Annotated in this window: 31 protein-coding genes; 11 read left to right on the forward strand and 20 right to left on the reverse strand. The window is 75.2% G+C overall.

The genetic code is table 11. The features are described 5' to 3' along the window. The 3 genes from ACFXPX_RS23350 to ACFXPX_RS23360 form a co-directional block, all read right to left on the reverse strand. A partial coding sequence (locus ACFXPX_RS23350; protein ID WP_380643030.1) for an NAD(P)/FAD-dependent oxidoreductase occupies positions 1–1,065 on the reverse strand: 1,065 nt, incomplete at its 3' end. 132 nt (positions 1,066–1,197) lie between these two features. Beyond that, complete coding sequence (locus ACFXPX_RS23355) at positions 1,198–1,629, reverse strand: nuclear transport factor 2 family protein (protein ID WP_380522699.1); 432 nt, start codon at positions 1,627–1,629, stop codon at positions 1,198–1,200. Between the two features lie 7 nt (positions 1,630–1,636). Further along, positions 1,637–2,440, reverse strand: a complete 804-nt coding sequence (locus ACFXPX_RS23360) for an MBL fold metallo-hydrolase (protein ID WP_380522698.1) — start codon at positions 2,438–2,440, stop codon at positions 1,637–1,639. A gap of 279 nt (positions 2,441–2,719) precedes the next feature. On the opposite strand from ACFXPX_RS23360, the gene ACFXPX_RS23365 reads away from it, so the two are divergent. Then, positions 2,720–5,815 (forward strand): SpaA isopeptide-forming pilin-related protein, encoded by a 3,096-nt coding sequence (locus ACFXPX_RS23365; protein WP_380643032.1) that lies wholly within the window; start codon positions 2,720–2,722, stop codon positions 5,813–5,815. Positions 5,816–5,957: 142 nt separating this feature from the next. On the opposite strand, the gene ACFXPX_RS23370 is transcribed toward ACFXPX_RS23365, so the two are convergent. Continuing rightward, complete coding sequence (locus ACFXPX_RS23370) at positions 5,958–6,539, reverse strand: hypothetical protein (protein ID WP_380522696.1); 582 nt, start codon at positions 6,537–6,539, stop codon at positions 5,958–5,960. Between the two features lie 19 nt (positions 6,540–6,558). Next, a complete protein-coding gene (locus ACFXPX_RS23375) occupies positions 6,559–7,842 on the reverse strand; it encodes an MFS transporter (RefSeq protein WP_380643034.1) in 1,284 nt (427 codons plus the stop codon). Between the two features lie 100 nt (positions 7,843–7,942). On the opposite strand from ACFXPX_RS23375, the gene ACFXPX_RS23380 reads away from it, so the two are divergent. Further along, the gene (locus tag ACFXPX_RS23380; RefSeq protein WP_380397212.1) at positions 7,943–9,037 is read left to right on the forward strand and encodes a DUF5937 family protein; all 1,095 of its coding nucleotides are present in this window, start codon (positions 7,943–7,945) and stop codon (positions 9,035–9,037) included. 65 nt (positions 9,038–9,102) lie between these two features. Further along, positions 9,103–9,954, forward strand: coding sequence for a PhzF family phenazine biosynthesis protein (locus tag ACFXPX_RS23385; RefSeq protein ID WP_380643036.1), 852 nt, complete (start codon positions 9,103–9,105; stop codon positions 9,952–9,954). Between the two features lie 166 nt (positions 9,955–10,120). On the opposite strand, the gene ACFXPX_RS23390 is transcribed toward ACFXPX_RS23385, so the two are convergent. The 11 genes from ACFXPX_RS23390 to ACFXPX_RS23440 all read right to left on the reverse strand — a co-directional run bounded on the left by ACFXPX_RS23390 (position 10,121) and on the right by ACFXPX_RS23440 (position 43,244). Beyond that, on the reverse strand, positions 10,121–11,350 hold the full coding sequence (locus ACFXPX_RS23390; protein ID WP_375891700.1) for a PLP-dependent aminotransferase family protein: 1,230 nt from the start codon (positions 11,348–11,350) through the stop codon (positions 10,121–10,123). 65 nt (positions 11,351–11,415) lie between these two features. Further along, positions 11,416–12,567 (reverse strand): alpha-hydroxy acid oxidase, encoded by a 1,152-nt coding sequence (locus ACFXPX_RS23395; protein WP_380643038.1) that lies wholly within the window; start codon positions 12,565–12,567, stop codon positions 11,416–11,418. After that, complete coding sequence (hppD, locus tag ACFXPX_RS23400; protein ID WP_380522692.1) at positions 12,564–13,697, reverse strand: 4-hydroxyphenylpyruvate dioxygenase; 1,134 nt, start codon at positions 13,695–13,697, stop codon at positions 12,564–12,566. Before hppD ends, ACFXPX_RS23395 begins: the two co-directional genes overlap by 4 nt. A gap of 147 nt (positions 13,698–13,844) precedes the next feature. Beyond that, positions 13,845–15,140: an MFS transporter gene (locus tag ACFXPX_RS23405; RefSeq protein WP_380522691.1), complete on the reverse strand. Its 1,296-nt coding sequence runs from the start codon at positions 15,138–15,140 to the stop codon at positions 13,845–13,847. A 238-nt stretch (positions 15,141–15,378) separates the two neighbouring features. Next, positions 15,379–16,410 carry an aminotransferase class I/II-fold pyridoxal phosphate-dependent enzyme gene (locus ACFXPX_RS23410; RefSeq protein WP_380643040.1) on the reverse strand — a complete coding sequence of 344 codons (1,032 nt, stop codon included), beginning with the start codon at positions 16,408–16,410 and terminating at the stop codon, positions 15,379–15,381. Next, positions 16,410–17,456: an SAM-dependent methyltransferase gene (locus tag ACFXPX_RS23415; protein ID WP_380643042.1), complete on the reverse strand. Its 1,047-nt coding sequence runs from the start codon at positions 17,454–17,456 to the stop codon at positions 16,410–16,412. The genes ACFXPX_RS23410 and ACFXPX_RS23415 overlap by 1 nt, the downstream gene beginning before the upstream one ends. A 100-nt stretch (positions 17,457–17,556) precedes the next feature. Beyond that, the gene (locus tag ACFXPX_RS23420; protein ID WP_380643044.1) at positions 17,557–31,122 is read right to left on the reverse strand and encodes an amino acid adenylation domain-containing protein; all 13,566 of its coding nucleotides are present in this window, start codon (positions 31,120–31,122) and stop codon (positions 17,557–17,559) included. 125 nt (positions 31,123–31,247) lie between these two features. Then, positions 31,248–41,033, reverse strand: coding sequence for an amino acid adenylation domain-containing protein (locus ACFXPX_RS23425; RefSeq protein ID WP_380643046.1), 9,786 nt, complete (start codon positions 41,031–41,033; stop codon positions 31,248–31,250). Between the two features lie 109 nt (positions 41,034–41,142). Further along, positions 41,143–41,355, reverse strand: a complete 213-nt coding sequence (locus ACFXPX_RS23430; RefSeq protein WP_375891657.1) for an MbtH family protein — start codon at positions 41,353–41,355, stop codon at positions 41,143–41,145. Between the two features lie 107 nt (positions 41,356–41,462). Then, complete coding sequence (locus tag ACFXPX_RS23435) at positions 41,463–41,591, reverse strand: hypothetical protein (RefSeq protein WP_380522687.1); 129 nt, start codon at positions 41,589–41,591, stop codon at positions 41,463–41,465. A gap of 378 nt (positions 41,592–41,969) precedes the next feature. Beyond that, a complete protein-coding gene (locus tag ACFXPX_RS23440) occupies positions 41,970–43,244 on the reverse strand; it encodes an IS256 family transposase (protein ID WP_380589778.1) in 1,275 nt (424 codons plus the stop codon). 429 nt (positions 43,245–43,673) lie between these two features. Here ACFXPX_RS23440 and ACFXPX_RS23445 point away from each other — a divergent pair, with 429 nt between their 5' ends. Continuing rightward, positions 43,674–44,660, forward strand: a complete 987-nt coding sequence (locus ACFXPX_RS23445; RefSeq protein WP_375891652.1) for a LuxR C-terminal-related transcriptional regulator — start codon at positions 43,674–43,676, stop codon at positions 44,658–44,660. 160 nt (positions 44,661–44,820) lie between these two features. Continuing rightward, positions 44,821–46,074: a phosphotransferase family protein gene (locus tag ACFXPX_RS23450; RefSeq protein WP_380643048.1), complete on the forward strand. Its 1,254-nt coding sequence runs from the start codon at positions 44,821–44,823 to the stop codon at positions 46,072–46,074. Positions 46,075–46,202: 128 nt separating this feature from the next. On the opposite strand, the gene ACFXPX_RS23455 is transcribed toward ACFXPX_RS23450, so the two are convergent. Together ACFXPX_RS23455 and ACFXPX_RS23460 are read right to left on the reverse strand one after the other, a co-directional pair. Then, positions 46,203–46,481, reverse strand: a complete 279-nt coding sequence (locus ACFXPX_RS23455) for a ferredoxin (protein ID WP_380522684.1) — start codon at positions 46,479–46,481, stop codon at positions 46,203–46,205. Next, complete coding sequence (locus ACFXPX_RS23460; protein WP_375891646.1) at positions 46,478–47,698, reverse strand: cytochrome P450; 1,221 nt, start codon at positions 47,696–47,698, stop codon at positions 46,478–46,480. Before ACFXPX_RS23460 ends, ACFXPX_RS23455 begins: the two co-directional genes overlap by 4 nt. A gap of 622 nt (positions 47,699–48,320) precedes the next feature. Here ACFXPX_RS23460 and ACFXPX_RS23465 point away from each other — a divergent pair. The 3 genes from ACFXPX_RS23465 (at position 48,321) to ACFXPX_RS23475 (ending at position 50,521) form a co-directional block, all read left to right on the forward strand. Continuing rightward, complete coding sequence (locus ACFXPX_RS23465; RefSeq protein WP_375891644.1) at positions 48,321–49,406, forward strand: S-(hydroxymethyl)mycothiol dehydrogenase; 1,086 nt, start codon at positions 48,321–48,323, stop codon at positions 49,404–49,406. Continuing rightward, positions 49,403–50,032: an MBL fold metallo-hydrolase gene (locus ACFXPX_RS23470; protein WP_380405249.1), complete on the forward strand. Its 630-nt coding sequence runs from the start codon at positions 49,403–49,405 to the stop codon at positions 50,030–50,032. The genes ACFXPX_RS23465 and ACFXPX_RS23470 overlap by 4 nt, the downstream gene beginning before the upstream one ends. Positions 50,033–50,119: 87 nt before the next feature. Further along, positions 50,120–50,521, forward strand: a complete 402-nt coding sequence (locus ACFXPX_RS23475; protein ID WP_375891640.1) for a pyridoxamine 5'-phosphate oxidase family protein — start codon at positions 50,120–50,122, stop codon at positions 50,519–50,521. Between the two features lie 53 nt (positions 50,522–50,574). Here the strand turns inward: ACFXPX_RS23475 and ACFXPX_RS23480 are convergent, their stop codons facing one another. Both ACFXPX_RS23480 and ACFXPX_RS23485 read right to left on the reverse strand, forming a co-directional pair. Next, entirely contained in the window at positions 50,575–51,552 is a 978-nt protein-coding gene (locus tag ACFXPX_RS23480; protein WP_380643050.1) for a M48 family metalloprotease, read from the reverse strand. Next, positions 51,549–51,980 (reverse strand): BlaI/MecI/CopY family transcriptional regulator, encoded by a 432-nt coding sequence (locus ACFXPX_RS23485; protein WP_380643052.1) that lies wholly within the window; start codon positions 51,978–51,980, stop codon positions 51,549–51,551. Before ACFXPX_RS23485 ends, ACFXPX_RS23480 begins: the two co-directional genes overlap by 4 nt. 188 nt (positions 51,981–52,168) lie before the next feature. Here ACFXPX_RS23485 and ACFXPX_RS23490 point away from each other — a divergent pair, with 188 nt between their 5' ends. The 3 genes from ACFXPX_RS23490 to ACFXPX_RS23500 form a co-directional block, all read left to right on the forward strand. Beyond that, entirely contained in the window at positions 52,169–52,333 is a 165-nt protein-coding gene (locus tag ACFXPX_RS23490) for a hypothetical protein (RefSeq protein ID WP_360234200.1), read from the forward strand. 186 nt (positions 52,334–52,519) lie between these two features. Further along, positions 52,520–55,375, forward strand: coding sequence for a lantibiotic dehydratase (locus ACFXPX_RS23495; RefSeq protein WP_380643053.1), 2,856 nt, complete (start codon positions 52,520–52,522; stop codon positions 55,373–55,375). Further along, positions 55,368–55,585: lantibiotic dehydratase C-terminal domain-containing protein (locus ACFXPX_RS23500; RefSeq protein ID WP_380643055.1), on the forward strand; the 218-nt coding region annotated here is incomplete at its 3' end. The genes ACFXPX_RS23495 and ACFXPX_RS23500, both read left to right, overlap by 8 nt.

The raw sequence follows: 55,585 nt of genomic DNA on the forward strand, positions 1-55,585 counted from the left end.
GACGTAGCCGAGGTATTCCATGCTCAGCTTGTCGCGCGAGGCCACCGGCTCGTTACGATGCCGGGGTGTCCACTCGGCATCCGAGAAGAAGTACGGGACCCGGTCGTAGACGGCGTCCGGCTGCCCCAGCAGGGCCCGGGCGGCGGTCTGCGGCTGGTTGAGGGCGTTGGCCCAGTGTTCGACCCGCAGGTGCCGGTCGAACAGCGGGTGGTAGGCGTTGGCGACGTCGCCGGCCGCGTAGACGTCCGGGTCGGAGGTGCGCAGGTGCTGGTCGGTCTTGATGCCGTTGTCCACCTCCAGGCCGGCGGCCTCGGCCAGTGCGGTGGCGGGGGAGATGCCGATGCCGACCACCACCGCGTCGGCCGCCAGCTCGGTGCCGTCGGCGAGCTTCACGCCGCTCACCGTGCCGTCGGCGCCGGTGAGTTCGGCGACCTGCACGCCGAAGCGCAGGTTTACGCCGTGGTCGCGGTGCAGGTCGGCGAAGACCTGGGCGACCTCGCGGCCGAGCACCCGCAGCAGCGGCAGCTCCAGCGACTCCAGGACGGTGACCTCGGCACCCGCCGCGCGGGCCGCGGCCGCCACCTCCAGGCCGATCCAGCCGGCGCCGACCACCGTGATCCGGGCGCCCGGCCGCAGCACGGCCTTGATCCGGTCGCTGTCCTCGACCCGGCGCAGGTAGAGCACGCCGTCCTGGTCCGCGCCGGGCACCGGCAGCCGGCGCGGCGCCGAGCCGGTGGTCAGCAGCAGCTTGTGGTAGCCGATCTCGCCGTCGTCGGCGAGGGTCACGGTGCGGGCGGCCGGGTCGATCGCGACGACCGGGGTGCCGAGCCGCAGCGTGACGTCGTGCTCGGCGTACCACTGCGGCGGGTGGACGTGGAGCTTCTCCCGGGCCTCCTTGCCGAGCAGGTAGCCCTTGGAGAGCGGCGGGCGCTCGTACGGGCGCTCGTGCTCCTCGCCGATCAGCACGATGCCGCCCCGGTACCCGGCCCCGCGCAGGGCCTCGGCCGCCTTGGCGCCGCCCAGGGAGGCCCCGACGATCACGATCGGCCGTTCGCTGCCCGCCATGCCCGACTCCTTGCTCTCCGTGGACGATCCGGGGTCAGCCTGCCGCCGAACGGGTGGTGTGTCGAGACCGCGCCGGGCGCGCCGCGCCGCGCTCGCCCGTACGGGTGAACGGGGGGAGTTCGACGACGGGCCTCACGGCGTCGTCGCGTCCCTGACCAGCGCGGTGTCGGTGAACTGCTCGAAGCGGACGATCCGCCCGCCGCGTACGACGAAGTGGTGGGCGACCCGTACCGCGAGCGGTCGTCCGGTGGCCTTGTGGACGGCCGTGTAGCGGGCCAGGACCACCACGTTCTCGCCGTCCACCACGTACAGGTCGTCGTGCGCCGTCCAGTTGTCCCACTCGGCGGCCAGCCGCTCCATCACATTGGCGGTGACGCCCTTCGGGGTGCGGTAGGTGCCGGCCAGCGGGAAGCCGGCCATCTCGGTCCACTCGACGTCGTCGGCGAGGGTGCTGCGCAGGGCGGCCAGGTCGCCCCGGGCGGAGGCCAGGTACTGGCGGCGCACCACGTCGGCGGGGGCGGCGGACTCGGCGAAGCCGGCGACGTCCCTGGGGATCTCGATCATCGCGCGCTCAACCCCACGCCATCTCGCCCATGGCGACCTTGGTGCCGATGTCGACGGCGATCCGCAGCCCGAGGTCCGGGAAGCGCCGTTCCAGCGCCTCCTTCGCGGCGGCGGCGTCCGCGGCCCGGCCCAACTCGGTCTCGAAGGCCCGCAGGTAGGCGCGGGTGTGGTCGAGGGCGTTGAGGTCGGTGGGCGCGTCGGCGACCCGGTGGCCGGCCGCCAGCCAGGTCGGGTGGAGGGCCTCCATGCCGTCCAACAGGTCGATCCAGGCGGCCCGTTGCGCCGCGGTCGGGGTGTCGGCCGTCCACACGTGCAGGCCCTCGAAGAGCAGTACCCCGCCGAGCACCGCGCGGTGGTGGTGCTGCCACAGGTAGTGCCGGTCGGGCAGGTGGAAGTCGGCGCCGCGCAGTTCGAACCGGTGGCCCTCGAAGACGATCTCGTCCCCGGTCAGCACCTCCGGCCGGACCAGCCGGGTCGGCAGCTCGGGGCCCAGGTGCGACCAGGCGCGCAGCTTGGACTCGTAGGTGTCCTGGATGTGCTGGACGGTCGAGGCGGTGGCCAGGAAGCGTGCCCCGGGGAAGGCGTCCTGGAGCTCCTGGGCGCCGAAGTAGAAGTCCGGGTCGCCGTGGCTGACGAAGACGGTGGTCAGCCGCTTGCCGCTGGCGCGCACCCGCTCGACCAGCCGGCGCCCGTCGGAGCGGGTGAACCCCGCGTCCACCAGCAGCGCGTCGTTCGGTCCGGTGACCAGGACGGCGGTCTTGTTGAGCGAGCTGTCGGGGGCGTCGATGATCTCGAAGTCGAGTGCACTCATGCTTCTGGGTCCCTCCTCGGGCCGGGCACGCCTCGTCGCCAGCATCCCTGCCGGAACCGGCCCGCGCATGCCGGGAAAGCTGATCGGGTGCTCTGTGGGCGGTGCTCGGAGGACATCCCGTGCGCGTCGCCGGTCGCCCCGGCCGCGCCCCAGGAGACTGCCAGGGCCCCATCGTGTTCACGTCATGAGAGGACCGAGGTGAAGCCCAGTCAGAGACCGGCGGCCCCGACCACCGGCTGGAGACGCCGACTAGGCAAGGCGATGAGTTCCGCCCTGGCCTTGACGCTCGTACCCTTCGCCATCTCGCTCGTCGCACCCACCCAGGCCTCGGCGGCCGGCCTGCCCGGCGGGCTCGGGCCCTGCCTGGGCGCGGACTGCCCGGCCCCGTTCCCCCCGGTCAACAACGGCCCCTTCGCGGGCCGCGACGCCGGGATCAACATCTTCGTCGGCGGCGACTTCAACGTCGGCGGCTCGGCCGCCGAGGCCGAGGGCCACGTGGTGACCCTCGGCAGCTTCTCCCAGAACAAGGCCGCGGGAGCCAGCTCCGGGTACAACATCGGCATCGTCGGCGTCGGCTCCCGGGTGCCCCCGCCCGACGGCGCGGACTTCCTCACCGCCGGCGGCAACGTCACCGTCGCCCCAGGCCAGCGGCTCCTGGCCGACGGCGGCGTGGTCCGCTACGCGGGCACCGCCACCGGCACCATCACCGGGACGACGGTCCAGGACGCCCAGGCCGTCGCCGCCTACACGCCGCTGCGCGGCCAGCTGCAGTCCGCGAGCGAGTGCTACGCCGGGGTCGGCACGCCCCGCCCGGCCACCGGGACGGCCGTCAACCAGGGCTACCAGACCCTGTTCACCGGCGACGGCAGCTCCGCGCTCCAGGTCTTCAACGTCGACTTCGACCTGGTCGGCAACGGCGGCGGCGCCCAGGGCGTGGCCTTCGCCAACATCCCCGCGAACGCCACGGTGCTGGTCAACCTCACCGGCGGCGCCCGCACCATCAACACCTTCAGCGGCAGCTTCGACGACAACGACCCGTGGAACCGGCTGCGCCCGCGTCTGCTGTGGAACTTCCCGACCGCGAGCACCGTCACCCTCACGGGCTCCGGGCAGTTCCAGGGCAGCGTGCTGGTCGGCAACCCGGCCAGCACCAGCACGATGAACCTGCCCGGCCTGAACGGGCGCTTCTTCACCACCGGTTCGCTGCTGCACAACTCCGGTTCCGGCATGACCGGCACCGAGTTCCACGCCTACCCCTTCAACGGCGACCTGCCCGACTGCGGCAGCCCGCCGATCTCGACCGCGTCGACCAGCGTGACCAAGGTCGACTCGGTGACCTCGCAGCCGCTGGCGGGTGCCACCTTCCAGCTGTGGCGGGAGACCAACGGCGTCGCCGGCCTGCAGACCACGGGCACCACCCCGGACACCAAGGTCGGTGCCCCGTGCACCACCGGTCCGGACGGCCTCTGCTCCGTCAGTGACCTGCCGCTGGGCACCTACTACTGGCAGGAGACGGCGGCCCCGCCCGGCTACGACCTGCCGCAGCAGCCGGTGACGACGGTGGTGCTGGACACCAACGGGCAGACCGTCCCGGTGACCGTCGCCGACACCAAGAGCCCGGTCGTCGAGACCGCGTCGACCAGTGTGACCAAGGTCGATTCGGCGAACTCCCAGCCGTTGGCCGGTGCGGTGTTCCAGTTGTGGCGGGAGACCAACGGCGTGCCCGGCCTGCAGACTTCGGGAGCCAACCCGGACACGGCGGTCGGCTCGCCCTGTACGACCCCGGCCTCGGGCGTCTGCTCGGCGACCGGCCTGCCCCTGGGCACGTACTACTGGCAGGAGACGGCGGCCCCGGCCGGGTACGACCTGCCGCAGCAGAACGTGACCGAGGTCGTGCTCGACACCAACGGGCAGAACGTCGGCGTGACGGTGGCCGACACCAGGACGGCGGCCCCGACCGCCTCCACGACCGTCACCAAGGTCGACTCCGCCACCGGGCAGCCGCTGGCCGGTGCGGTCTTCCAGCTGTGGCGGGAGACCAACGGCGTCGCCGGGCTGCAGACTTCGGGAGCCAACCCGGACACGGCGGTCGGCTCGCCCTGCACCACCCCGGCCTCGGGCGTCTGCTCGGCGACCGGCCTGCCCCTGGGCACGTACTACTGGCAGGAGGTCTCCGCGCCCAACGGCTACGAGCTGCCCGACCTGAGCGTGACCACCGTGGTGCTGGACGCCAACGGGCAGACCGTCCCGGTGACCGTCCAGGACACCAAGACCGTCGCCCCGACCGGTTCGACCTCGGTGACGAAGGTCGATTCGGCGACCTCGCAGCCGTTGGCGGGTGCGGTGTTCCAGTTGTGGCGGGAGACCAACGGTGTGCCCGGCCTGCAGACGACCGGCGCGAACCCGGACACGGCGGTCGGTTCGCCCTGCACCACCCCGGCCTCGGGCGTCTGCTCGGCCGACGGCCTGCCGCTGGGCACGTACTACTGGCAGGAGACGGCCGCCCCGGCCGGGTACGACCTGCCGCAGCAGCCGGTGACCACGGTGGTGCTGGACACCAACGGGCAGAACGTCCCGGTCACGGTCAAGGACGCCAAGACGGTCACGCCGACCGGTTCGACCTCGGTGACGAAGGTGGACGCCGACACGGGCAAGCCGTTGGCCGGAGCCGTCTTCCAGCTGTGGCGGGAGACCAACGGTGTACCGGGCCTGCAGACCACCGGGGCCAACCCGGACACGGCCGTCGGTTCGCCCTGCGTCACGTCCGACACCGGCGTGTGCTCGGTGACGGGTCTGCCGCTGGGGACGTACTACTGGCAGGAGACGGCCGCCCCGGCCGGGTACGACCTGCCGCAGCAGCCGGTGACGACGGTGGTGCTGGACACCAACGGGCAGAACGTCCCGGTCACCGTCAAGGACCGGAAGACGGCCGCGCAGACCGGGAAGACCACCGTCACCAAGGTGGACGCCGACACGGGCAAGCCGTTGGCCGGAGCCGTCTTCCAGCTGTGGCGGGAGACCAACGGCGTGCCCGGCCTGCAGACCACCGGGGCCAACCCGGACACGGCGGTCGGCCCGCTGTGCGCGACCGACGTCAACGGCGTGTGCTCGGCGGACAACCTCCCGCTGGGGACGTACTACTGGCAGGAGGTCGTCGCTCCCCCCGGGTACGAGCTGCCGCAGGACGCGGTGTCCACGGTCGAACTGACCAAGGACTGCCCGTGCGTGGAGATCACGGTCGCGGACAGCAAGTGTCCGCCGGAGCCCTGCCCGCCGGAGCCGTGCCCGCCCGAGCCGTGCGACCCGCCGGACCACCCGTGGGGGACGAACGCCGACCGCATCCCGGTGCCCGAGGTCCACGGGGGGCGCGCCTGACGGACCGCCCCGCGCGTGAGCGCCTGACCTGACGACGTGGCCGGAGGAGCCGAGGACGGCGCCTCCGGCCACCGGCGTGCCCGGCGGTCGGTGCCCGGACGTCGGCGCCCGGGCGTCAGTGCCGGCGGTCAGTGTCCGGCCGTCAGTGCCTGGTCCAGAGGGTGAGGTCGCTGCTGGTGGCCACGGCCAGGGTGCGGCCGGTGGGGGAGAAGCCGGCAGTGCGGAAGGTCGACCAGGAGGAGTGGAAGACGTGCCACCAGGTCTCCCCGTGCTGCCCGCCCCGTTCGGGCGCCGTGCCGCCGACCAGCAGCACGCGGTGGTGCGGCCACTCGGGCGCCGGGACGTCGACGGACCAGCCGTCGTCCGTCCCGCTGTGCAGGCCGCCGCCCCACAGGCCGGCCACCGGGATCCGCAGGCTGGCGACCGGGCCGAGGCCGGGGCAGGAGAGGTCCGGGCCGTCCGGGTCCTCCTCCGGGTCGTACTCGCGCTCCAGCTTCTCGCCCGTCACCGCGTCGAACAGGCCGTGCCCGCTGCTGGAGACGGTCAGCACCAGGTCGTGCCCGGTGTCGGGGTGGACGGCGAAGCCGATGCCGAGCAGCCCGCCGACCGGGACGATCCCCCGGCCGACCTGCCGCCACGGCGCCGGCGGGGGGATCACCTCGGCAGCCAGGATCCGGTCGCGGAGCTGCTGCTGGAAGGGGGTCAGGACCATGCGGATGATCATCCCACCGACGGTCGGGGCGCTACTCCTCCGTACGGGACAGCCGCAGCAGCGCCAGTGCCCCGACCGCCGTGGTCACCGCCAGCCCGCCCCACAGCAGACCCGGCCCCGCGGCCAGCAGCGCCGTCAGCACCGCCGGAGCCGCCGCCCGGCCGACCCCCATCGACAGCTCCCAGCGGGCCAGCGCCCGCCCCAGCAGGTGCGGCGGCGCGATGGCCGCCACCAGGGCCGTACCGGAGCCGGTGTAGAGGATCTCGCCGAGCGTGTACAGCACGGACACCAGCACGATGCCCACCGTGCCCGGGACCCCGCCCAGCGACCCGGCCGCCCAGAAACCCAGGTACGACAGGCTCAGCGTCGCCCCCGCGGCCGCCAGCACCGACTGCCGGGAGCGCTTCGCCAACCGCAGCACCAGCGCCAGCTGCAGCGCGATCACCAGCACGGTGTTGCCCACGAACACGCCCGAGGACCAGGCCGCGGAGGCGTGCAACTGGAGCACCAGCAGCGCGGGCAGCGCCACCTCCAGCACGTCGAAGCAGAACGCGTACGGCAGGTTGGCCAGGCTCAACAGGGTGATCCGGCGCAGCGGTTCCCCGCCGTCCCCGGCCTCCCCGGCCCGCTCCGCCACCGTCTGCGGCGCCCGGACCCGCAGCGAGGCCACCAGGGCGGCGGCCAGCAGGCTGGCCGTGCCCGTCAGCCCGGCCAGCACCCGGATGGTGTCCGTCCCGCCGGCCACCGCGACCGTCGCCAGCAGGGCGCCCGCGCCCATGCCCGCGTTGCGCAGCGAGCGCCCGGCGGCCAGCGCCGCGTCCCGCAGCCGGCCCTCGGTCAGGGTGCTCACCACGGCGGTGTGGGTGGTCGGCCAGGACTGGCTGCCGATGCCGAACAGCACCGCCGCCGCGGTGAACAGCGGCAGCCCGTCCGCGGCGAGCAGGACCAGCGCGCCCGCCGCCCGCAGCAGCAGGGTGACGGCGGCGGGCAGGGTGCGGGCGCCGGTGTCGATCCAACGGCCGGTCAGCGGCACCATCACCAGCCCGGCGACCATCCCGGCCGACAGGGCCAGGCCGACCGCCCCGGCGGGCAGGTGGAGCATCCCGACGCCGTACAGCAGCAGGAACGGGCGCAGCATGCCGCCGCCCACCGCGTCGACGGCGACGGCCGCCGCGTACCGGGGGCCGCCGGCGGCGGTCAGCAGGCCCAGCAGCGCGGACGGGCCGCCCCGGCCGGTGCCGGTCGGCGGGGCGGGCGGTTCGCTGGTGGGGACGGAGGCGGTGTCGTGGCCGGACTTCTCCTGGATCGGGCTCATGGCCGGTACGGTCCGCCCAGGTGGCGCCGCGTGTCGCGTGGATTGACGGTTAGCGTCAATCGGCGTGGGAGGGGGCGCCGCGGGATGACAGGATTTGATCGTGAGTGTGACCATCGACATCACCGGCCTGCCCGAGGAGCGCCTGCTCTTCGCGCCCTCGCCGCTCGCCGAGCTGAACGCCATGCTGCACGTGCTCGCCGAGCCCGCGCACCATCCGGCGTTGCAGGGCTGGGCGGCCTCCACCACCACGGCGATCCCGCCGGAGCTGTCCGAGCGGCTGCTGGAGGCGGACTTCCTCTGGCGGTCCTCGCGGGCCGACTTCCTGGTGCCCGGTCAGCCCGCCGCCACCCTCGCCGAGGAGCTCGACGCCGTCGACCGGGTCGACGACGAGCTGTACGTGACCGCGGCCCTGATCACCACCTGCGGCTCCTCCCGGCTCAACCGGCGGACGGCCTCCCCGCTCAGCGACCCCGCCGCCAACGAGCGCGCCCGCGAGCTGGCCCTCGCCCGCGGCCCCCGGCAGGCGGCCTTCGCGGACCGGCTGCTCGCCGACCCGCCCGCCGTCCGGGCGCTGGTGCGCCGGATGCTGGAGGACTGCGAGTCGGCGTTCTTCGCCGACGCCTGGCAGCGGGTCCTGCCCGGGCTGGCCGCGGACTCCCGGCACAAGGCCGACCTGCTCGCCCGCCGCGGCCTGGCCGAGGCCATCGGCGCGCTGTCGCCGTCCGTCGGCCTGGACGAGAGCGGCGGGCGGCGGCGGATCGTCATCGACAAGCTCCAGGACTCCGGCACCAGCGGCACCGACGGCAACGGGGTCACCTTCATCCCCACCGCCTTCGGCCGCCCCCACCTGCTGGCGGTGCACGCCCCGGGCTGGCGGCCGGTCCTGCAGTACCCGGTGGCCGAGGCCGGGCTGCCCGAGCCGGTCTCGCTCGCGCTGGTCCAGCAGCGGCTGGAGGCGCTCGCCCACCCGATCCGGCTGCGGCTGGCCCGCACCATCGCCCGCGGCCCGCACACCACCGGCGAACTCGCCGCGGCCTGGCAGTTGAGCGCCCCCGAGGTGTCCCGCCACCTGGCGGTGCTGCGCAAGGCCGGGCTGCTGGTCACCGAGCGGCGCGGGCGGTACATGCTCTACCAGCTGGACCTGTCCGGCAGCGCCCGGCTCGGCTCGGACTTCCTGGAGGCGGTGCTGCGGTGAGCGGGCCGTACGTGGACGAGGGGAACGGCGGGAACAGCGGGCGGCCGGAACACGTTCGTCCGGTCATGACCGACGACGTTCCTGAGATCCTCCGCTACGCCGCCTTCGCGATCCGCCCCGAGGGCGGCAACCCCGCCGGCGTGGTGCTCGACGCCACCGGACTGACCGCCGAGCGGATGCTCGCCGTCGCCGCCGAGGTCGGGTACTCCGAGACCGCCTTCCTGACCCCGGGCAGTGAGCAGGGCGCCTACCACGTGCGGTACTTCAGCCCGCTGCTGGAGGTGCCGTTCTGCGGGCACGCGACGGTGGCCGCCGCCGTCGCGGTCGCCGAGCGGTCCGGCCCGGGCCGCTACGTGTTCGGCACGGCGGCCGGGGACGTCCCGGTCGAGGTCGAGCGCGGCGCCGACGGCCTGCGGGCGACGCTCACCAGCGTCGAGCCGAAGGTCGAGGAGGTGCCGGCGGCGGACGTCGAGGAGGCGCTCGCGCTGCTCGGCTGGTCGGCCGCCGACCTGGACCCGGCGCTGCCGCCGCGGATCGGCTACGCGGGCGCCCGGCACCTGGTGCTGGCCGCCGGCACCCGCTCCCGACTGGCCCGGCTGGACTACGACTTCGACGGGCTGGCCGCGTTCATGAACGCCCGCGACCTGGTCACCCTGCAGCTGGTCTGGCGCGAGGCCCCCGAGGTCTTCCACGTCCGCGACCCGTTCCCGGTCGGCGGCGTGGTCGAGGACCCGGCCACCGGCGCGGCCGCGGCCGCCTTCGGTGCCTACCTACGCGAGCTGGGCGCGGTGACCGCCCCGGCCGTGCTGACCCTGCACCAGGGCGAGGACCTCGGGCGCCCGGGCGTGCTGCGGGTCGAACTGCGGGCGGAGGACACCCGGGTGCGGGTCTCCGGCACGGCGGTGGCGATCCCGTAGTGCCTCGGCGCCGAGGGGGAGGGGAGAGGCCCTCCCCCCCGGCGCCCCCGGGCAGGAACGGGGGGCGAGCCGCGCGGCCCCGGCCGACCAGGCCCGGGGGGGGGCGCCCCCGGGGCCCGGGGGCCCCGGGGGGCCGGGCGGCCCCCCCCCCCCGCCCCGCCCCGGCTCAGGACCGGGCGGCGAGCAGCGCGGCCAGGCCGTCCAGGCCCCGGTCGACGGTCGCCGGGTCCACCTGGCTGACGGAGAGCCGCAGTTGGCGCTCCCCGCCCGCACCGGGGTAGAAGTGGGACATCGGCGTCCAGATCACCCCGTACCGCGAGGCGGAGAGCTCCAGCAGGGCGTCGTCCACCACGCACGGCACCGTGAGCACCAGGAAGAAGCCGCCGCGCGGCTCGTTCCAGGTCACCCCGCCGCCCGGCGGGAAGCGCCGGGCCAGGCCCGCCAGCACCAGGGCGAGGTTGCGCCGGTAGAGCGCGGCGACCTCGGTGTTGGCGGCCCGCAGGCTGTGGCCGTGTTCGAGCAGCGCGCCGCCGATCACGGCCTGGGCGATCGGCGAGGTGTTCACCGTGGTCATGCTCTTGACCATGCCGAGCAGGTCGGCCAGCAGGACGCTGCCGCCCGCGCCGTCCGCCACCAGCTGGTCCGCGACCACGTAGCCGACCCGGGCGCCCGGGAGGGCCGTCTTGGCGAAGGACCCGAGGTGGACCACCCGCCGTGCGGTGTCCAGCGCCTTGAGCGAGGGCAGCCGCTCCTCGCCCGCGAACACGCAGTACGGGTTGTCCTCCAGGACCAGGAAGTCCTCCTCGGCGGCCAGCTCCAGCAGCTCCCGGCGCAGGTCCAGCGGCAGGCTGGCGCCGCTCGGGTTGGCCACGTCCGGGACCAGGTAGAGCGCCCGGGGGCGCAGCCCCTCGGCCCGGGCGTCGGCCAGCTGCCGACGCAGGTCGGCGAGGTCGAGCCCGTCCGGGCCGTCGGCCACCGGCCGCACCGGCAGGTCCGCCAGCAGGGCGGCGCCGGTCAGCCCGACGTAGGTGGGCGAGACGGCCAGCACCACGTCCTCGGGGCCGCGGCGCAGCGCCCGCAGCACCAGGAACATCGCCTCCTGGCAGCCGACCGTCACCACGATCGACTCGGCGGGCACCTCGATGCCCTCGTCCACCGCGAGGTGCGCGGCGATCAGCTCGTGGATGATCCCCTTGGTCCGCCCGTACTGGAGCACCTGGCGCCGGGCCTGCTCCTCGGACAGGCCGCGCTCGCCGCGCAGGTGCGCGGTGTAGCGGTCCAGGTACCGGTGGACGGCGTCCAGGTCGAAGAACTGCTCGGCCGGGCGGCCGGCCGCGAAGGAGACCGCCTCCGGGTAGCGGATGGAGATCTCGTTGAGCAGGTTCATCGAGGTCATCGCCGGGTCGGCGAGGGAGGGGTGCAGGTCGGTCAGCCGCAGCTCGTGCGGCGGGGCGGTGACGGTCACGGGGCACTCCAGGCGGGGCAGGGCAGGGGGGTGGTGCGCAGCTCGGCGGCGGCGGTCAGGTCGGCGCAGCCGGCCAGGCCGAGGGCGTGGCGAAGCTCGGCGGCCAGCAGCTCCAGCACCCGGGTGCAGCCCGGTTCGCCGGCGGCCGCCAGGCCCCAGATCGCCGGGCGGCCGAGCAGCACCCCGGACGCCCCGAGGGCCAGCGCGGTGAGCACGTCCGCGCCGCCACGCACCCCGCTGTCCAGCAGCACCTGGCAGCCGCGCCCGGCCAGCGCCTCGGCGACGGCCGGCAGGGCCGTCAACGAGGGCACCGCCCGGTCGAGTTGGCGGCCGCCGTGGTTGGAGACCACCACGGCGGAGGCGCCCAGCTCGGCGGCCCGCAGGGCGTCCGACGGGTCGAGCACCCCCTTGACCACCAGCGGCAGCCGGGTGTGCTCGCGCAGCCAGCCGAGGTCCGTCCAGGTGACGGCGGGGGAGAGCAGCTCGGCGGTGTGCGCGGCCACCGCCGAGACCTCGGCGGTGCTCCGGTGCGCCCGCCCGGCGGCGCCGCCCTCCAGCAGTGCCGCGCGGACGTCCCCGGGCAGGGCGAAGGCGTTGCGGGCGTCGCGCAGCCGGCGGCCCATGTACGGCACGTCGGCGGTGACGACCAGGCACTCGCTGCCCGCCGCCTCGGCCGCCGCGACCAGGTCGAGCAGCCGGGCCCGGTCGCGCAGCCAGTACAGCTGGAACCAGAGCGTGGCCCCGGTCGCGGCCAGCTCCTCGAAGCCGACGCTGCTGAGCGTGCCGACGGTGAACGGCACCCCCGCCGCGGCGGCCGCCCGGGCCGAGGCGAGTTCCCCCTCGGGGTGGAACAGCCGGTGGTAGGCGATCGGCGCCACCGCCACCGGCAGGGCCGAGCGGCTGGCCACCAGGGTCGCGGAGGTGTCGCAGGCGGAGACGTCGGCGAGCACCCGGGGCACCACGGCCTGCCGGTCGAAGGCCGCCCGGTTGGCGGCCAGGGTGCGCTCCTGCTCCGCACCGCCGGCCAGCCAGTCCCAGACCGGGGCGCTCAGCGCGGCCCGGGCCACCCGCTCGTACTCGGCCACGGACAGCGGCTGCCGCGGCGCGGCGGTGCCCGCGCCCGGCGGGGTCAGGACCGGCGCGCTCATCCGGATACTTCGCTGGCGTTGCGCTGGAGTTCGACGGCCTCGTAGAGGGCGCGGATGTTGTTGCTGCCGAAGTTGCGGGCCCGGATGCGCTCGATCACCTCGAAGAAGAAGGTGCCGCGGGGGTGCTGGGAGCGGGTGAAGATCTGGAACAGCTGGCCGTCGTGGTCCTGGTCGACCAGCAGGTTCAGCTCGCGCAGCTGGTCGAAGGAGTGCCGCAGCGGGGTCAGCCGGGCGGGCAGGGCGTCGAAGTAGGTGCTCGGGGTGCGCAGGAAGGGCACGCCGCGGGCGGCCATGGTGGAGACGGAGTGGACGGCGTCCTGGGAGGAGAAGGCCACGTGCTGGACCCCGGCGCCGCCGTGGTCGGCGAGGAAGGAGGCGATCTGGCCGCCGGCGTCCGGGGTGAGCGGCTCGATCAGGGTGAGGGTGACGCTGTGGTCGGGGCTCTGCACGACCATCGAGTCCATGCCGAGGGCGCCGACCTCGATCCGCTCCTCGAAGACCATCCGGAAGCCGAAGACCTCCTGGTAGTGCCGGACGGTCGCGCGCAGTTCGCCGGAGGGGACGCAGACCGCGAAGTGGTCGACGGAGCGCAGGCCCACCTCCGCGGCGCCGGTCACGGGCGGTGCGTCGGGCAGGCCGGGGATCCGGTCGGCGGGGACGTCCGGGTCCCGCTCGATCAGGGTGTGCACCACGTCGCCGAAGGCGCCGACCACGGCGGTGACACAGCCGTCCGCGGCCTGCGGCGGGCGCAGCCCGTCGGCGCCCCGCCCGGTCAGCGCGCGGTAGGCGGCGGTGGCGTCCGGGACCCGCAGGGCCAGTGCGGCCACGCCGTCCTCGTGCCGGGCCAGGTAGGCGGTGGCCGGGTGGCCGGCGGCCAGCGGCTGGGTGAGCAGCAGCCGGATCGCGGCCTGGCCGAGCAGGGCGGAGACGCAGCGCTCGGCGCTCGCGCCGCGCTCGGTGGGCGGGACGAGCAGGTCGAAGCCGTACTCCGCGGTCAGCCGGGCGACGTCGGCGGCGAGGTCGGTGACGTAGAACTCGACGTGGTCCAGGGCGAGTTCGAGCGGCTCCCCGGTGTCGGTGGTGAGGTCGGTGAGGTCGGTGGGGAGCTCGGGAGAGGAACGGTCGGGCATCTGAGGGGCTCTCTCGTGAGGAGTGCGCGGAGGCCCGCCCCGGGCGGCGGTGCGGTGCGGCAGGGCCGCCGCCGGGGCGGGCCGGTGGCGTGGTGCGGGCCTGGGTGGTGCGGGGACGGGAGGTGCGGGACGGGAGGTGCGGGACGGTCAGGTGGACTGGAGGCGCGGGGCGGGCTCGGTCTCCTCGGCCGGGGCCTGGGCCTGGGCCGGGGTGAGCTCTCCGGCGGGCTGCTCCGCCGACTCCACCTCGTCCTCGTCGTCCTCGATCGCCGCGTCGGGCTTGCCCAGCAGGTAGAGGCCGGACAGCAGCGCGCCGATCACCATGGCGACCAGCACCGTGCGGAAGTCCAGCGCGGCCACCAGGCCGGCGCCGACGCCGATGGCGATCGCCTGCGGGGCGGTGAGGGCGAGGTTGACGGCCGCCTGGGTGCGGCCCATCAGCTGCGGCGGGGTCAGCGACTGGGCGGCGGTGGCCAGGCCGACCACGCCGGCCGGCATGCCGGCCCCGGCGATCAGCAGACCGGCCGCCACCACCCACACCGAGGGCGCCAGCAGCAGCAGGGCGCCGACCCCGAAGGTGGCCGAGCCGAGCATGACGGTCCTGCGGGGGCCGAGCTTGCCGATCAGGACGCCGCCCAGCACCGAGCCGCCGAGCGCCCCGACCGCCTCCACCGTCTCCAGCACGCCCAGGAACTGCGGCGAGCGGCCCAGTCCGTGCTGGATGAGCGAGAACAGCACCGGCTGGAGGAAGCTGAGCACGGTCGCGGTGGCGGTGGTCGCGATCAGCAGCGGCAGCAGCGAGGCGGTGGAGCGCAGGTGCTGGAAGCCCGCCAGCACCTCGGTGCGCCAGTGCCGCCCGGACGGCTCCGGCTTGGACTCGGGCACCCGCAGCGCCAGGAAGGCGAGCGCGGCCGCGAGCAGGATGCCGATGTCGACCAGGGCGACGGCCCGGCCGCCGAGCCACCCGTACAGGCCGGAGCCGACCAGCGGTGCGACCAGGGTGGTGCCCGCCCGCATGGTCTGGGTGAACCCGACGGCCGCGCCGAAGTCCTGACGCTCCGTCAGAATGGTGCGCAGCATCGCGCTCTGGGCCGGGGTGAGGACGGCCCCGGCCAGCCCGTAGAGCACCGCGGTGCCGTAGATGATCCACAGGTGGCCGCGGCCGTCGACCAGCAGCAGCGGCGAAACCGCCACCGCCAGGCCGAGGTTGACCGCGACCAGCAGCGGCCGTCGGCGGACCCGGTCGGCGACCAGGCCGCCGAGCGGCAGCAGCAGCATCGGGACGGCGTAGCAGAACATGACCAGACCGGCCGCCGAGCTGCTCCCCGTCAGGACCTTGGCCCAGATGCCGAGGGCGATGAAGAGCGCGCTGTCCCCGAGGACGGACAGCGTCTGTCCCGCGATGTAGAGCCGGAACTCCGGCCGCGCCAGAAGTGGGTGCATGTCCTGTCCTGTCCTTGACTGCTGCGTGTGCGGTGGGTGGTGCGGGTCCAGCGGGTCCAGCGGGTCTGGCAGGCCTAGGGCCTGTCCGGCGGATCTTGCCAGGCGCGCGACGCCGGGCATCCCGCCTGGACGCACGCCCGAATCGCCCAAGTACGTCCAGTACGAGGCCGACTCGGGCGCACGCCCAGCCGGGCGCCCAACGCCGCGCGCTGATCTGCCAAGATCCGCCGGACAGGCCCTAGCGGGGCGGTGCGCCGGCGGCCCGGTGGGCGCGGGTGAAGCCCTCGATCACGGCGTCGACGGCGTCCTTCTCGCCGACGGCGATCCGGATGCCCTGGCCCGGGTAGAAGCGGACGGCCACCCCGAGCCGCTCCAGCTCCGCCTTGACCGGGAGCTGCTCCTCGGGTGAAGGTGCCGTCACCCAGAGGAAGTTGGTCAGGCTCGGCGGCACCGACCGGCCCAGGGCGAGCAGTTCGGCCCGCAGCCGGTCGCGTTCGGCGGCGATCTCGGCGATCCGCCGGTCCACCTCGTCCTGGGCGGCGACGGCGGCCAGCAGGCCCGCCTCCTGGAGCCGGTTCACCGCGTACGGCACCTGGACGTCGCGCACCCGCCGCGCCACCGACTCCTCGGCGACGGCGTAGCCGATCCGCAGCGCGGCGAGGCCGTGCGACTTGGAGAGGGTGCGCAGCACCACCAGGTTGGGCCACTCGGCGATCCGGTCCGGCACCGCCGGGGCGGCCCAGCCCCGGGCGAAGTCGACGTAGGCCTCGTCCAGCAGGATCAGCGCGGTGGCCGGCACCTTGCGGAAGAAGTCGGTCAGTTCCTCCCAGGAGTAGACCGTGCCGGTCGGGTTGTGCGGGTTGCACAGCACGATGATCCGGGTGCGCCCGTCCACCCGGCCGGCCATCGCGGCCAGGTCGTGCCGGGCGTCCGGGCCGAGCGGGACGGACCGGGACTCGGCGCCGGCGATCGCGCAGAACAGCGGGTACGCGTCGAAGCAGGGGTCCGAGTGCACCACGTTGTCGCCGGGGCGGACGACGGAATGGAAGAGGTCCAGGGCGACGCCGGCCGAGCCGTGGCCGACCACGACCTGCGCGGCCGGGACGTCCTGCCAGTCGGCGATGATCCGGGCGAAGCGCTCCGGGCGGAAGTCCGGGTAGCGGTTCAGGTCGCCGACCGCCCCCGCCAGGGCGGTCAGCACGGACGGCAGCGGCGGGTACGGGTGCTCGTTCTGGGCCAGCAGGTGTGCGGCCCCGGCTGCGGCGGCCATCAGTCGGCCTGGAGGACGTAGAGCCAGCTGTGCGGGGTGGCCAGCGCCTCGACCCGGTCGATCCGCAGCCCGGCGTCGGTGAACAGCTGCTCGTAGGTCTCCTTGGTGTGCAGCGGCACGCCCATCATCGCGTGGGCCAGTTCGAAGCCGACCGAGAAGACCGGCATCGCGCTCTGGGACTCGCCCGGGCCGCGCAGCATGGTGTCGCCGAGCACGAAGGTGCGGGCCTTGGGGAAGGCCTCGCGCATCCGGGTGAAGATCGAGGAGCGGGTGCTCGGGTCGGCGAGCAGGTCGTGCAGCAGGAAGAAGCTCATCACGGTGTCGACCTCGGCCACCTCGGCGGCCTCGGCGTCGTTGTCGATCTGGGTGCCGAGCAGGCCCAGCACGTCGGCCCGGACGGCGGTGACCCGGTCCTGCATCCCGGCGGCGGCGATGTCGGCGCGGGCGATGTCGGTGGCCGGGCGGCTGATGTCGATGCCCAGGCCGCGGCTGCCCTCGCGCTGGGAGACCACCCGGCGCACCCGGGCGGAGGTGCCGCTGCCCAGGTCGGCGATGGTGCGGAAGTCGATGCCGGAGAGCACGTCGGTGAGCTGCGCGGCGAACATCGACTGGTCGCACTGGGCGGAGCCGAGGGCGACCATCGCCTCGTCGCGGTACACGTCCTGGTTGTAGTGGTGCGAGCCGGTGCTCAGGTGCCCGGCGCGGCCGAACACGTCGTGGTAGCCGCCGACCGCCCAGGTGAAGTAGCCGCGGGCGGCGGCGATCTCGATGCCCGCCTCGGTGGGCAGGTAGCCGGCGCCGTCGGCCTTGAGGTAGCCGTAGTCGGCGGCGGCGCGCAGCACGGCCTCGGTGCGGGCGGTGTCGCCGCGCTGGGAGGTGGCCGTGGCGGCGGACAGCGCCTCGCTGCGGCCGATCTGCTCCAGCACGCCGATCCGGTCCAGCGCGAAGATCACGTTGGCGGCGATGAAGCCGTTGTAGGCGTCGGTCGACGAGATCGGCGCCGGGGTGACGCCGCGCCAGGTGTCGGGGATGACGGCAGTCTGCATCGGTGTGTCCATTCCTCGTGTGGGCCGGGTCGCGGCCGCTTGGCGTGGTGGTGCGGGGGGTGTCGCGGTGGTGCGGGGTGGTGCGGTGGTGAGGGGAGGCTCAGGGGCGGGGCGTTGGGGCCTGCGCGGGGTCGCGCAGGCGCTGGGCGAGCACCGGGCCGATGACCGCGAGGGCCTCCGGGCCGGTCATCGCGCCGTGGGTGCTGGGCACTGGGTGGACCTCCAGCCGGCCGCCCACGTGGGGCCGCCAGCTCTCGGGGTCGGGGGCGTCGGCCGGGCGGTCCTGGGCGGCGACGAAGACCAGCGCGTCGCCGTCGTAGCCGGGCAGCGGGGCGTCGCCGGCCAGCGCCAGGTTGGCCAGGAAGACCTCGACCACCCGGGCCACCCCGGCGCCGCTCAGCCCGGCCAGCGGGCCGGCGCCGTGCCGGACCAGCTCGGCGTAGCCCGCCTCGTCGGCGGGCCAGTCGGTGATCTCGCCGGCCTGCTGCCCGAGGGACTCCAGGATCGCGGCGAGCAGCGCCGGGTCGCGGTCGGGGGAGCCGTCGGTGGAACGGGGGCGGGAGCCGCCGGTGATCCGGTCGGGGGAGGCGCCGGTGATCCGGGCGTACTCGTCCAGCTCGGGGTAGCCGTCCAGCACGGCGAGCAGGTCGACCCGCTCGCCCTGCTCCCGCAGCAGCGCCGCCACGGCGTGGGCGACCGGGCCGCCGAAGGACCAGCCCAGCAGGGCGTACGGGCCCTCGGGGCGCACCGCGCGCAGTTCGGCCAGGTAGTCGCGGGCCATCTCCGCCAGGCTCGCCGGGTGGCGGGAGAGGTCGGCCAGGCCGGGGGCCTGGAGGCCGTAGATCGGCTGCTCGGCGTCCAGATGGCGCAGCAGGCCGGTGTACACCCAGCTGATCCCGGCCGCCGGGTGCACGCAGAACAGCGGCGGGCGCGTGCCGCGGGTGCGGATCGGCAGCAGCACCGGGAAGTCCTCCTCGGCGGGGGCGCCGTCCCGGGCCGCGGCCAGCAGGTCGGCCAGCCCGGCGACGGTCGGCGCCCGGAACAGCGCCCGGACGCCGAGTCCGGCGCTGCCGGTCAGCTCGCGCAGCCCGGCGACCAGGCGCCCGGCCAGCAGTGAATGGCCGCCCAGCTCGAAGAAGTTGTCGTCGATGCCGACCCGCTCCAGGCCGAGCACGTCGGCGAACAGCCCGCAGAGCACCTCCTCCAGCGGGGTGCGCGGCGCCCGGCCGCCGCCCGCCCGGCCCGGCTCGGGGGCGGGCAGCGCCCGCTCGTCGAGCTTGCCGTTGGGGGTCAGCGGCAGGCGTTCCAGCGGCACCAGGGCGGCGGGCAGCATGTAGTCCGGCAGCTCGGCGGCCAGGTGGGTGCGCAGCGCGTCCAGGTCCGGCGCACCGGCGTCCGGGGCCGGCACCAGGTAGCCGACCAGGCGCTTCTCGCCCGGGGTGTCCTCGCGCACCACCACGGCGGCGGAGGCCACTTCGGGACGGCGGCTGAGCACCGAGCCGATCTCGCCCAGCTCGATCCGGAAGCCGCGGATCTTCACCTGGGCGTCGATGCGGCCCAGGTAGTCCAGTTCGCCGGAGGCCGTCCAGCGGGCCAGGTCGCCGGTGCGGTACATCCGGGTGCCGGGGGCGCCGAACGGGTCGGCGACGAAGCGCTCGGCGGTCAGTGCCGGGCGGCCCAGGTAGCCGCGGGCCAGGCCGGCCCCGGCGACGTACAGTTCGCCGGGCACCCCGGCGGGCACCGGGCGCAGCCGGGAGTCCAGCAGGTACAGCCGCAGGTCCGGGATGCCGGCGCCGATCAGCGACCGGGACTGCCCGGCGGCCGTGGCGGTGTCCAGCGGGCGGTAGGAGACGTGCACCGTGGTCTCGGTGATGCCGTACATGTTGACCAGCACCGGCGCGTCCTCGGCGTGCCGCTCGTACCAGGGCGCCAGCCGGGCCAGGTCGAGCGCCTCGCCGCCGAACACCACCCGGCGCAGGGCGAGCCGGGAGCCGAGTTCCGGCTCCTCCTGGTCGGCCTGCATCAACTGGTAGAAGGCGGACGGGGTCTGGTTGAGGACGGTGACCCGCTCGCGCACCAGCAGCTCCAGGAACTCCCGGGGCGAACGGCTGGTCCCGAAGGGCACCACGACCAGGCGGCCGCCGTGCAGCAGCGCGCCCCACAGCTCCCAGACCGAGAAGTCGAAGGCGTAGGAGTGGAACAGGGTCCAGACGTCCTGCGGGCCCGGGGCGAACCAGTGGTCGGTGGCGGCGAACAGCCGGGCGACGTTGCGGTGCGGGATCACCACGCCCTTCGGCCGGCCGGTCGAGCCCGAGGTGTAGATGACGTACGCCGGGTGGTCCGGGCCGAGCGCGGGGGCGGGGGAGGGGGCCTCGGCGGGCGTCCGGGCCAGTTCGGCGGCCGTCCCCGGGGCGTCGAGGAGCAGCAACGGCAGCTGGGGGTCGGGCAGTCGGCCGGCGGCCGCGGTGGTGGTGAGCAGCAGCGCGGGGGCGGAGTCGGCCAGGGTGTAGGCGATCCGGTCGGCCGGGTAGTCCGGGTCGATCGGCACGTAGGCGCCGCCGGCCTTGAGCACGGCGAGCACGGCGACCACCAGCTCCACCGAGCGGGGCAGCGCCAGCGCCACCAGGCGCTCGGGGCCGACGCCGCGGGCGGCGAGGAGCCGGGCCAGCCGGTTCGCCCGGGCGTCCAGTTCGGCGTAGTCGATCCGCTCGTCCTCGTCGACCACCGCCACGGCCTGCGGGGTCCGGGCCGCCTGGGCCGCGAACAGCTCCGGGAGGGTGCGGGGTTCGGCGGCCGCCGGCCGATCGGTGGGCGCGCTCCAGTGGTCCAGGATCAGGGCCCGCTCGGCGGGGTCGAGGATCTCCGCCGCGTCGACCGGGCGGGCCGGATCGGCCAGCACGGCGGTCAGCAGCCGCTCGAAGCGCTCGCCGACCGCCGTCACCGTGGCCGGGTCGAACAGTTCCTCGGCGAACTCGACGACCACGCCGATCCCGGCCGGGGAACCGTCGGCGGCCAGCCGCTCGCTGAAACCGAAGGCCAGGTCGAACTTGGCGAGTTCGGCCGCCGAGGGCTCCACCCGGGCGGGCAGGCCGGCGAAGTCGAGGGCGGCCTCGGCCTCGGGCCCGGCGGCGAAGGTCAGCATCACCTGGAACAGCGGGTGCCGGGCCGTCGAGCGGGCCGGGTTCAGCACCTCGACCAGCCGCTCGAAGGGCACGTCCTGGTGCTCGAAGGCGTCCAGGTTGGCCTGCCGCACCCGCTCCAGCAGCTCGTGGAAGCTCGGGTCGCCGGAGAGGTCGGCGCGCAGCACCAGGGTGTTGACGAAGAAGCCGATCAGCTCGTCCAGCGCCTCGTCGGTGCGTCCGGCGACCGGGGTGCCGAGCGGGATGTCGGTGCCCGCGCCCAGCCGGCCCAGGGTGGCGGCCAACGCGGCCTGCACCACCATGAACACGCTGGTACGGCTCTCCCGTGCCAACTCGACGACGGAGGCGTGGAGTTCGGCCGAGAGCCGGAACTCCACGGTGTCCCCGCGGCGGGTGGGTGACAGCGGCCGCTTGCGGTCGTAGGGGAGCGTCAGCTCCTCCGGGAGACCGGCCAGCGCCCGCTGCCAGTAGGCGAGTTGGCGGTGCTGGGCGCCGTCCGGGTCGTCCTCCGCGCCGAGCAGCTCGCGCTGCCAGAGGGCGTAGTCGGCGTACTGGACGGGCAGCGGCCGCCAGTCGGGCTCCGCGTTCGCGCGGCGGGCCCGGTAGGCGGTGTCCAGGTCGCGCAGCAGCGGGCCGACGGACCAGCCGTCGCTGACGATGTGGTGCATCAGCACCAGCAGTGCCTGCTCGCCCTGCGGCAGGGAGAACAGCGTGGCCCGCAGCGGGAGTTCGACGGCCAGGTCGAAGGCCTCCCGGCTCGCGGCGGCCAGCGCGGCCCGCAGCTGCGCCTCGTCGGCCACCGTGCGGGTGTGCAGGGCGGGTTCGGCGCTCGGGGCGACCAGCTGGTGCGGCCGGCCGTCGGCGCCGGGGAAGGTGGTGCGCAGCACCTCGTGCCGGGCGACCACGTCGGCCAGGGCGCCGGCCAGGGCGTCGGCGTCCAGGGTGCCGTCGATCCGGAGCACGAGCGGGGTGTTGTAGAGCGCGCTCGGGCCCTCGAACTGGTCGATGAACCAGAGGCGCTGCTGGGCGTGGGAGAGCGGGACCAGCTCCGGGCGCGGCCGGGGCAGCAGCCGGGCGTGGACCGGGCCGGTGCCCTCGCCCAGGTGGCCGGCCAGGGCGGCCACGGTCGGGTGGTCGAAGAGGGCGCGGATGGGGAGTTCGACGTCCAGGGCGGTGCGGATCCGGCTGATCAGCTTGGTGGCGAGCAGGGAGTGGCCGCCCAGGGCGAAGAAGTCGTCGTCGATGCTCAGGGCGGGCAGGCCGAGGGTCTCGGCGAACAGGGCGCACAGGGCCCGTTCGGCGGTGCTGCGGGGGGCGCGGCCCTCGGGGGTGCCGGAGTAGTCGGGGGCGGGCAGGGCGCGGCGGTCCACCTTGCCGTTGGCGGTGACCGGCAGCGCGTCCAGGGTGACGATCGCGGCCGGGACCATGTAGCCGGGCACCCGGTCGGCGAGGAAGGTCCGCAGTTCCCCGGGGGTGGCGTCGCCGGTGACGTAGGCGACCAGGCGCTTGTCCCCGGGCTGGTCCTCGCGGACCGTCGCCACCGCGTGCCCGACCGCCGGGTGGGCGGCCAGCGCCGCCTCCACCTCGGCCGGCTCGATCCGGAAGCCGCGGATCTTCACCTGGTCGTCGGCGCGGCCGAGGAACTCCAGCACGCCGTCCGCGCTCCACCGGACGATGTCGCCGGTGCGGTACATCCGCTCGCCCTTGCCGCCGAACGGGCAGGCCACGAAGCGCTCCGAGGTCAGGCCCGGGCGGCCGACGTAGCCCCGGGCCAGGCCGTTGCCCGCGAGGTACAGCTCACCGGGCACCCCGGCGGGGACGGGCCGCAGGGCGTCGTCCAGCACGTACGCCCGGGTGTTGGCCAGCGGGCGGCCGATCGGCACCACGGCCGGGACGTGCCCGCCGGGCGTCATGGTGAAGGTGGTCTTGATGGCCGTGGTCTCCGTCGGCGCGTACACCGCCACCACGTCCGTCTCCGGGCACGCCCGGAACAGCTGCCGGACGGCCTCCGGGGGCACCACGTCACCGCCGGTCCACACCTGGCGCACCCCGCGGAACGCCTCCGGGGTCTCCTCGGCCATCAGGCGCAGCAGACCGGAGGGCGCCTGCACCAGGGTGACGGCGTGCCGGGTGATGGTCGCGGCCAGCGCGGGGAGGTCGAGCTGTCCGGGGGCGGCCAGCACGATCCGCCCGCCGGTCACCAGCGGGGCCCACACCTCGGTGGTGGAGGCGTCGAAGGCGGTGGGCGAGTGCAGCAGGACGCTCTCGTGGTGGCCCTGGTGGAAGTGCGGGTTGGTGAGCAGGTCGACGACGTTGCGGTGGGTCACCGCGACGCCCTTTGGGAGGCCGGTCGAGCCGGAGGTGTACATCACGTAGAGCAGCTGGCCGGGGTGGGAGCGGCGGCCGGCGGGGGTCTGGGCGTTGGGGGTCCGGGCGGCGGGGGCGAGGCCGGTGGGGGCCTCGGTGACGTCGAGGGCGGTGAGGCCGGTGCCGGTGCCGTCGGTGCCGCTGTCGAGGACCGGGTGGTCGCGGTGGGCCGGGTCGACCAGGACGAGCTGCGCCCGGGTGTCGGCGAGGATGTGCCGCATCCGGTCCAGCGGGTACCGGGCGTCCAGCGGGACGTACGTGCCGCCCGCCTTGGTGACCGCCAGGATCGCCGTCACCAGCTCGGCCGAGCGGTCCATCAGGATCGCGACCGGCTCCTCCACCGCCAGCCCGCGGGCCAGCAGCACGGCGGCCAGGGCGCCCGCCCGGGCGTCGAGTTCGGCGTAGCTCAGCCGCCCGGTGTCGGACACCACGGCCACCGCCTCGGGGGTGGCGGCCGCCCGGGCCTCGAACAGCTCGGACAGCGTGCTGTCGGCGATCGGGACGGCGGTGTCGTTCCAGCCGGTGAGCAGCTGCTCGCGCTCGGCCGGGTCGAGGATCTCGATGGTGCCGATCGGCGCGTCCGGGTCGGTGGCGGCGGCCTCCAGGACGCGCAGCAGGCGCTCGGCGAGGGTGGCGACGGTGGCGTGGTCGAAGAGGTCCGCCGCGTACTCCACGGCCGCGGCCACGCCGAGCGGGGTGCCGTCCGCGTCGTGCTGCTCGGTGAAGTTGAAGTTCAGGTCGAAGTGCGCCTGGGACTCGCCCGCGCCCTCCAGTACCCCGCTGACCCCGCCCAGGGTGAGCACGGGGGCCGGGCCGCTGCTCACCGTGAGGACGGTCTGGAAGAGCGGGTGGCGGGCCGGGGTGCGGGTGGGGTTGAGCTGTTCGACCAGGCGCTCGAAGGGGAGGTCCTGGTGCTCGAAGGCGTCCAGGGCGGTGCGGCGGACCCGGTCCAGCAGCTCGCGGAAGCCGGGGTCGCCGGAGGTGTCGGTGCGCAGGACGAGGGTGTTGACGAAGAAGCCGACCAGGTCGTCGAGGGCTTCGTCGGTGCGTCCGGCGACGGGGGTGCCGAGCGGGAGGTCGGTGCCGGCGCCGAGCCGGGTGTACAGCGCGGCGACGGCGGCCTGCACGACCATGAACAGGCTGGCCCGGTTGGCAGCGGCCAACTCGCTGAGCCGTCGGTGCAGTTCGGCGTCCAGCCGGTACTCCACCGTCCCGGCCCGGTGGCTCGGGGCGGCCGGTCGCGGCCGGTCGTACGGGAGCGCCAGCTCCTCCGGGAGCTCGGCCAGGGCCTGCTTCCAGTGGGCGAGTTGGGTGTGCTGGGCGCCGTCCTGGTCGTCCGCGGTGCCGAGCAGGCCACGCTGCCAGAGGGTGTAGTCGGCGTACTGGACGGGCAGCGGCCGCCAGCCGGGTTCCGTGTGGGCCAGGCGGGCCCGGTAGGCGGTGTCCAGGTCGCGCAGCAGCGGGCCGACGGACCAGCCGTCGCTGGCGATGTGGTGCAGCAGGACGACCAGGGCGTGCCGTTCGGCGTTCAGCGAGAACAGCGAGACCCGGATCGGCAGGTCCTCGGCGAGCCGGAACACCGCGCCGGTGGCCTCGGCGACGGCGGCGCGCAGCTGCGCCTCGTCGGCCACCGTGCGGGTGTGCAGGGCGGGTTCGGCGTGCGCGGCGATCAGCTGGTGCGGCCGGCCGTCGGTGGCCGGGAAGGTGGTGCGCAGCACCTCGTGGCGGGCGACCACGTCGGTCAGGGCCCCGGCCAGGGCCTCGGGGTCGATCTCTCCGCTGAGGTGGGCGACGAACGGGGTGTTGTAGAGCGCGCTCGGGCCCTCGAACTGGTCGATGAACCACAGGCGTTGCTGGGCGGGGGAGAGCGGCACCAGGGCGGGCCTGGCCTGCGGGCGCAACGCCGGGCGGGCCGGGGTGTCGACGGTCGGCAGGGTGGTGGCCAGGGCGGCGACGGTGGGGTGGTCGAAGAGGGCGCGGAGGGGGAGTTCGACGTCCAGGGCGGTGCGGATCCGGCTGATCAGCTTGGTGGCGAGGAGGGAGTGGCCGCCGAGGGCGAAGAAGTCGTCGTCGATGCCGAGGGCGGGCAGGCCGAGGGTCTCGGCGAACAGGGCGCAGAGGGTCTGCTCGGTGCTGGTGCGGGGGGCGCGGCCCTCGGGGGTGCCGGTGTAGTCGGGGGCGGGCAGGGCGCGGCGGTCGACCTTGCCGTTGGGGGTGACGGGGAGGGCGTCGAGGACGAGGACGGCGGCCGGGACCATGTAGCCGGGGAGGCGCTCGCCTGCGAAGGCGCGCAGTTCGCCGGGGGTGGCGTCGCCGGTGACGTAGGCGACCAGGCGTTTGTCGCCGGGCCGGTCCTCGCGGACCAGAGCGAGGGCCTGGCGGACGGCGGGGTGGGCGGTGAGGGCGGCCTCGACCTCGCCGAGCTCGATCCGGAAGCCGCGGATCTTGACCTGGTCGTCGGCGCGGCCGAGGAACTCCAGCACGCCTTCGGTGGTGCGGCGGACGAGGTCGCCGGTGCGGTACATCCGGCTGCCGGGGGCACCGTAGGGGTCGGCGACGAAGCGTTCGGCGGTGAGGGCCGGGCGGCCGACGTAGCCCCGGGCCAGGCCGTGTCCGGCGACGTAGAGCTCGCCGGGGACGCCGACCGGGACGGGCCGCAGGGCGTCGTCCAGCACGTAGGCCCGGGTGTTGGGGAGCGGGCGGCCGATCGGGACGCTGTCCGGCACCTCGGCCGCGGTGGTCATCCGGTGGTGGGTGGCGAAGGTGGTGGTCTCGGTCGGGCCGTAGCCGTCGACCACGGCCAGGCCGGGGCAGGCGGTCATGACGCGGCGGACGGCGGCGGCGGAGACCACGTCGCCACCGGTCCACACCTCCCGGAGGCCGGTGAAGAGGGTCGGCGCCTCGGTGGCCATGACGTTGAACAGTCCGGCGGTGAGCCAGGCGGCGGTGACGCCACCGCGCTGGAGGGTGTCGGTGAGTTCGGTGACGCCGAGGCGTCCGGGCGGGGCGAGGACGAGACGGCCGCCGGAGAGGAGCGGGGCCCAGAGTTCGTAGGTGGAGGCGTCGAAGGCGGTGGGCGAGTGGACCAGGACGCGTTCGTGGGCGCCGCCCGCGAAGGTGCCGCCGAGGGCGAGGTCGACGACGGAGCGGTGGGTGACGCCGATGCCCTTCGGCGTGCCGGTGGAGCCGGAGGTGTGCATCACGTAGGCCAACTGCTCGCCAGTGGGCACGAGTTCGAGGTTGGCGGCTCGTTCCTCGCCGACCGCGAGGGTGGTCAGTCCGGCCAGTGCGGGGTGGTCGCGGTCGGTGACGGCGATCCGGGCGCCCGCGTCGGCGAGGACGGCCGCGAGGCGCTCCTGCGGTTGGGCGTCGTCCAGCGGGACGTAGCTGCCGCCGGCCTTGAGCACCGCGAGCAGGGCGATGACCAGGGCGGGGGAGCGCTCCAGCAGCAGGGCGACGGGGGTCTCGGTGCCGACGCCCGCCTCGGCCAGGCGCAGCGCCAGGCCGTTGGCCCGGGCGTTGAGTTCGGCGTACGTCAGCTCGGTGGAGCCCGCGACCAGGGCGACGGCCTCGGGCGTCGCGGCGGCCCGGGCCTCGAACAGCTCGGGCACGGTGCCCGCCGGAAGCTGCGCCACCGGCCCGTGCCAGCCGGTGAGCAGCTGCTCGCGCTCGGCCGGGTCGAGGATCTCGATGGTGCCGATCGGCGCGTCGGGGTCGGTGACGGCGGCCCGGAGGACGCGCAGCAGGCGCTCGGCGAGGGTGGTGACGGTGGCGTGGTCGAAGAGGTCCGCCGCGTACTCCACCGCGCCGGAGAGGCCGCCCGGTACGCCTGGTCCGGCCGGACCGCTCAGCTCGGCGAAGCCGAAGGAGAGGTCGAACTTGGCCACGTTGAGGTCGAACTCCAGCTCGCCGCATGGGAGGCCGCCGAAGGTCTGCGGCGCCTTCGCCTGGTTCTCCAGGGCGATGAGGGTCTGGAAGAGCGGGTGGCGGGCCGGGGTGCGGGTGGGGTTGAGCTGCTCGACCAGGCGCTCGAAGGGCACGTCCTGGTGCTCGAAGGCGTTGAGGTCGGACTGCCGTACCCGGTCGAGGAGTTCGCGGAAGCTGGGGTTGCCGGAGGTGTCGGTGCGCAGCAGGAGGGTGTTGACGAAGAAGCCGACCAGGTCGTCCAGGGCTTCGTCGGTGCGTCCGGCGACGGGGGTGCCGAGCGGGAGGTCGGTGCCGGCGCCGAGGCGGGTGTAGAGGGTGGCGACGGCGGCTTGCAGGACCATGAACAGGCTGGCCCGGTTGGCGGTGGCCAACTCGCCCAGCCGCTGGTGCAGTTCGGCGTCGACGGTGAACTCGACCAGCTCGCCCCGGTGGCTCGGCGCGGCCGGGCGCGGCCGGTCGTAGGGCAGCGCCAGTTCCTCCGGCGCGTCGGCCAGGGACGCCTGCCAGAAGGCGAGTTGCCGCCCGATCAGGCTGTCCCGGTCCTCCTCGTCGCCGAGGAGTTCGCGCTGCCAGAGGGTGTAGTCGGCGTACTGGACGGGCAGCGACTCCCACTGGGGCGCGTCTCCGTGGCGGCGGGCCCGGTAGGCCTCGCCCAGGTCGCGGAAGAGCGGGGCGACGGACCAGCCGTCGCTGGCGATGTGGTGCAGCAGGAGCAGCAGCACGTGCCGCTCGTCGGGCAGCGAGAACAGCGCCGCCCGGAGGGGCAGTTCGGTGGCGAGGTCGAAGGCGTGCGCGTTCGCCCGGTCCAGCAGCCCGGCCAGCTCGGTCTCGTCGGCGACGGTGGTGACGGTCAGGGTGGGCTCGACGGAGTCGGTGACCAGCTGGTGGGGCTGCCCGTCGGTGACGGGGAAGAGGGTGCGCAGCACCTCGTGCCGGGCCAGCAGGTCGTGCAGGGCGGCGGCCAGGGCCCCGGTGTCGACCGGGCCGGTGAGCCGGAGCGCGAAGGGGGTGTTGTAGAGCGCGCTCGGGCCCTCGAACTGGTCGATGAACCAAAGGCGTTGCTGGGCGTAGGAGAGCGGTACCGGCTCAGGGCGGGTGCGCGCCGTCAGCCCGGCCCGGCCCGGGGTGGTGTCCGCGCCGAGGTGCTGGGCGAGGGCGGCGATGGTGGGGTGGTCGAAGAGGGTGCGCAGGGGGAGTTCGGTGCCGAGGGCGGTGCGGATGCGGCTGGTGAGCCGGGTGGCGAGGAGGGAGTGCCCGCCCAGGTCGAAGAAGTTGTCGTCGATGCTCGGCTCGGCGGTTCCGAGGACCTCGGCGAAGAGCGCGCACAGGGTCTGCTCGGTGGCGTTGCGGGCCGCCCGGCCGGGGGTGGCGGCGGAGTAGTCGGGGGCGGGGAGGGCGCGGCGGTCGACCTTGCCGTTGGAGTTGACCGGGAGGGCGGTCAGCGGCACGACGGCGGCGGGGACCATGTAGCCGGGCAGCCGGTCGGTGACGAAGGCGCGCAGCTCGTCGAGCGGGGCGTCGCCGGTGACGTAGGCGACCAGGCGCTTGTCACCGGGATGGTCCTGGCGGACCGTCGCGAAGGCCTGCCGGACGGCCGGGTGGGCGGCGAACGCGGCCTCCACCTCGGCGAGTTCGATCCGGAAGCCGCGGACCTTGACCTGGTCGTCCGTTCGACCGACGAACTCCAGTTCTCCTGTGGTGGTCCAGCGGGCGAGGTCGCCGGTGCGGTACATCCGGCTGCCGGGGGCGCCGTACGGGTCGGCGACGAAGCGTTCGGCGGTGAGGGCGGGGCGGCCGACATAGCCGCGGGCCAGGCCGTGCCCGGCGAGGTAGAGCTCGCCGGGCCCGCCGACCGGGACCGGCCGCAGGGCGTCGTCGAGGACGTACACCCGGCTGTTCGGCAGCGGCCGGCCGATCGGTACCACGGCGGCCGGCACCTCGGCGGGGGAGGTCATCGCGCGGAGGGTGGCGAAGGTGGTGGCCTCGGTCGGGCCGTAGGCGTTCACCACCTTCAGCCCGGGGCAGGCCTCCAGGACGCGTCGCATGGCCGCCGGTGAGGCGATGTCCCCGCCGGTCCAGACCTCGCGCATCCCGGCGAAGGACTGCGGGGCCTCGGTGGCCAGCACGTTGAACAGGCCGGCGGTGATGAAGGCGCCGGAGACCTGCTGCCGGCCGAGCAGGTCGGCGAGTTCGGTGACGCCGAGCCGCCCGGGCGGGGCGATGACGAGACGGCCGCCGGAGAGCAGCGGGGCCCAGAACTCGTAGGTGGAGGCGTCGAAGGCGGTGGGGGAGTGCACCGCGACCCGGGCGAGGTGCTCCCCGGTGAAGGCCCCGCCGAGGGCGAGGTCGACGATCGCGCGGTGGGTGATGCCGATGCCCTTGGGGGTGCCGGTGGAGCCGGAGGTGTGCATGACGTAGGCCAACCGCGCGTCCGCGATGGCGAGTTCGAGGTTCTCCGCGGTCTCCTCGCCGACGGTGAGGGTGGTCAGTCCGGCCAGTGCGGGGTGGTCGCGGTCGGTGACGGCGATCCGGGCGCCCGCGTCGGCGAGGACGGCCGCGAGGCGCTCCTGCGGTTGGGCGTCGTCCAGCGGGACGTAGCTGCCGCCGGCCTTGAGCACCGCCAGCAGGGCGACGGCCAGGGCGGGGGAGCGCTCCAGCAGCAGGGCGACGGGGGTCTCCGCCCGCACCCCGGCCTCGGCCAGGCGCAGCGCCAAACCGTTGGCCCGGGCGTTGAGTTCGGCGTACGTCAGCTCGGTGGAGACCGCGACCAGGGCGACGGCCTCGGGCGTTGCGGCGGCCTGCGCCTCGAACAGCTCGGGCACGGAACCGGCCGGAAGCTGCGCCACCGGCCCGTGCCGGCCGGTCAGCAGGTCCTCGCGCTCGGCCGGGTCGAGGATCTCGATGGTGCCGATCGGCGCGTCCGGGTCGGCGGCGGCCGCCCGCAGCACCCGGGCGAGGCGCTCGCCGAGGGTGGCGGCGGTGGTGTGGTCGAAGAGGTCCGCCGCGTACTCCACCGCGCCGGTCAGGCCGTTGGCGACGCCCTGCGCGTCGTGCTGCTCGACGAAGGCGAAGGACAGGTCGAACTTGGCGAGGTGCTGGTCGAGGACGTGTTCCCGGCAGGCGAGCCCGGCGAAGTCGGCGGGGAGGTCCTCGTCGCTGTCCAGCGTCAGCATGGTCTGGAAGAGCGGGTGGCGGGCCGGGACGCGGGCCGGGTTGAGCTGTTCGACCAGGCGCTCGAAGGGCACGTCCTGCTGGTCGAAGGCGTCCAGGTCGAGGAGGCGCACGCGCGCCAGCAGCTCGCGGAAGCTGGGGTCGCCGGTGGTGTCGGTGCGCAGGACGAGGGTGTTGACGAAGAAGCCGACCAGCTCGGCCAGGCCCTCGTCGGTGCGCCCGGCCACCGCGGTGCCCAGCGGGAGGTCGGTGCCGGCGCCGAGCCGGGTGTACAGCGTGGCGACGGCGGCCTGGAGGACCATGAACAGGCTGGCCCGTTCCTTCGCCGCCAACTCGGCCAGTTCCGCGTACAGTTCGGCGTCCAGGGCGAGTTCGGCGGCGCCGCCGAGCCGGGTGGGCGCGGCGGGTCGCGGCCGGTCGTAGGGGAGGGCCAGCTCCTCCGGGGCCTCGGCCAGGGCGCGCTGCCAGTGGGCGAGTTGGGTGGCGACCACGCTCTCCGGGTCGTCCTCCTCGCCGAGGAGTTCGCGTTGCCAGAGGGTGTAGTCGGCGTACTGGACGGGCAGCGGCTCCCACTGCGGCGCGGCGCCGGTGAGGCGGGCCCGGTAGGCGGTGTCCAGGTCGCGGAAGAGCGGGGGGACGGACCAGCCGTCGCTGGCGATGTGGTGCATCAGGACCAGCAGCACGTGCTCCTCGGCGGAGAGCGAGAACAGCGAGCAGCGGATGGGCAGTTCGGTCGCGAGGTCGAAGACGTGCCCGGCCGCGGCGGTGAGCCGGGCGGTCAGCTCGGCCTCGTCGGCGACCGGGACGGCGGCCACCTCGACGGCGGTGACGGCGGGGCTCTGCGGCTCGGCGATCGACTGCTGCGGGCGGCCGTCGACGGCGGGGAAGGTGGTGCGCAGCACCTCGTGCCGGGCGAGCACGTCGCGCAGCGCGAGGGTGAGGACGGCGGCGTCGAGCCCACCGGTCAGCCGGACGGCGAACGGGGTGTTGTAGAGCGCGCTCGGGCCCTCCAGCTGTTCGATGAACCACAGCCGCTGCTGCGCGAACGACAACGGGATCACGGTCTGCCTCCGACGGATGACGTGCTGAGTGGGGACTGGGCGTTCGGGCCACCGGGGACGGCCGGTGGCCCGCGCGACCTGCGACGAGCGGTGAGCTGCGGGGACCCGCGAGGACCGGGGAGGCCCTACGCCGGACCGCCGGGCCGGCGCATCGGCCGGAGGGCGGGCCGGGCCTTGCGGGCCGCGGGCAGCGCGTCGGCGAGCTCGCCGACCGTGGGGTGGTCGAAGAGGGTGCGGATCGTCATCTCGACGCCCAGGGCGGTGCGGATCCGGCTGACCAGCTTGGTGGCGAGGAGCGAGTGGCCGCCGAGGTCGAAGAAGTCGTCGTCGATGCTGACCGTGCCCAGCCCGAGCACCTGGGCGAACTGCTCGCACAGGCTCCGCTCCTGGGTGGTGCGGGGGGCGCGGCCCTCGGGGGCGCCGCTGTAGTCGGGGGCGGGCAGGGCGCGGCGGTCGACCTTGCCGTTGGCGGTGACGGGGAGGGCGTCGAGGACGAGGACGGCGGCCGGGAGCATGTAGCCGGGGAGGCGGTCGGTGACGAAGGCGCGCAGTTCGCCGGGGGTGGCGTCGCCGGTGACGTAGCCGACGAGACGTTTGTCGCCGGGCCGGTCCTCGCGGACCAGGGCGAGGGCCTGGCGGACGGCGGGGTGGGCGGTGAGGGCGGCCTCGACTTCGCCGAGCTCGATCCGGAAGCCGCGGATCTTGACCTGGTCGTCGGCGCGGCCGAGGAACTCCAGCACGCCGTCCGACCGGCGCCGGACGATGTCGCCGGTGCGGTACATCCTCTCGCCCTTGCCGCCGTACGGGCAGGCGACGAAGCGCTCGGCGGTGAGCGCCGGGCGGCCGAGGTAGCCGCGGGCCAGACCGGCTCCGGCGAGGTGGAGCTCGCCGGGGACGCCGACCGGGACGGGCTGGAGGCCGTCGTCCAGGACGTACGCCCGGGTGTTCGCCATCGGCCGGCCGATCGGCACCGTGTCCGGCACCGAATCGGCGGCGGGCAGCGGCAGTTGGGTCGCGCAGAGGGTGATCTCGGTCGGGCCGTAGAGCACCCGCACGCCGATCCCGGGGACGGCCGCCAGCACCCTGCGCACGGCGGGCGCGGAGACCACGTCCCCGCCGGTCAGCACCTCGCGCACCCCGGCGAAGACGCCCGGGTCCTCCTCGGCGATGACCCGGAACAGGCCGGCGGTGACGTGCACGTGGGTGAGTCCGTGCGTCCGGACCAGCGCGCCGATCGCGGCCGCGTCCAGGTCGCCCGCCGGGGCGACGACCACCTGGCCGCCGGAGAGCAGCGGCGCCCAGATCTCGTAGGTCGAGGCGTCGAAGGCGTGCGGGGCGTGGAACAGCACCCGCAGCCCGTCGGGGTGCTGCCAGCACGGGTCGGTGGCGAGCTGGACGACGTCCCGGTGGGTGATGGCGATGCCCTTGGGCACTCCGGTGGAGCCGGAGGTGAACATCACGTAGGCGAGCTGTTCCGGGTGGACGGCGGGGCGGTGGGAGCGCCGCCGCAGCGGGCCGTCGAAGCGCTCCGGGGTGAGCGTCAGGACGGGGCAGGGGGCGTCGGCCGCGAGCGGGTGGTCGCGGTGGGCCGCGTCGACCAGGACGAGCGCCGCCCCGGTCTCGGCGGTGATCTGCCGCAGCCGCTCGGCCGGGTGCCGGTCGTCCAGCGGGACGTAGCTGCCGCCGGCCTTGAGGACGGCCAGCAGGGCGGTCAGCAGCTCGGCGGAGCGGTCCATCAGCAGGACCACCGGGGTGTCGGTGCCGACGCCCGCGTCGGCGAGGTCGGCGGCCAGGTGCTCGGCCCGGGCGTCGAGTTCGGCGTAGCTCAGCCGTCCGCCGTCGGTGACCACGGCCACCGCGTCGGGGGTGGCGGCGGCCCGGGCCTCGAACAGCTCGGGCAGGGTCGCGTCCGGGACGGGGAGCGCGGTGTCGTTCCAGCCGGTGAGCAGCTGCTCGCGCTCGGCCGGGTCGAGGATCTCGACGGTGCCGATCGGCGCGTCGGGGTCGGCCGCGACGGCGCGCAGCACCCGCAGCAGGCGCTCGGCGAGCGCGCTGGCGGTGGCCGGGTCGAAGAGGTCGGTCGCGTACTCGATCGCCACCGTCAGACCCGCCTGCGGGCCCTGTTCGGTGAAGCGGAAGGACAGGTCGAACTTGGCGACGTCCAGTTCGAAGGGGTGCTCGGCGCAGGCCAGGTCGCCGAAGGCGGTGGGGACGGCCGCGCGGCTCTCCAGGGCGATGAGCGTCTGGAAGAGCGGGTGGCGGGCCGGGGTGCGGGTGGGGTTGAGCTGTTCGACCAGGCGCTCGAAGGGGAGGTCCTGGTGGTCGAAGGCGTCCAGGTCGGTGCGGCGGACGCGGTCGAGGAGTTCGCGGAAGCCGGGGTTGCCGGAGGTGTCGGTGCGCAGCAGGAGGGTGTTGACGAAGAAGCCGACCAGGTCGTCCAGGGCTTCGTCGGTGCGTCCGGCGACGGGGGTGCCGAGCGGGAGGTCGGTGCCGGCGCCGAGGCGGGTGTAGAGGGTGGCGACGGCGGCTTGCAGGACCATGAACAGACTGGCCTGCCGATCGGCGGCCAACTCGGCCAGCGCGGCGTGGAGTTCGGCGTCGACGACGGCCGTGGCCAGGCCGCCGCGGTGGGTCGGCGCGGCCGGGCGCGGGCGGTCGTAGGGCAGCGCCAGTTCTTCCGGGGCGTCCGCCAGGGCCTGCTGCCAGTGGGCGAGTTGGGCGCTCAGCAGGGCGCTGGGCTGCTCCTGGTCGCCGAGCAGCTCGCGCTGCCAGAGGGCGTAGTCGGCGTACTGGACGGGCAGCGGCCGCCAGTCGGGTTCCGTGTGGGCGTGGCGGGCCCGGTAGGCGGTGGCGAGGTCGCGGAAGAGCGGGGCGACCGACCAGCCGTCGGCGGCGATGTGGTGCATCAGGACCAGCAGGACGTGCTCGTCGTGCGGCAGGGAGAACAGCGTGGCGCGGACGGGCAGGTCGCGGGCGAGGTCGAAGACCTCCCGGCCGGCCTCGGCCAGGGCGGTGCGCAGCGCTTCCTCGTCGGCCACCGGCACGGCCCGCAGGGGGAGTTCGGGGGCTTCGGTGACCAGCTGGTGCGGCCGGCCGTCGGTGGTCGGGACGAGGGTGCGCAGCACCTCGTGCCGGGCCACCACGTCGCGCAGCGCCAGTTCCAGGGCGGAGTGGTCGACCGCGCCGGTGAGCCGGACCGCGACGGGCGTGTTGTAGAGCGCGCTCGGGCCCTCGAACTGCTCGATGAACCAGAGGCGTTGCTGGGCGGGGGAGAGCGGCACCAGGGCGGGCCTGGCCTGCGGGCGCAGCGCCGGGCGGGCCGGGGTGTCGACGGTCGGCAGGGCGGCGGCCAGGGCGGCCACGGTCGGGCGGTCGAAGAGGGTGCGGATCGGCAGCTCCGCGCCCAGGGCGGCGCGGATCCGGCTGGCCAGCTTGGTGGCGAGCAGGGAGTGGCCGCCCAGGTCGAAGAAGTCGTCGTCGATGCTCACCGAGGCCAATCCGAGGACCCCGGCGAAGAGTTCGCACAGCGCCCGCTCGGCCCCGGTGCGCGGGGCGCGGCCCTCGGGGGTGCCGGTGTAGTCGGGGGCGGGGAGGGCGCGGCGGTCGACCTTGCCGTTGGGGGTGACGGGCAGCGCGTCCAGGGTGACGATCGCGGCCGGGAGCATGTAGCCGGGCAGCCGGTCGGTGACGAAGGCGCGCAGTTCGTCGAGCGGGGCGTCGCCGGTGACGTAGGCGACCAGGCGCTTGTCGCCGGGCCGGTCCTCGCGGACCACGGCGACGACCTGGCCGACGGCGGGGTGGGCGGTGAACGCGCTCTCGACCTCGCCGAGTTCGATCCGGAAGCCGCGCAGCTTGATCTGGTCGTCCGCTCGACCGGCGAACTCCAGTTCTCCTGTGGTGGTCCAGCGGGCGAGGTCGCCGGTGCGGTACATCCGGCTGCCGGGGGCGCCGTAGGGGTCGGCGACGAAGCGTTCGGCGGTGAGGGCGGGGCGGCCGACGTAGCCGCGGGCCAGGCCGTGTCCGGCGAGGTAGAGCTCGCCGGGGACGCCGACCGGGACGGGCCGCAGACCGCTGTCGAGGACGTAGGCCCGGGTGTTGGGGAGCGGGCGGCCGATCGGGACGCTGTCCGGTACCTCGGCCGGGGTGGTCATCCGGTGGTGGGTGGCGAAGGTGGTGGTCTCGGTGGGGCCGTAGCCGTTCACCACCCGCAGTCCGGGGCAGTGCTCCAGCACCCGGCGCAGCGCGACCGGCGAGACGACGTCCCCGCCCGTCCACGCCTCGCGCAGCCCGGCGAAGGCCTGCGGCGCCTCGGCGGCCAGCACGTTGAACAGGCCGACCGTCATCCAGGCGGCGGTGACGCCGCCGCGCTGGAGGGTGTCGGTGAGTTCGGTGACGCCGAGTCGCCCGGGCGGGGCGAGGACGAGGCGGGCGCCGGAGAGCAGGGGGGCCCAGAGTTCGTAGGTGGAGGCGTCGAAGGCGGTGGGGGAGTGGACCAGGACGCGTTCGTGGGCGCCGCCCGCGAAGGTGCCGCCGAGGGCGAGGTCGACGACGGAGCGGTGGGTGACGCCGATGCCCTTCGGTGTCCCGGTCGAACCCGAGGTGTGCATCACATAGGCCAACTGGGCGGCACGCAAGGGGAGATCGAGATTGGCGGCACGTTCCTCGCCGACCGCGAGGGTGGTCAGCCCGGCCAGTGCGGGGTGGTCGCGGTCGGTGACGGCGATCCGGGCGCCCGCGTCGGTGAGCACGGCCGCGAGGCGCTCCTGCGGTTGGGCGTCGTCCAGCGGGACGTAGCTGCCGCCGGCCTTGAGCACCGCGAGCAGGGCGATGACCAGGGCGGGGGAGCGCTCCAGCAGCAGGGCGACCGGCGTCTCCGCCCGCACCCCGGCCTCGGCCAGGCGCAGCGCCAAACCGTTGGCCCGGGCGTTGAGTTCGGCGTACGACAGCTCGGTGGTACCCGCGACCAGGGCGATCGCCTCGGGCGTCGCGGCGGCCTGGGCCTCGAACAGCTCGGGGACGCTCCCCGAGGGCAGCTCCGCCGCCGGCCCGTGCCCGCCCGACAGCAGCCGCTCGCGCTCGTCACCGGTCAACACCTCGACGGTGCCGAGGAGTTCGGCCGGATCGGCGACGATCCGGTCGAGCAGGGCGAGGAAGCGGTCCAGCAGCGTACGGGCCTCGGCGGGGCCGAAGGCGTCCGGCTGGTGGTCCAGCCGCAGCTGGAGGCCGTCGCCCGGGGTGAGGGCGAGCAGCAGCGGGTAGTGGGCGCTGTCGACGTCCTCGACCAGGGTGACCTGGGTGGCGCCGCTCGGGTCGGCCGCGTCCAGGGCGGACGGGTCGGGGTAGTTGCCGTACACCGTGACGGTGTCGAACAGGCTTCCCAGTCCGGCGAGTTGCTGGATCTCGGTGAGGCTGAGGTGCTGGTGGTCCAGCAGTGCGGACTGCTCGTGCTGGAGGCGCAGCAGCAGCTGCCCCCAGGACTCGGCCGGGTCGAGGGTGACCCGCACCGGCACGGTGTTGATGAGCAGGCCCATCATCCGCTCGACGCCCGGCAGGTCGTGCGGCCGGCCGGAGACGGTGGTGCCGAAGAGCACGTCGGTGCGGCCGGTGAGCCGGGCCAGCAGGACGCCCCAGGCGGCCTGGACGAGGGTGTTGAGGGTGACGCCGTAGCGGCGGGCGGTGCGGCCGAGCGCCTCGGTGGCCGCCGGGGTGAGGCCGGTGTGCAGGCGCAGCGGCAGGTGCGGGGAGTGGGTGGTGCGGCCGGGGGCGAGCAGGGTGGGCTCGTCCACGCCCGCGAGGGCCTGGGCCCAGGCGGTGCGGGCGGCGGCGCCGTCGCGCCGGGTGATCCAGCGCAGGTACTCCCGGTAGGGGGCGGCCGGGGGCAGCGGCTGCCGGAAGTAGAGGGCCCAGAGTTCCTCGGCGAACAGCGGGGTGGACCAGCCGTCCAGCAGGATGTGGTGGGCGGCGGCGATCAGCCGGTGCCGGCCGGGGGCGAGGGTGAGCAGGGTGTAGCGCAGCAGCGGCGGCCGGGTGAGGTCGAAGCGGCGGCCGTACTCGGCGGCGGCGATCCGGTCGGCCTCGGCCTCCGGGTCGGCGTGGCCCGTCAGGTCGAGGACGGTGAAGGGCAGTGCGGCCCGGTCCGGGACGGCCTGGACGGGCGGTCCGTCGGGGCGCTGGTGGAAGCCGGCCCGGAGGTTGGGCTGGCGCAGCAGCAGGGCCTCGGCGGCGGCGCGCAGCCGGTCGGCGTCGACCGGGCCGGTGAGGTCGAAGGTGCAGACCGAGGTGTAGACGTCGGCGCCGTCGGTGTCGTACGCGGCGTGGAAGGCCATGCCCTGTTGCAGCGGGGAGGTCGGCCAGACGTCCACCAGCCGTGCGGGGGCGTGGAGTTCGGCGAGCCGGTCGATCTCGTCCTGGTCGAGGGCGACGAGCGGGAAGTCGGCGGGGGTGTGCCCGCCGGCGTCCGGCCGTTCGGCGTGCTCGGCGAGGGCGCGCAGGGCGGTGAACCAGGCCTCGGCGAGGGCCCGCACCCGCTCCTCGTCGAGCAGTTCGCCGGCCCAGGACCACTGGGCGACCAGCAGCGGGCCCTGCGGGGTGTCGACGGTGGTGGCGTCAAGGCCCAGCACCCGGCCGAGCGCGAGGTCGGGGGCGGCGCCCTCGGTCATCGCCTCGGCCCCGGCGTGAACGTCGTCGGCGCTGACGCCCTCGGGCTGGAAGCGGCCCAGGTAGTTGAACTCGACCTGGGGGTCGGCGTGTTCGGCGAGCACCTCGGCGGTGGCCGGGTTGAGGTGGCGCAGCAGGCCGTAGCCGATGCCGTTGTCGGGGACGGCGCGCAGCTGCTCCTTCACCAGGCCGAGGGCCCGGCCGAGCGCCGGTCCGGCGGTGGTGACCTCGGCCCAGGTGAGCGGGCCGGGGGCGAGCCGGACGGGGTAGACGGAGGTGAACCAGCCGGCGGTGCGGTGCAGGTCGACGCCCTCGACCACCTCCTCGCGGCCGTGCCCCTCGACGTTCACCAGTACGGCGCCGTCGGGGTCCGTCGCGTCGCCGCGCCAGTGGGTGAGGGCGAGCGCCAGCGCCGTCAGCAGGACGTCGTTGACCTGGGCGTGGTAGGCGGCGGTGACCTCGGTCAGCAGGGCCCGGGTGGTGTCGGCGGGGAGCACGACGCGCATGGTGCCGCCGGTGGCGTAGGTGTCCTTCGCCTGGTCCAGGGGGCGGGCGCCGAGCAGCGGGTCCGGGGTGGCCAGTGCGGCCTGCCAGTACGGGAGTTCGGCGGCCCGGCGGTCGCTGCGGGCCTCGGCGGTGAGCCGCTGGGCCCAGCGCCGGAAGGAGGTGGGCACCGGCGGGAGCTCGGGGGTGCGGCCCGCGCGGGCGGCGGTGAGCGCGGCGAGCAGGTCCTCCTCGACGATCCGCCAGGTGACGCCGTCCACCACCAGGTGGTGGATCACCAGCAGCAGCCGGGCGGGCCGGTCCGGGCCGGCCTCGAAGCGGACGGCCCGGAGCATCCGGCCGTCCTCGGGCGAGAGCCGGTCGCGGGCGGCCTCGGTGGCGGCGCGCAGGGCGTCCGGGTCGGCCGGGCCGGGGACGCTGCTCAGCACCTCCTCGGCGGGGACGGCCCCGGGGGCGGGGACGTGCAGCGTCCAGGGGCGTTCGGCGAGCGGGGAGGTGCGGGCGCGCAGCAGGTCGTGGTGGTCGAGCAGCGCCTGGAGGGCCGTGGTGAGGTCCCGCTGCCCGGTCCCGGCGGGGAGGGTGAGCAGGGTGGACTGGTAGAAGCTGCCGACGGCGCCGCGCTGCTCGGACAGCCAGTGCACGATCGGGGTGGGCGGCACCTCGCCGAGGCCGGCGCCGGGCGGCTCGACGGCGACCGGGCCCTCCAGCGGGCGGGCGAGCAGGGCCAGCGCCTCGACGCTGGGCGCCTCGAAGACGGCGCGGGGGGTGAGCCGGAGTCCGGCCTGCCGGGCCCGGGAGACCAGTTGGATGGCGACGATGGAGTCGCCGCCGAGCTCGAAGAAGGAGTCGGCGACCCCGACCCGGGGCAGCCCGAGCACCTCGGCGAAGAGCCGGGCGAGGGCGTGCTCCACCTCGCCGGCCGGGGCCCGGCCGCCCTCCTCGGCGGTGCCGAGCGCGGGCGCGGGCAGGGCGCGCTTGTCCACCTTGCCGTTGGGCGTCAGCGGCATCCGGTCCAGCACCACGACGACGGGCACCATGTGGTCGGGCAGCTGCCCGGCGCAGTGGGCGCGCAGCTCGGCCGGGTCGGCGGTGCCGACGGTGTAGCCGACCAGCCGGCGCTCGCCCGGGCGGTCCTCGCGGACCAGTACCACGGCCTGGCGGACGCCGGGGTGGGCGGAGAGGGTCTGCTCGATCTCGCCGAGCTCGACCCGGAAGCCGCGGATCTTCACCTGGTCGTCGGCCCGGCCGAGGAAGTCCAGCTGGCCGTCGGGGCGGAGGGTGCCGAGGTCGCCGGTGCGGTACATCCGCTCGCCGGGCGCGCCGAACGGGCAGGCGACGAAGCGGTCGGCGGTCAGGCCGGGGCGGCCCAGGTAGCCGCGGGCCAGGTGCGGGCCGGAGACGTACAGTTCGCCGACGGTGCCCGGCTCCACCGGGCGCAGCCGCTCGTCCAGCAGGTGGATCCGCACGTCCTGGCAGGGGTGGCCGATCGGGGGCTGCTCGGTGCCGGTGAGCGGCTCGCTCATGGTGACGATGACGGTGGTCTCGGTCGGCCCGTAGCTGTTGAGCATCAGCCGGTCCCGGCCGAGCCGGGCGGCCAGTTCGCGCGGGATGGCCTCGCCGCCGCCGATCAGGGTGCGCAGGGTCGGCAGCGGGGCGTCCGGCAGGGTGGCGGCCATCGCGGTGGCGACGTCGGCGTGGGTGACGCCGTACCGGTCGATCAGTTCGGCCAGCGCCTCGCCGACCAGCTGGCTCTGCTCGCGGGGGAGGACGAGCGCGGCGCCGGTGGTGAGCGCCACGGCCAGGTCGGAGACGGAGACGTCGAAGCTGAGCGAGGCGGCCTGGAGCACCCGGCTGCCGGGGCCGACGCCGGTGGCGGCGACCTGGGTGCCGATCATGCTGGGCAGCCCGGTGTGGGTGACGGCCACGCCCTTGGGCAGGCCGGTGGAGCCGGAGGTGTAGATGACGTACGCGGTGTGGTCGGCGCTCAGCGGCCGGACCCGCTCGGCGGTGGTGAACGGGGTGCCGGGCCGGTCGGCCAGGTCGGCGAGGTGCGCGGCGGAGTCGAGCAGCAGCCGGGGGGCGCCGGTGTCGGGCAGCCGCTCGGCGGCGTCGGCGGTGGTGAGCACCAGCGCGGCGCGGGAGTCGGTGAGCATGTGGCGCAGCCGCTCGGCGGGGTAGGCCGGGTCGGCGGGCAGCCAGGCGGCGCCGGTCTTGGCGACGGCCAGGATCGCGGCGACCGCCTCGGGGGACTTGGGCAGGGCGAGCGCGACCACGTCCTCGGTGCCCAGGCCGCGGGCGGCGAGCACCCGGGCCAGCCGGTTGGCGCGGGCGTCCAGTTCGGCGTACGTGAGGGTGGTGGACCCGGCGTACAGCGCGGGGGCGTCCGGGGTTCGGGCGACCTGGGCGTCGACCAGGGCGCCGAGGGTCGGGCGCGGGTCGGCGGTGGTCGTGCGCGGGTCGGCGGCGGCCGGGGCCGCATCGGGAGCGGTCGGGGCCGGGTCGGCCAGCCGGGTGGCCAGATCGGCCGGGGTCGGGGCGTCCAGCAGCAGCGGCAGCGGCACCCGGAACCCGAGCTCGGCGCGCACCCGGGCCAGCAGCCGTACGGCGGCGGGCCGGTCGCCGCCCAGCTCGAAGAAGCCCGCTGCGGGGTCGACCGACTCCCGGCCGAGCACCTCCGCGAACAGTCGACACAGCACCTCGGCCGGTCCCGGCCGCGGGTCGGTTCTGTGCGTCTGCTGGTCCCCGGACATCTGCTTCTCTCTCCCTCGTTGCTGCGTGACCCGCGGGCGGTCGGCCCGGTCGGCGTGGTCGGCGTGGCTGATCGGTGGCCGGTCGGTGACGGCCGGTCAGGCCGGTCGGTCAGTGGCCGGACAGGTGGGCGACCAGGCTCTTCGGCCGCAGGTCCTGCCAGTTCTGCTCCACGTACTCGACGCACTCCGGCCGGCGAGCCGCGCCGAAGACCTGGTGCCAGCCGTCGGGCACCGGGCTGAACACCGGCCACAGCGAGTGCTGGCCCTCGTCGTTGGCCAGGACGAGGTAGTCGGCCTCGGGGTCGTCGAACGGGTTCGCCATCGTCGGTTTCCTCTCTGTTGGGAGAATTACGAGGAGGGGGGAATTTCGTCGGCGCGCGGTGAACGGCTCACGTCGGCCGGCGGTTCACCGGGTTCGCCCCAGTGCGTTCACGGGCCCCAGCCGGAGTCGTCCCCGTGCACGGCCGAGGGACCTGCGGCAACGGTGGACTGGTACGGTGCGGCGTGCATCTGGACGCCGATCCCGGCGACCACGAGAACGGCGAGAATCCCGAGCATCTTGTGAATGCGAACGGCAAGATTCGTCATGGCGAATTCCTCTTCCTGAGGCGGGCGGTGTGTGCGCTCCTCGCTGTGAATGAATCCTGCCGAGGCCCAAACTGGCGTGGAAGCTCTGGCCGTTATCGGGATCACGCAATGCGGGAACCGGAAGCGTGAACAGACTGTGCCAAAATCGGGCAGAACTGATGCAAAGAACACCTGGGTCTGTCAGATCAGTGGTGGGAAGGCGGGCGCACGGCGGCCCGGCGCGGCCGGAACCCCACCGCGGAGGCCGGGAGCCCGGGCCGACGGAGGTCGGGAGCGCCCACGACAGGTCACGGCCGGGATTGCTGAGATAAGGTCAACTATCGGTAAAGCAGAGGCAGTTGGACGGCATCAGCGCCGAGAGCCCCGGCGCAGCTCCGCACGGACGGCCGGCCAGTCCCCGGTCCACGGCCGGCGGGCCCCGGCCGGCGACTCCAGGGCGAGGGTCGCCAGGTAGACGCGCTTGAGCGCGGCCCGCTCGTCCCGCACCCGCCCCGCGGCCTGCTCGATCCGGCGCAGCCGGGCGTGCAACCGCTCCAGCGCACCCCCGCCCGCCAGCAGCCGCCGTGCCTCCGGGCCGAACCGGAAGCCCGGGGCGAGCAGCGGCCACGCCGCCCGCCAGACCCGGAACACCTCGCGGTGGCCCGGCCCCCACTCCCGCTCGGCCCGGCCCAGCCGCTCCAGCGCCGCCGCCTCGGTGGGCGCCGTGCAGATCTCGTGCAGCACCCGGGCCAGCCCGCCCCAGTCCTCGCCCGGCGCGTGCCGCAGCGCGGCGTGCAGCAGGTGCGCCACCGAGGTGTGCACCACGGTGCGCGGCCACCGCGCGGCCGCCGCCTCGGCCAGCCCCGCACCGGCGGCACCGACCAGCACCCAGACCTCGCGCACCCCGCGCTCGGCCAGCCCGGCCAGCACCTGCGGCCACTGCTCGCCGTCCTCGGCGGGCCACAGGCCCAGCACCTCGCGCAGCCCGTCCGTGGAGATCCCCAGCGCCAGGTGCACCAGCGGGCCGCCCGAACGCCCGCTGCGCACCGAGTCGACGAAGACCACCGGGTACACCGGGTCCAGCGGGCGCCCGCGCCGGTCGGCGAGCTCGTCGAGGACCTGGTCGGTGATCACCGAGACGGTCTCCCGGCTGATCTCCACCCCGTACACCTCGGCCAGGTGCGCCACCAGCTCGCCCGAACTGAGGCCGCGCGCGGTGAGCGAGACCACCAGTCGGTCCAGCCCCGGCAGTCGGCGTGCCCGGGGGCGGACCGTACGGGGGGCGAAGCTGCCCTCCCGGTCCCGGGGGACCCGCACCTCGACCGGCCCGATCTCGGTCAGCAACCGCCTGGCCCGGGCGCCGTTCGGGCCGTTGGGGCCGCGGTGGCCGGCGGGCCCGCCGGAGCCGCCCGGGCCGCCGGCCGCCCCCGCGGGGTTGTTGGTGCCCGGGCCGCGCAGGTGCTCCTGGAACTCCAGCTCCAGCGCACGCTCGATCAACTGCTTGGCCAGCGCCTGGAGCAGGCCGCCGTCGCCGAGCAACTGCACCGAGCCCGCGCCGACCTGGGCCGCGGCCGCCTCGGCGAGCTGCCGCACCAACCGCTGGTCCACCAGCCCGGCCGGATCCACCAGCCCTGCGGGGTCCACGAGCCCGGCCGGATCCACCGGTCCGGCTCGATCCACCGGGCCGGGCGTCTCCACCGGCGGGGGCGGGTCGGGGTCAGCTCGCAACAAGGGGGTGCCCTCCGTCCGTCCGTCGGCCGGGCCGGTCCACCGGCCCTTCGCTCCGGCCGCCCTGACGGGGCGACGCGCGCAATGCGGCGGCCATCCGCCCGTTACCGCAGCCGGGTACGGTCGTCCTCGCCGTCACCACCGTCGGACGCCGTTGCCGGGCATGCCCGGTTTCGCCGTCAACCGCTGATTTCCGCGCCTTTAGGGCGTACACTCGCGGCTGTCGTGGCCCGGGGGGGATGCGTCCGAACGGCAGGTGAGCACCATCCTGCCCTTCCGGACGTCTGGCTGTTGCCGGTGCGGGCATTCGTGAAAGCGCAATGCCGAAGCCGGAAGGATGCCCAGATGTGCCTATCCCAGGACACCAGCGCGGAAATGGGGACACCCCAACTGTGTGACCGGGGGGTCGAGTTCTACCGGATCGCACTCGCCGAGGGCGGTGCCAGCGCCGGACAGGCCCCGGAATGCCTGGTCAGCATGGGCCTGCTGCGCACCCTGCCCGGCGCCGGGCACCGGCTCGCCCCCGTCCCGCCCGACCTCGCGGTCACCGGCCTGACCCGGCCGCTCGAACTCGCCGTGCTGGCCCACCAGGAGCAGCTCGCCGAACTGCGCACCGCCTTCACCGCCGCCGAGCACGCCTACCGCGACGTGATGAGACAGGCCCAGCTCCCGATCCGCCTGCTGGCCGGCGAAGAGATCAACCCGGCGCTGGAGAAGGCCGTCGCGGCCTGCACCGAGGAACTGCGCACTGCCCAGCCCGGCGGCGGCCGCGGCGCCGACCACCTGGCCGCCGCCCTCCCGCGCGACCTCGCCCTCGCCGAACGCGGCGTCCGCCAGCGCACCCTCTACCAGCACACCGTCCGCTCGCACGGCCCGACCCTCGCCTACATCGAGCAGGTCTCCGCCCGCGGCGCCCAGGTGCGCACCCTCAACGAGGTCTTCGACCGGATCATCATCTGCGACCGCTCCACCGCCTTCATCCCGGCCGGCGCCCAGCGCGAGGCCGCCGCGGTGCTCATCCAGTTCCCGCCCCTGGTCGAGTACCTGCTCAAGATCTACGAGTTGATGTGGGAACGCGCCGAGCCCGTCACCTACCTGGAGGGCCACCACCGCCCCCAGCTGCTCACCGACCGCACCCGCCGCAACGTCCTGCGGCTGATGGTCAACGGGTTCACCGACGAGGCGATCGCCAGCCGCCTCGGGATGAGCACCCGTACGGTCTCCAGCCACATCCAGAAGGCCAGTGAGCTCCTCGGCAGCCGCAGCCGGGGCCACCTCGGCTACATCATCGCGCGCGAAGGCGTCCTGGACGAGCCGCTCGACGACCTCTGACGTCGATCCCGGTGACGACTCCCGGGTGCGACGGACCGGGTGGGAACGCCGGCAGGAGGCTCCGGGCAGCGCAGCCTCGCGGTGGCTCCCGCGACGAACGGGTCCGCCTCCCGGGAAAAACCGGTCGCCACCGCCTTGCTCCGTGGGCGAAGCTGCTCGGATGCAGCGAGCGAACAGCCGGACCGTGACCGTCGACCTCACCCACGAAGGCGCCTACTACGGGCAGTTGGGCCCCTTCGAGACGGACCTCGGCTGGTGGTCGGCGGTGGACGGCGTGGTCGCCCGGGCCACCGAACTGGCCGGCGTGCCGGTGCTGGTGACCAGACTCCTCGACGGGCACAGCGCGGACCCGGGCCACGGCGGCCGGGTCCGCTACCACGCCGAGGCGCTCCGGGCGCCCGCCGCCCTGACGCCCCGCCCGCCGGACGCCGGGACGGCCGCGCTGCTGGCCCCCGCCGCCCGGCGGGCCGCCTGGGCCACCCCGGACGGGCTGCGCTCCGCGCTGGAATGGGCGCGGGAGCGGCTCGCCGACCTCGGCCGGCCGACCGGGGCGGCGCGGCAGATCCGGACCTGGAACCTCTCCGGCCTCTTCCGGTTCCCCTCCCCCGTCGGGGCCGACGCCTGGTTGAAGACCACCGGCCCGGAGTTCAACGCCGCCGAGGGGGAGGTGATCGCGCTGCTCGGCGGCGTCGACCCCGCCCTCGTCCCGCCGGTGCTCGCCGCCGACCCGGCCGCCGGCCGGCTGCTGCTCGACCACGTCCCCGGCGAGGACTGCTGGAGCCCGAGCGAGGCGACCGTCGCCGACGTCGTCCCGCGCTTCGTCGCCGCCCAGGCCGCGCTGGCCGGGCGGCCCACGGCCCTGGCCGGCCTGCGCGACCGCACGCCCACCATGCTGCACACCCAACTGACGGCGCTGCTGGACCGGCTCCCCGCCGAGACCGACCTGACGGCACCCGAACGCGACCGACTGCACCGGTTCGCCGCCGAACTGCCCGCGCTGCTGGACGAACTGGCCGCCTGCGGCCTCCCGGAGACACTGCTGCACGGCGACTTCCACCCCGGCAACTGGCGCACCGGCGACGCCCGCCCGGTCGTGGTCGACTACGCCGACGCCTGCCTCGGCCACCCGGCCCTGGACGGGCTGCGCCCCCGCGCCTACCTCACCCCGGCGGCCTGGCACCACCACGCCGAGGTCTGGACGGCGGCCTGGCGCGAGCACGCCCCGGGCTCGGACCCGCACCGCGCCCTCGAACTCGCCGCTCCGCTCCACCACGTGTCCTACGCGCTGCGCTACCAGGAGTTCCTGGACCACATCGAGCCCAGCGAACGCCCGTACCACGAGGGCGACCCGGCCGCCGAACTGCGCGCCGCCCTGGCCGCCGCCCCGCGCGGGGGAGCCCGCGACGCACGCTGATCCCCGGTGCCGTGCGCGGCGGAGGCCGTCGACACGACACCGGGGATCAGAAGGTCACGGGGCACCGGATCAGGTGGTCACCCGGTCCGGCGGGTCACACCGTCCGGCGGGTCACTCCGTCCGGTGCGTCACTCCGCAGGTTCGATCCGGTAGCCGCCCCGGGCCGAGAACAGGGTGAGCGCCTCGACCGGACAGAACTCCACCGCTTCGGTCAGCCCGTCCGTCAACTGCGCTCCGCCGACGGCGTACCCGGCCACCGGCCGGGCCTGCCCGTCGGTGTCGAGGGCCAGCGACCCGGGGGCGCTCAGGGCGCACATCCCGGAGCCGATACAGCGGTCCCGGTCGACCCGGACCAGCACGGATTCGGCCGCCGCCGGGTCGGCGGGCCCGGTCGGACCCCCCGTCACCAGGTGACCCTCAGGGTGTTGGGGCTGCGGGTGAGCAGCCCGCGCCGCCAGTCGATGTCCCGGGCCTCGTCGGCCAGCCGCAGCGCGGGCAGCCGGCGGGCCAGCCGGTGCAGGGCGAGTTCCAGCTCCATCCGGGCCAGCCAGGCGCCCAGGCAGTGGTGCGGTCCGGCGCCGAAGGTGAGCATCGGCGCGGCCAGCGGGGAGAACAGCTCGGTGCGCAGGTCCCCGGTGAAGACCTCCGGGTCCTGGTTGGCGGTGCCGGTGTCGGCGGCGACGACGCTGCCGGCCGGAATGACCACCCCGCCGATCTCGACGTCCTCCACCGTGCGGCGCAGCAGCCCGGGCATGTGCTCGGCGGCGTCGCCGAGCGGTACGGCGCGCAGGATCTGCTCGGTCGCGGCGGCGGCGCTGGCCTCGTCGGAGGCGAGCCGCTGCCAGGCGTCCCGGCCGTCCTGGAGCAGGTAGACCAGGGCGTTGCCGAGGCTGGTCATGGTGGTCTCGTGACCGGCCACCACGAGGCCGATGACCAGGGCGATCAGCTGCCCCTCGGTGATCGAGCCGTCCTCGGCGGCGGCCGACAGCAGGCTGCTGACCAGGTCATCGCCGGGTTCCGCGCGGCGCTCGGCGATCACCTCGGCGCCGAAGGCCGCGAACTCGGTCATCGCGGTGGCGATCGCCTCGGCGCTGTGGGCGGTGGTGGAGAGCGCGTGGTCGCTCCAGTGGGCGAGCCGTTTGCTGTCGAGGTTGTCCAGGCCCATCAACCGGCTGATCACCAGGACCGGCAGCGGCCGGGTGTAGGTGGCGACGATGTCGGCGGGCGAGCCGTGGTCGATCAGTTCGTCGATCAGCGACTCGATCACCGAGGCGACCCAGGGCTTCCAGCGCGCGATCGCGCGCGGGGTGAAGGCCCGTTGCACGGTGCGGCGCAGCCGCTGGTGCTCGGTGCCGTCGATGTTCAGCATGCTCTGCGGGTCGTCCAGGATGTTGGGCGTGACCATGAGCGGCGGGGCGTCCGGCGCGTAGAGCGGGGCGCGCCCGAGCCGCGGGTCGGTGAGCACCTGCCGGACGTCGGCGTGCCGGCTGACCAGCCAGACCGGCGTGCCGGTGGGCAGCGCCGCGAGCCGGGGCGGACCGGGCTCCAGGTGGCGCAGGCAGTGCATCGGGGGGAGCGGGGCGGTGCCGGTGCCGGCACCGGTCGCACTGTTCTCGGTGGACATCCGTACTCCAGACTCCAGGGCAGGGACCGCGCGGGGCGGCCCGACGGGGGGTGGATCCGGGGTTCGTGCGGGACGGGCGGTTCGGCCGGGGCGGCTCGACTCGGGGCCGGCGGTGCGGTGGGACGCGGTGGGACCGGGAACGCTGCCCGCGCGGGGGCGCGGGCCCGTCCGCGGGATGGCGCGGGATGGCGCGAAACGTGCGGGGGCGTACGGTCGGTACGCGCCCGGCACGAGCGGCGCGCGGTGGCGTGCCGTCAGGTGGGGCGGGTGTGCTGAGCGTGGTCGCGTGGACCGTCTCTGCTACGACCGTACGTGGACGGCGGGGTGCCCGTCTGCGGCACTTCCAGCCAACGGTGGCGCTTTCCGGGCAGTTCGTGGCACGTTGACGGGCGCTCACCGCCGCCCGCGCGCCCCTGGTCCGGGGCCGCGCCGGGGCCGCGCGGGGGCGAGTGCCCGGTGGGCCCGGCAGGACTGCCGGGCATGCCTGTGGCACATGCGCCCGGCCGGGCGGGCGCTACCCTTCGTAGGCACTCCTTCGGAAGTGCTTCTAGAGTTCTCTCGCAGTCGTTTGTCGCAGGTCACGCCGGTGCGTAGCCGTACCGGCCGACGGAGGTGGAATCGGATGGCCCAGCAGGTCAAGGCAGTCATCGCGCGCGCCAAGGGCGCACCCGTGGAGGTGACCACGATCGTGGTGCCGGACCCGGGGCCGGGCGAGGCGGTGGTGCGGATCCAGGCGTGCGGCGTCTGTCACACCGACCTCCACTACCGCGAGGGCGGCATCAACGACGAGTTCCCGTTCCTGCTCGGCCACGAGGCCGCGGGTGTCGTGGAGTCGGTGGGCGAGGGCGTCACCGAGGTCGAGCCGGGCGACTTCGTCGTCCTCAACTGGCGCGCGGTGTGCGGCCAGTGCCGGGCCTGCAAGCGCGGGCGCCCGCAGTACTGCTTCGCCACCCACAACGCGAAGCAGAAGATGACGCTGCTCGACGGCACCGAGCTGTCCCCGGCGCTGGGCATCGGCGCCTTCGCCGAGAAGACCCTGGTCGCGGCGGGCCAGTGCACCAAGGTCGACCCGGCCGCCGACCCGGCCGTCGCGGGCCTGCTGGGCTGCGGCGTGATGGCGGGCCTCGGTGCCGCGATCAACACCGGCAACGTCGGCCGCGGCGACACCGTCGCCGTGATCGGCTGCGGCGGCGTCGGCGGGGCGGCCGTGATGGGCTCCCGGCTGGCGGGCGCGGCGAAGATCATCGCGGTGGACATCGACGACCGCAAGCTGGAGAAGGCCCGCTCCCTGGGCGCCACCCACACCGTCAACTCCCGCACCACCGACCCGGTCGAGGCGATCCGCGAGCTCACCGGCGGCAACGGCGCCGACGTCGTGGTGGAGGCCGTCGGCCGCCCCGAGACCTACAAGCAGGCCTTCTACGCCCGCGACCTCGCGGGCACCGTCGTCCTGGTCGGCGTGCCGACCCCGGAGATGACCCTGGACCTGCCGCTGCTGGACGTCTTCGGCCGCGGCGGCGCGCTCAAGTCCTCCTGGTACGGCGACTGCCTGCCCTCCCGGGACTTCCCGATGCTGATCGACCTCCACCTCCAGGGCCGCCTGGACCTGGACGCCTTCGTCACCGAGCGGATCGGGCTCGACGAGGTGGAGCAGGCCTTCGAGCGCATGCACCACGGTGACGTCCTCCGCTCGGTGGTGATCCTGTGACCACCCGAGTGGACCGCCTGGTCACCGCCGGGACCTTCGAACTCGACGGCGGCAGCTGGGAGGTGGAGAACAACGTCTGGATCGTCGGCGACGACGAGGAGGCGGTGGTGATCGACGCCGCGCACGACGCCGCGGCCATCGAGGCCGCCCTCGGCGGCCGCCGGCTGCTGGCGATCGTCTCCACCCACGCCCACAACGACCACATCGACGCCGCCCCGGAGCTGGCCGCGCGCACCGGTGCGCCGATCCTGCTGCACCCGGACGACCTCCCGCTGTGGAAGCTCACCCACCCCGAACGGCTCCCGGACGGCGAACTCGCCGACGGGCAGCGGATCGAGGTGGCCGGCACCGAGCTGACCGTGCTGCACACCCCGGGCCACGCGCCCGGCGCGGTCTGCCTCCACGCCCCCGGGCTCGGCACCGTGTTCACCGGCGACACCCTGTTCCACGGCGGGCCGGGCGCGACCGGGCGCTCCTTCTCGGACTTCCCGACCATCATCGAGTCCATCCGCGAGCGGCTGCTGTCGCTCCCGGCCGACACGGTGGTGCGCACCGGCCACGGCGACCCGACCACCATCGGCGCCGAGGCCCCGGCCCTGCCGGAGTGGATCGCCCGCGGGCACTGAGGCCCCGTACGCAGTCCCAAGGCTGCTCGCCGCGTACCGTACGGCCCCCGGGGAGGACGCCGCCCCGGGGGCCGTACGATCGCGATCATGGCCCATGACCCGCGTGACCTCGACGACGCCTTCCTCGCCTTCTGGCGCGAGCGGCACATCGCCACCCTGACCACCACCCGGCCCGACGGCACCCCGCACGTGGTGCCGGTCGGTGTGACCTTCGACCCGGAGACCGGCACCGCCCGGGTGATCACCAGCCGTACCAGCCGCAAGGCCCGCAACGTGGCGGCGGCCGGACCCGAGGGCCTGCGCGTCGCGGTCTGCCAGGTGGACCGGGCCCGCTGGTCCACCCTGGAGGGCGTCGCGGTGGTGCGCGACGCCGCCGAGCAGGTCGCCGACGCCGAGCGCCGCTACGCCGAGCGCTACCGCCCGCCGCGCGAGAACCCGGACCGGGTGGTCATCGAGATCACCGTCACCCAGGTCCTCGGCCGCGCCTGACCGGGCCGCCACCGGGCTGCCACCGGGCCGCACCCCGCCGCACCGCTCACGCGTCAGCGGCCGGCGATCCGCTCCGCCGCGTACTCCACGTACTCGTGCAGGCCGTAGGCGAGCCCGACGGCCAGCAGGGCCGAGCACACGACCGCGACGCAGAACGCGGCGGCGGCCAGGCGTGGTCCGCGCCCCTGCGGCCCGGCGGGCTCCGGTCCGAGCAGCGCCTGCACCCGCTGGGGCACCGGCCCCGTGTCCACGGCGAGCACCCGGCCGCCGCCGTGCCGTCCGTCGCCGTACCGGCCGCCGCCGTACCGTCCGGCACCGGCACCGGCACCGGCCAGCGCGGCCCGGGCGATGGCGGTCGCGGCGGTCCGCCGGTCGGCCACCACCCGGGCCGCGGCCTCGTCCGCCCACCGCTCCAGGTGGAACTCCAGGGCGGTGCGCAGCCGCCCCAGCGCCGGATGGACGGCGGCGGCCAGGTCGGTGACACCCGCGAGCAGGTGGTGGCGTCCGTGCAGATGGGCCCGCTCGTGCGCGAGCAGCACCGCCCGCTCCGACGGTGTCAGGGCCCTGAGCATGCCCTCCGTCACGACGACCCGGCCGGCGCGCCCCCGGTGGCGGGGCAGGGCGAAGGCCTCCGCCTCCTCGCCCGGCACGACCAGGAGGTCGCTCCCGGGCGTGGCCGCGCCGGTCAGCTCCCAGGCACGCGCCAGCAGCGCGCGGTGGCGGCGCGCGGCCAGCGCGAGCCGGACCGCCTGCGCGGCGAGCAGCGCCCCGGCCGCGCAGGCCACCGGCAGCGCCGCCGGCCAGTCCGCGACCACCCGGCCGAGCGCCATGTGCTCCAGCCCCGCGAGGAACGGCACGTGGAGGAGGCCGACCAGCGCCGCTAGCGTGCCGCCCGCGAGGAGCACCGCCGCCCCGGTCAGCACGAAGGAGGCCGCGCGGGGCGGGAGCAGTCCGGCCAGGCGGTCCGCCGCGGGCACCGCTGCCCAGGGCAGGGCGACGGCGAGGGCGACGATCACGAGGAACAGCGTCATGCTCCGCCTCCCGCTGTTCCCGCTGCTCCCTCGCCCGCCACGGCCGCGGGGGATCCGCCCTCCGCTTCGAGGAGGAGGCGGCGCAGGGCGTCCCCGTCGTCCGCCGAGAGCGAGGACACGAACCGCTTCAGGACGAGGTCCCGGTGCGGCTCCTTCTCCAGCTCCCGGCGCATCCGGCCGGCCGCCAGCCCGGCGGCGTCCGCGACGGGCGCGTACGCGAAGGAACGCCCCGGCCGGGTGCGGGCCACGGTCCCTTTCTCGTGCAGGCGGGTGAGGATCGTCGCCACCGTCGTCCGGGCGAGGTCCTGGTGCAGGGCGCCCTTGACCTGCTGGGCGGTCAGCGGCTCCCCGGCCGCCCACAGCACCGCCAGCACGTCCGCCACGAGCTCGCCGTGCGGGCGCCTGGCCTCCTGGCCGTCCCTCGCCATCTCTCTCCCCGGTCCGTACAAGTTAGGTGTGCCTCAGCTAACTTTACCGGGCCTGAGGTGGGCCACCGGAGGGTGTCCGGGCCGTGGACGGAGACGGCGCTCTCCGTATATCGGCTGTAGATCGGCGCTTGTGAAGGTTCTCCTGTCAGCCCGAACGGGCCGACGGAACGAGAGGAAGGACCGTCACCATGGACATGCAGCTGAACTCGCTCGACCTGGACGCCCTGGACGTCACCGGCATCGAGCTCGCCGAGGGCGACGCCATCGGTTCGCTGGCCACCGACAGTGCGCACACCGAGGTCGGCGCCTCCTGCGCCCCCTACGGCTGCCACTGCTACTTCAGCCTGACCTGATCGATCGGGCAGGGCACCCGCCCGACGGGTAGCCACTGAGGAGCGTCCCGCCGGTCCCGTCGGACCCGGCGAGGGCCTGCGGGACGCTCCCCGGCAGCACGACCACCGGTGACTGACCGGCGGTACCCCTCCGGCGCGCTGGGAAGAGCCCGTCGGACCCTCCGGAGACGAAACGGCGTTCCCACCGTGATTCCCCCCACCACCCCTGCCGTCCGCCGGTTCGCCGTCCGCGTCGCGGGCCTGCCGGCCGACGCCCTGCACGAACTGCGCCGACCGGCCGTCCGCTCCGCGGTGGACCACCTGCTCGCGGAACGCGACCGGCTGGCCCACGAGGGCACGCGCCTGGCCGACGCCTGCCACCCGGTGATCGGCGCGCTGGCCGGCTCCGAGCTGAAACCGCGGGTGGTGGCGCTGCGCCGCAGCCTCCACGGCGCGAGCGTGCCCGGCCCCGCGGTCTGGTCGGACCAGGTCCGGCAGGCCCTGCCGCCCGCCCTCGCCGAACGGATCGACGCCTGGCTGGCCGCCCTGCGCGCCCACCGGGCGGACTTCGCGGCGCTCCCGGACCGCTACGACCGCGACCTCCCGGACGCCCTGTCCGCCGTACGCCGCCACACCGCGAACCCGGCCTTCCGCCACGGGCTGGTCCAGGGCAACCCGATGCTCTCGGACGCGCTCACCGCGTGGCTCGACTCCCCGGCCGGCACCGAGCCGGCCCGCCGCACCAGGCTGCGCCTGGTCAAGTACCTGGCCCGGGCGGCCGCCAAGACCAGCCCGTACGCGACCTTCACCGTGACCGGCCTCGGCGAGTGGCGCCGCTGCGGCTCCGCCGTCGCGCCGACCGGCGTGACGGCCTGGCACAGTGTCGTCGAGCCGAACGTCTGGGTGATGCAGCGGCTGGCGCACGCACTGGCCGGGCCCCGCACGCCGCCGCGCGGCCGGGTGCTGCGGGTCAATCCGACGCTGTGCGAGGAGGACGGCCGCTTCTGGTTCGTCGCACCGGGCTGGTCGGAGCGGGTGCTGTCGGTCGCCGCGGACGGAGCGGCCCGGGCCTGCGTCGACCTCCTGCGGGCCGGCGGCCCGCGCACCGCCGCCGAACTGCGCGACCACCTCGCGGCCCGCGCCGGCGGGTCGGCCGCCCGGTCCGACGCGGTGGCGGCGGTGGCGGAGGTGACGGCGGCAACCTCGGCGACGACTGTGACGGAGACCGCGACGGCCTACCTCGCCAGACTCGTCGAAGTCGGCCTGCTGGAGGCGGCGCTGCCGTTCGCCGACCAGTCCCCGGACCACCTCGGCGAGCTGCTGCGCCACCTCGAACGCTGGGAACTCCCCGACGGAAAGCGGCAGTTGCAGGCCGTCCGGCGCGCCCTGGCCGCCTACCCCGGGTCGTCGGCGGCGGTCCGGACGGCGCTGCACCGGCGGGTGGACCGGGAGATCACCGGCCTGCTGGAGACCTACGGCACGCCCGGCGACCGGACCCAGGCGCCGCCCCGCAAGAACCTCTTCCACGAGAACGCCGTCTTCACCGAGGTCGTCCTGCACGGCGACCCCCAGCGCTGGGCGGGCGCGCTCGCGGACCTCGCCGCCGTCGGGCGGCTGCTCGCGCTGTTCCGGCCCGATGCCGCACTGCGGCTGGTCGCGGCCGAGGTCTTCGCCGACCACGCCGGGCCCGTCCCGTTCCCGCTGTTCCACCGCGCCCTCGTCACCCGGCTCCGGGACGCCCGACCCGGCAGCGCCGCGGCCGAACTGCGCGCCCTGCTCAACCCGGCCACGGCCGGCGGGCACCCGCCGGGCGCCAGCCCGGTGCCCGCCGTCCGGGAGCTCGCCGGCCTCCGGGCCGAGGCGATCGGCTTCCTGCGCGACCACCCCGCCGACGGGGACGGCGTCGTCCGCCTCCCGGCCCGCGCCGTCGACCGGCTGCTCGCCGACCTGGCCCCCCACCGGTCGGCCCCGGGACCGCTGTCCTGCTACGTGCAGGAGGCCGGCCGGGACGACGACGGCGACCTCGACCTCGTCCTCAACGGCGTCGGCGCCGGCCACGGGCACGGCACCGCCAGGCTGCGCCGCGTCCTGCCGGAACTCGCCCAGGAGAAGGGGGACTTCGCCGACCGGACGGCAGAACCCGCCGACGGTCCGGCGGACCGCCCGGGCGGCGTGCTGTTCGCCGAGAGCGGCGGCGCCTTCGGCAGCAACCTCAACCTGCGGGCCGACGGCGTCCGCTTCGAGATCGACACCCCGGGCGTCGACAGCCACCGGCCCGCGGCCGAGCGCCTGCCCGCCGCCGAGCTCTTCGTCGACCACGACCCGGACCGGCGGCGGCTCGTGCTGCGCCACGGACCGGACGGGCCGGAGGTCCGGCCGCTGCACCTGGGCACCATGGCCGACCGGCTGCTGCCGCCGCTGATGCTGCTCCTGGTCAGGCTGTTCGGCGAGACCCCCGGGCCCTCGGCCGGGCTGTGGGAGCTGCTGACGACCACGCCCGCCGCGCACTCCCGGGAGGTCCTGCACCGGCCGCGCACCGCCGTCGGCCGGGTCGTCGTGGCCCGGGCCTCGTGGTGCGTGCGGGCCGACGCCGTCCCGCGGCCGAGCCGCGGCGAGCACGAGGCCCACTACCTGCTGCGGCTGACCGACTGGGCCCGCCGGCACGGCGTGCCGGAGCGCACCTTCGTACGGGCCGTCCCCGACCGCCCCGCGCCGCGGCAGCCGGCCGGCGGGCGGGAACCGCAGCGCCCCGGGGACCTCGGGGAACTGCGCGACCGCAAGCCGATGTTCCTCGACCTCGCCAACCCGGACCTGGTCCTGCTGTTCCACCGGCTGCTCACCCGCCCCGACCGCGTCCTGCTGTTCCAGGAGGCGCTGCCCGACCCGGTGGCCGCGCCCGTCCTCGGCGACCTCGGACGACGGGTCGTGGAGTACGTCGTCGAGGTCGACCCGAGTGCCGAGCCGAGTGCCGAGCCCGGTGCCGACTCCGCTGCCGACCCGGGTGTCGACCCCGAGGTCGCCCCGGGTGCCGACCCTCGGACGGCGGGGGCCGGTCGTGGCTGAGCCGGGGCGCGGGAGCGGCCGGGAGTGGCTGAGCCTGCACGCGTTCAGCACGGCCGACGCCACCGCGCTGCTGGTGCGGACCGTCCGGCCGCTGGTCGCCGACCTGCGGCGGGACGGGCTGATCGACGAGTACTTCTACCTGCGGTACTGGGAGGGCGGCCCGCACCTGCGGCTGCGGCTGCTGCCGCGCACGGCCGCCCGGGCGGAGGC

The sequence above is a fragment of the Kitasatospora sp. NPDC059146 genome, assembly GCF_042786665.1.
Taxonomy (GTDB): Bacteria; Actinomycetota; Actinomycetes; order Streptomycetales; family Streptomycetaceae; genus Kitasatospora.

Bases quoted from the DNA above. Each gene is read 5' to 3' on its own strand.
- ACFXPX_RS23355 (WP_380522699.1), bottom strand. From the start codon at position 1,629: ATGATCGAGATCCCCAGGGACGTCGCCGGCTTCGCCGAGTCCGCCGCC.
- ACFXPX_RS23360 (WP_380522698.1), bottom strand. From the start codon at position 2,440: ATGAGTGCACTCGACTTCGAGATCATCGACGCCCCCGACAGCTCGCTC.
- ACFXPX_RS23370 (WP_380522696.1), bottom strand. From the start codon at position 6,539: ATGATCATCCGCATGGTCCTGACCCCCTTCCAGCAGCAGCTCCGCGAC.
- ACFXPX_RS23375 (WP_380643034.1), bottom strand. From the start codon at position 7,842: ATGAGCCCGATCCAGGAGAAGTCCGGCCACGACACCGCCTCCGTCCCC.
- ACFXPX_RS23385 (WP_380643036.1), top strand. From the start codon at position 9,103: ATGACCGACGACGTTCCTGAGATCCTCCGCTACGCCGCCTTCGCGATC.
- ACFXPX_RS23390 (WP_375891700.1), bottom strand. From the start codon at position 11,350: ATGACCTCGATGAACCTGCTCAACGAGATCTCCATCCGCTACCCGGAG.
- ACFXPX_RS23395 (WP_380643038.1), bottom strand. From the start codon at position 12,567: ATGAGCGCGCCGGTCCTGACCCCGCCGGGCGCGGGCACCGCCGCGCCG.
- hppD (WP_380522692.1), bottom strand. From the start codon at position 13,697: ATGCCCGACCGTTCCTCTCCCGAGCTCCCCACCGACCTCACCGACCTC.
- ACFXPX_RS23405 (WP_380522691.1), bottom strand. From the start codon at position 15,140: ATGCACCCACTTCTGGCGCGGCCGGAGTTCCGGCTCTACATCGCGGGA.
- ACFXPX_RS23410 (WP_380643040.1), bottom strand. From the start codon at position 16,410: ATGGCCGCCGCAGCCGGGGCCGCACACCTGCTGGCCCAGAACGAGCAC.
- ACFXPX_RS23415 (WP_380643042.1), bottom strand. From the start codon at position 17,456: ATGCAGACTGCCGTCATCCCCGACACCTGGCGCGGCGTCACCCCGGCG.
- ACFXPX_RS23425 (WP_380643046.1), bottom strand. From the start codon at position 41,033: ATGTCCGGGGACCAGCAGACGCACAGAACCGACCCGCGGCCGGGACCG.
- ACFXPX_RS23430 (WP_375891657.1), bottom strand. From the start codon at position 41,355: ATGGCGAACCCGTTCGACGACCCCGAGGCCGACTACCTCGTCCTGGCC.
- ACFXPX_RS23435 (WP_380522687.1), bottom strand. From the start codon at position 41,591: ATGCTCGGGATTCTCGCCGTTCTCGTGGTCGCCGGGATCGGCGTCCAG.
- ACFXPX_RS23445 (WP_375891652.1), top strand. From the start codon at position 43,674: ATGTGCCTATCCCAGGACACCAGCGCGGAAATGGGGACACCCCAACTG.
- ACFXPX_RS23450 (WP_380643048.1), top strand. From the start codon at position 44,821: ATGCAGCGAGCGAACAGCCGGACCGTGACCGTCGACCTCACCCACGAA.
- ACFXPX_RS23460 (WP_375891646.1), bottom strand. From the start codon at position 47,698: ATGTCCACCGAGAACAGTGCGACCGGTGCCGGCACCGGCACCGCCCCG.
- ACFXPX_RS23465 (WP_375891644.1), top strand. From the start codon at position 48,321: ATGGCCCAGCAGGTCAAGGCAGTCATCGCGCGCGCCAAGGGCGCACCC.
- ACFXPX_RS23475 (WP_375891640.1), top strand. From the start codon at position 50,120: ATGGCCCATGACCCGCGTGACCTCGACGACGCCTTCCTCGCCTTCTGG.
- ACFXPX_RS23480 (WP_380643050.1), bottom strand. From the start codon at position 51,552: ATGACGCTGTTCCTCGTGATCGTCGCCCTCGCCGTCGCCCTGCCCTGG.
- ACFXPX_RS23485 (WP_380643052.1), bottom strand. From the start codon at position 51,980: ATGGCGAGGGACGGCCAGGAGGCCAGGCGCCCGCACGGCGAGCTCGTG.
- ACFXPX_RS23490 (WP_360234200.1), top strand. From the start codon at position 52,169: ATGGACATGCAGCTGAACTCGCTCGACCTGGACGCCCTGGACGTCACC.